The organism is Pseudomonas sp. GNP012, assembly GCF_054343835.1.
Genome location: NZ_JBTGUU010000001.1, coordinates 57,672 through 115,342, shown reverse-complemented (window position 1 = coordinate 115,342; position 57,671 = coordinate 57,672). Strand labels below are relative to the sequence as shown.

46 protein-coding genes and 1 other RNA gene (2 of these 47 cut by a window edge) are annotated in these 57,671 nt (G+C 56.9%); 25 read left to right on the top strand and 22 right to left on the bottom strand.

The window, feature by feature from the left end; all coding sequences use genetic code 11:
* Both ftsH and rlmE read right to left on the bottom strand, forming a co-directional pair.
* Positions 1 to 1,306, bottom strand: the 5' portion of a protein-coding gene (gene ftsH, locus ACXX83_RS00460; RefSeq protein WP_015093436.1) for an ATP-dependent zinc metalloprotease FtsH. The gene continues 605 nt to the left of window position 1, outside the view; the window shows 1,306 of its 1,911 coding nt (coding positions 1–1,306); the start codon lies at positions 1,304 to 1,306; its stop codon lies off the left edge, out of view.
* Between the two features lie 199 nt (positions 1,307 to 1,505).
* Positions 1,506 to 2,138 carry a 23S rRNA (uridine(2552)-2'-O)-methyltransferase RlmE gene (gene rlmE / locus ACXX83_RS00455; protein WP_007988685.1) on the bottom strand — a complete coding sequence of 211 codons (633 nt, stop codon included), beginning with the start codon at positions 2,136 to 2,138 and terminating at the stop codon, positions 1,506 to 1,508.
* Between the two features lie 105 nt (positions 2,139 to 2,243).
* Between rlmE and ACXX83_RS00450 the strand changes: the two genes are divergently transcribed.
* A complete protein-coding gene (locus tag ACXX83_RS00450) occupies positions 2,244 to 2,552 on the top strand; it encodes a YhbY family RNA-binding protein (RefSeq protein ID WP_007942889.1) in 309 nt (102 codons plus the stop codon).
* Between the two features lie 9 nt (positions 2,553 to 2,561).
* On the opposite strand, the gene ACXX83_RS00445 is transcribed toward ACXX83_RS00450, so the two are convergent.
* The 8 genes from ACXX83_RS00445 to grpE all read right to left on the bottom strand — a co-directional run bounded on the left by ACXX83_RS00445 (position 2,562) and on the right by grpE (position 13,029).
* On the bottom strand, positions 2,562 to 2,966 hold the full coding sequence (locus ACXX83_RS00445; RefSeq protein ID WP_015093435.1) for a hypothetical protein: 405 nt from the start codon (positions 2,964 to 2,966) through the stop codon (positions 2,562 to 2,564).
* 28 nt (positions 2,967 to 2,994) lie between these two features.
* On the bottom strand, positions 2,995 to 3,471 hold the full coding sequence (gene greA / locus ACXX83_RS00440; RefSeq protein ID WP_032829443.1) for a transcription elongation factor GreA: 477 nt from the start codon (positions 3,469 to 3,471) through the stop codon (positions 2,995 to 2,997).
* A 2-nt stretch (positions 3,472 to 3,473) separates the two neighbouring features.
* Positions 3,474 to 6,695, bottom strand: a complete 3,222-nt coding sequence (gene carB, locus ACXX83_RS00435; RefSeq protein WP_015093434.1) for a carbamoyl-phosphate synthase large subunit — start codon at positions 6,693 to 6,695, stop codon at positions 3,474 to 3,476.
* 117 nt (positions 6,696 to 6,812) lie between these two features.
* Complete coding sequence (gene carA / locus ACXX83_RS00430) at positions 6,813 to 7,949, bottom strand: glutamine-hydrolyzing carbamoyl-phosphate synthase small subunit (protein WP_095965946.1); 1,137 nt, start codon at positions 7,947 to 7,949, stop codon at positions 6,813 to 6,815.
* 259 nt (positions 7,950 to 8,208) lie between these two features.
* Positions 8,209 to 9,012: a 4-hydroxy-tetrahydrodipicolinate reductase gene (gene dapB / locus ACXX83_RS00425; RefSeq protein ID WP_007973131.1), complete on the bottom strand. Its 804-nt coding sequence runs from the start codon at positions 9,010 to 9,012 to the stop codon at positions 8,209 to 8,211.
* Positions 9,013 to 9,022: 10 nt separating this feature from the next.
* On the bottom strand, positions 9,023 to 10,147 hold the full coding sequence (gene dnaJ, locus ACXX83_RS00420) for a molecular chaperone DnaJ (protein ID WP_007973132.1): 1,125 nt from the start codon (positions 10,145 to 10,147) through the stop codon (positions 9,023 to 9,025).
* A gap of 296 nt (positions 10,148 to 10,443) precedes the next feature.
* Entirely contained in the window at positions 10,444 to 12,360 is a 1,917-nt protein-coding gene (dnaK, locus tag ACXX83_RS00415) for a molecular chaperone DnaK (protein WP_126049196.1), read from the bottom strand.
* 102 nt (positions 12,361 to 12,462) lie between these two features.
* Positions 12,463 to 13,029 carry a nucleotide exchange factor GrpE gene (grpE, locus tag ACXX83_RS00410; RefSeq protein WP_007988694.1) on the bottom strand — a complete coding sequence of 189 codons (567 nt, stop codon included), beginning with the start codon at positions 13,027 to 13,029 and terminating at the stop codon, positions 12,463 to 12,465.
* Positions 13,030 to 13,269: 240 nt separating this feature from the next.
* Between grpE and recN the strand changes: the two genes are divergently transcribed.
* Positions 13,270 to 14,943 carry a DNA repair protein RecN gene (recN, locus tag ACXX83_RS00405; protein ID WP_217837158.1) on the top strand — a complete coding sequence of 558 codons (1,674 nt, stop codon included), beginning with the start codon at positions 13,270 to 13,272 and terminating at the stop codon, positions 14,941 to 14,943.
* A gap of 180 nt (positions 14,944 to 15,123) precedes the next feature.
* Here recN and fur read toward each other — a convergent pair whose 3' ends face one another.
* Positions 15,124 to 15,528 (bottom strand): ferric iron uptake transcriptional regulator, encoded by a 405-nt coding sequence (gene fur, locus ACXX83_RS00400; protein WP_003197684.1) that lies wholly within the window; start codon positions 15,526 to 15,528, stop codon positions 15,124 to 15,126.
* 97 nt (positions 15,529 to 15,625) lie between these two features.
* On the opposite strand from fur, the gene ACXX83_RS00395 reads away from it, so the two are divergent.
* The gene (locus tag ACXX83_RS00395; RefSeq protein WP_126049194.1) at positions 15,626 to 16,153 is read left to right on the top strand and encodes an outer membrane protein assembly factor BamE; all 528 of its coding nucleotides are present in this window, start codon (positions 15,626 to 15,628) and stop codon (positions 16,151 to 16,153) included.
* Positions 16,154 to 16,214: 61 nt separating this feature from the next.
* On the opposite strand, the gene ACXX83_RS00390 is transcribed toward ACXX83_RS00395, so the two are convergent.
* The 3 genes from ACXX83_RS00390 to ACXX83_RS00380 are packed head-to-tail and all read right to left on the bottom strand — an operon-like array spanning position 16,215 to position 18,367.
* Entirely contained in the window at positions 16,215 to 16,529 is a 315-nt protein-coding gene (locus ACXX83_RS00390; RefSeq protein ID WP_458547328.1) for an RnfH family protein, read from the bottom strand.
* Entirely contained in the window at positions 16,522 to 16,956 is a 435-nt protein-coding gene (locus ACXX83_RS00385) for a type II toxin-antitoxin system RatA family toxin (protein ID WP_217837156.1), read from the bottom strand. The genes ACXX83_RS00390 and ACXX83_RS00385 overlap by 8 nt, the downstream gene beginning before the upstream one ends.
* Positions 16,957 to 16,963: 7 nt before the next feature.
* Positions 16,964 to 18,367: a sodium-dependent transporter gene (locus ACXX83_RS00380; protein ID WP_126049189.1), complete on the bottom strand. Its 1,404-nt coding sequence runs from the start codon at positions 18,365 to 18,367 to the stop codon at positions 16,964 to 16,966.
* A 118-nt stretch (positions 18,368 to 18,485) separates the two neighbouring features.
* Here ACXX83_RS00380 and smpB point away from each other — a divergent pair, with 118 nt between their 5' ends.
* On the top strand, positions 18,486 to 18,968 hold the full coding sequence (smpB, locus tag ACXX83_RS00375) for an SsrA-binding protein SmpB (RefSeq protein ID WP_458547327.1): 483 nt from the start codon (positions 18,486 to 18,488) through the stop codon (positions 18,966 to 18,968).
* 116 nt (positions 18,969 to 19,084) lie between these two features.
* Here the strand turns inward: smpB and ACXX83_RS00370 are convergent, their stop codons facing one another.
* The gene (locus ACXX83_RS00370; RefSeq protein ID WP_095965953.1) at positions 19,085 to 19,852 is read right to left on the bottom strand and encodes a GntR family transcriptional regulator; all 768 of its coding nucleotides are present in this window, start codon (positions 19,850 to 19,852) and stop codon (positions 19,085 to 19,087) included.
* 261 nt (positions 19,853 to 20,113) lie between these two features.
* On the opposite strand from ACXX83_RS00370, the gene ACXX83_RS00365 reads away from it, so the two are divergent.
* From ACXX83_RS00365 to ACXX83_RS00325, 9 genes are all read left to right on the top strand, one after another.
* Positions 20,114 to 21,808, top strand: coding sequence for a lactate permease LctP family transporter (locus ACXX83_RS00365; protein ID WP_458373477.1), 1,695 nt, complete (start codon positions 20,114 to 20,116; stop codon positions 21,806 to 21,808).
* A gap of 151 nt (positions 21,809 to 21,959) precedes the next feature.
* Complete coding sequence (locus tag ACXX83_RS00360) at positions 21,960 to 22,784, top strand: (Fe-S)-binding protein (RefSeq protein ID WP_015093424.1); 825 nt, start codon at positions 21,960 to 21,962, stop codon at positions 22,782 to 22,784.
* Complete coding sequence (locus ACXX83_RS00355) at positions 22,781 to 24,235, top strand: LutB/LldF family L-lactate oxidation iron-sulfur protein (protein WP_104450878.1); 1,455 nt, start codon at positions 22,781 to 22,783, stop codon at positions 24,233 to 24,235. The genes ACXX83_RS00360 and ACXX83_RS00355 overlap by 4 nt, the downstream gene beginning before the upstream one ends.
* Positions 24,235 to 24,906 carry a LutC/YkgG family protein gene (locus ACXX83_RS00350; RefSeq protein ID WP_458547326.1) on the top strand — a complete coding sequence of 224 codons (672 nt, stop codon included), beginning with the start codon at positions 24,235 to 24,237 and terminating at the stop codon, positions 24,904 to 24,906. The genes ACXX83_RS00355 and ACXX83_RS00350 overlap by 1 nt, the downstream gene beginning before the upstream one ends.
* Complete coding sequence (locus ACXX83_RS00345) at positions 24,903 to 27,713, top strand: FAD-binding and (Fe-S)-binding domain-containing protein (protein WP_458547325.1); 2,811 nt, start codon at positions 24,903 to 24,905, stop codon at positions 27,711 to 27,713. Before ACXX83_RS00350 ends, ACXX83_RS00345 begins: the two co-directional genes overlap by 4 nt.
* Positions 27,714 to 27,902: 189 nt before the next feature.
* A complete protein-coding gene (locus ACXX83_RS00340) occupies positions 27,903 to 28,178 on the top strand; it encodes a PA2433 domain-containing protein (protein ID WP_041474775.1) in 276 nt (91 codons plus the stop codon).
* A 173-nt stretch (positions 28,179 to 28,351) separates the two neighbouring features.
* Entirely contained in the window at positions 28,352 to 28,630 is a 279-nt protein-coding gene (locus ACXX83_RS00335; protein ID WP_458547324.1) for a PA2433 domain-containing protein, read from the top strand.
* Between the two features lie 94 nt (positions 28,631 to 28,724).
* Positions 28,725 to 29,118, top strand: a transfer-messenger RNA (tmRNA) gene (gene ssrA / locus ACXX83_RS00330).
* 184 nt (positions 29,119 to 29,302) lie between these two features.
* Positions 29,303 to 30,559: an integrase domain-containing protein gene (locus ACXX83_RS00325; protein ID WP_458550150.1), complete on the top strand. Its 1,257-nt coding sequence runs from the start codon at positions 29,303 to 29,305 to the stop codon at positions 30,557 to 30,559.
* Between the two features lie 138 nt (positions 30,560 to 30,697).
* Here the strand turns inward: ACXX83_RS00325 and ACXX83_RS00320 are convergent, their stop codons facing one another.
* Positions 30,698 to 33,340: an AAA family ATPase gene (locus ACXX83_RS00320; protein ID WP_458547323.1), complete on the bottom strand. Its 2,643-nt coding sequence runs from the start codon at positions 33,338 to 33,340 to the stop codon at positions 30,698 to 30,700.
* Between the two features lie 165 nt (positions 33,341 to 33,505).
* Between ACXX83_RS00320 and ACXX83_RS00315 the strand changes: the two genes are divergently transcribed.
* The 10 genes from ACXX83_RS00315 (at position 33,506) to ACXX83_RS00270 (ending at position 43,670) form a co-directional block, all read left to right on the top strand.
* A complete protein-coding gene (locus tag ACXX83_RS00315) occupies positions 33,506 to 33,835 on the top strand; it encodes a hypothetical protein (RefSeq protein ID WP_458547322.1) in 330 nt (109 codons plus the stop codon).
* Positions 33,836 to 33,931: 96 nt separating this feature from the next.
* Positions 33,932 to 34,900 (top strand): DUF932 domain-containing protein, encoded by a 969-nt coding sequence (locus ACXX83_RS00310; protein ID WP_458547321.1) that lies wholly within the window; start codon positions 33,932 to 33,934, stop codon positions 34,898 to 34,900.
* A 79-nt stretch (positions 34,901 to 34,979) separates the two neighbouring features.
* Entirely contained in the window at positions 34,980 to 35,981 is a 1,002-nt protein-coding gene (locus ACXX83_RS00305; RefSeq protein ID WP_458547320.1) for a YqaJ viral recombinase family nuclease, read from the top strand.
* Positions 35,982 to 36,071: 90 nt separating this feature from the next.
* Positions 36,072 to 36,980, top strand: a complete 909-nt coding sequence (locus tag ACXX83_RS00300) for a recombination directionality factor (RefSeq protein WP_458547319.1) — start codon at positions 36,072 to 36,074, stop codon at positions 36,978 to 36,980.
* 20 nt (positions 36,981 to 37,000) lie between these two features.
* Positions 37,001 to 37,126: a hypothetical protein gene (locus tag ACXX83_RS00295; protein WP_458547318.1), complete on the top strand. Its 126-nt coding sequence runs from the start codon at positions 37,001 to 37,003 to the stop codon at positions 37,124 to 37,126.
* On the top strand, positions 37,123 to 37,317 hold the full coding sequence (locus ACXX83_RS00290; protein ID WP_458547317.1) for a hypothetical protein: 195 nt from the start codon (positions 37,123 to 37,125) through the stop codon (positions 37,315 to 37,317). The genes ACXX83_RS00295 and ACXX83_RS00290 overlap by 4 nt, the downstream gene beginning before the upstream one ends.
* A 293-nt stretch (positions 37,318 to 37,610) precedes the next feature.
* On the top strand, positions 37,611 to 38,534 hold the full coding sequence (locus ACXX83_RS00285) for a DUF4007 family protein (RefSeq protein ID WP_143979022.1): 924 nt from the start codon (positions 37,611 to 37,613) through the stop codon (positions 38,532 to 38,534).
* Positions 38,494 to 41,856, top strand: a complete 3,363-nt coding sequence (locus ACXX83_RS00280; protein ID WP_458547316.1) for an ATP-binding protein — start codon at positions 38,494 to 38,496, stop codon at positions 41,854 to 41,856. The genes ACXX83_RS00285 and ACXX83_RS00280 overlap by 41 nt, the downstream gene beginning before the upstream one ends.
* Positions 41,849 to 42,691, top strand: coding sequence for a phosphoadenosine phosphosulfate reductase domain-containing protein (locus tag ACXX83_RS00275; protein ID WP_024657948.1), 843 nt, complete (start codon positions 41,849 to 41,851; stop codon positions 42,689 to 42,691). Before ACXX83_RS00280 ends, ACXX83_RS00275 begins: the two co-directional genes overlap by 8 nt.
* Before the next feature lie 4 nt (positions 42,692 to 42,695).
* Positions 42,696 to 43,670 carry a hypothetical protein gene (locus ACXX83_RS00270; RefSeq protein ID WP_458547315.1) on the top strand — a complete coding sequence of 325 codons (975 nt, stop codon included), beginning with the start codon at positions 42,696 to 42,698 and terminating at the stop codon, positions 43,668 to 43,670.
* A 35-nt stretch (positions 43,671 to 43,705) separates the two neighbouring features.
* Here the strand turns inward: ACXX83_RS00270 and ACXX83_RS00265 are convergent, their stop codons facing one another.
* Genes ACXX83_RS00265 through ACXX83_RS00250 form a run of 4 tightly spaced genes read right to left on the bottom strand, consistent with a single transcriptional unit; the run spans position 43,706 to position 55,106 of the window.
* The gene (locus ACXX83_RS00265) at positions 43,706 to 46,060 is read right to left on the bottom strand and encodes a DUF262 domain-containing protein (RefSeq protein WP_458547314.1); all 2,355 of its coding nucleotides are present in this window, start codon (positions 46,058 to 46,060) and stop codon (positions 43,706 to 43,708) included.
* 15 nt (positions 46,061 to 46,075) lie between these two features.
* Positions 46,076 to 51,487 carry an FtsK/SpoIIIE domain-containing protein gene (locus tag ACXX83_RS00260; RefSeq protein WP_458547313.1) on the bottom strand — a complete coding sequence of 1,804 codons (5,412 nt, stop codon included), beginning with the start codon at positions 51,485 to 51,487 and terminating at the stop codon, positions 46,076 to 46,078.
* Positions 51,481 to 53,034 (bottom strand): hypothetical protein, encoded by a 1,554-nt coding sequence (locus ACXX83_RS00255; protein WP_458547312.1) that lies wholly within the window; start codon positions 53,032 to 53,034, stop codon positions 51,481 to 51,483. The genes ACXX83_RS00260 and ACXX83_RS00255 overlap by 7 nt, the downstream gene beginning before the upstream one ends.
* Positions 53,031 to 55,106 (bottom strand): hypothetical protein, encoded by a 2,076-nt coding sequence (locus tag ACXX83_RS00250; protein ID WP_458547311.1) that lies wholly within the window; start codon positions 55,104 to 55,106, stop codon positions 53,031 to 53,033. Before ACXX83_RS00250 ends, ACXX83_RS00255 begins: the two co-directional genes overlap by 4 nt.
* Positions 55,107 to 55,489: 383 nt before the next feature.
* Between ACXX83_RS00250 and ACXX83_RS00245 the strand changes: the two genes are divergently transcribed.
* Positions 55,490 to 55,696: a hypothetical protein gene (locus ACXX83_RS00245; RefSeq protein WP_458547310.1), complete on the top strand. Its 207-nt coding sequence runs from the start codon at positions 55,490 to 55,492 to the stop codon at positions 55,694 to 55,696.
* Positions 55,697 to 55,756: 60 nt separating this feature from the next.
* Here the strand turns inward: ACXX83_RS00245 and ACXX83_RS00240 are convergent, their stop codons facing one another.
* Positions 55,757 to 56,458 (bottom strand): inovirus Gp2 family protein, encoded by a 702-nt coding sequence (locus tag ACXX83_RS00240; RefSeq protein WP_458547309.1) that lies wholly within the window; start codon positions 56,456 to 56,458, stop codon positions 55,757 to 55,759.
* A 371-nt stretch (positions 56,459 to 56,829) separates the two neighbouring features.
* Positions 56,830 to 57,060: a helix-turn-helix transcriptional regulator gene (locus tag ACXX83_RS00235; protein ID WP_058409978.1), complete on the bottom strand. Its 231-nt coding sequence runs from the start codon at positions 57,058 to 57,060 to the stop codon at positions 56,830 to 56,832.
* A gap of 196 nt (positions 57,061 to 57,256) precedes the next feature.
* On the opposite strand from ACXX83_RS00235, the gene ACXX83_RS00230 reads away from it, so the two are divergent.
* Positions 57,257 to 57,671, top strand: partial view of a YfjI family protein gene (locus ACXX83_RS00230; protein WP_458547308.1) — the start only. Its footprint extends 1,271 nt past the window's final position; only the first 415 of its 1,686 coding nucleotides appear in the window; it begins with the start codon at positions 57,257 to 57,259; its stop codon lies off the right edge, out of view.

Sequence of the window (57,671 nt, the reverse complement as noted above, 5' to 3'; positions counted from 1 at the left end):
CCTTGTACACCGGATCATGCTCAGGCACGACGCGCCCCACAATGGCGTGGCCCGCTTCGTGATAAGCCGTGTTCTGCTTTTCTTTCTCGGACATGACCATGGATTTGCGCTCGGCGCCCATCATGATCTTGTCTTTCGCCAGTTCGAACTCTTTCATCTCAACGATGCGTTTGCCGGCACGGGCAGCGAACAGCGATGCCTCGTTCACCAGGTTGGCCAGGTCAGCACCGGAGAAGCCCGGGGTACCACGAGCGATCACGGCCGGAGCAACGTCGTCACCCATTGGCACTTTGCGCATGTGAACCTTGAGAATCTGTTCGCGGCCACGAATGTCCGGCAGACCGACCACAACCTGACGGTCGAAACGGCCTGGACGCAGCAACGCAGGGTCCAGCACGTCAGGACGGTTGGTCGCGGCAATCACGATGATGCCGTCATTCATTTCGAAGCCATCCATCTCGACCAGCAACTGGTTGAGTGTCTGCTCGCGCTCGTCGTGACCACCACCCATGCCAGCGCCACGATGGCGACCGACCGCATCGATTTCGTCGATGAAGATGATGCATGGAGCGTGTTTCTTGGCCTGTTCGAACATGTCGCGAACACGGCTGGCACCCACACCGACGAACATCTCGACGAAGTCGGAGCCGGAAATGGTGAAGAAAGGTACTTTGGCTTCGCCGGCGATAGCCTTGGCGAGCAGGGTTTTACCGGTACCCGGAGGACCGACCATCAGCACACCGCGAGGAATGCGGCCACCCAGGCGCTGGAACTTGCCCGGATCGCGCAGGAACTCGACCAGCTCACCGACTTCTTCCTTGGCTTCGTCGCAACCGGCAACGTCAGCCAGGGTAGTTTTCACCTGATCCTCGGAGAGCAGGCGCGCCTTGCTCTTGCCAAAGCTCATCGGCCCGCCCTTGCCACCGGCACCGCCCTGCATCTGCCGCATGAAGAACATGAACACGGCGATGATCACCAGGATCGGGAAGCTGGCGACGAGGAGTTGGGTCCAGATGCTTTGCTGCTCAGGCTGCTTGCCTTCGACCACGACGTGGTTGTCCACCAGGTCGCCGATCAGGCCGTTGTCCTGGATCGCCGGGCGAATGGTCTTGAAGCTGTCGCCATCGTTGCGTTTGCCGGTAATCACGTAGCCATCAACCGCCACGCGCTCGACCTTGCCATCCTTGACCTGCTGGATGAAGTCGGAATAGTTGAGGGTCTGCGGCTCGTTAGGGCTGGAGAAGTTGTTCATCACCGTCACCAGGACAGCCGCGATGATCAACCACAGGATCAGATTCTTTGCCATATCGTTCAATTAACTACCCTCTGAAGCAAGCTCCGCTACTGGCGCGCGCTTCGCATGATATTCACCGGCCTAACTTACTACATTACCTACAACTTGGCAGGCGCCGTCTGTAACCCTTTGTGAAACACTTCCTACACAATATTCGCTAATTCTGACAAGGCGTAATACAAAAATCCTATCACCCCGATCGAAAATTCACTCATTCCTCACTGCGACCGCGGAAACCGCGGCCCAGCAGGTACTGCTCGCGAGAACGGTCGCGCGACGAAGTCGGCTTGCGCATCTGTACCTTCTCGAACTGCTGGCGAACGCTCTTGTGGAACTCGTCGAAACCTTCGCCCTGGAAGATCTTGATCAAAAAATCACCACCGGGCTTGAGCACCCGCGTCGACAGATCCAGTGCCAATTCGCACAGGAACATCGCACGCGGCATATCAACGGCCGGCAATCCACTCATATTGGGGGCCATGTCGGAAATCACAAGGTCTACTTCTTTATTTCCGACGGCATCGAGGATCTGAGCCAGCACGGCATCCTCGGTAAAGTCGCCTTGAATAAAGGTGACGTCGGGGATGCTGTCCATTTCAAGAATGTCAGAAGCGATCAGTGTGCCCTGCCCGCCAATCAGACGACTGGTCACCTGCGACCAGCCACCCGGAGCCGCACCCAGGTCGATTACGCTCATGCCCGGGCGGATCAAACGGTCCTTCTCCTGGATTTCCAGCAGTTTGTAGCTGGCGCGGGAACGGTACCCGTCTTTCTGTGCCATTTTGACGAATGGGTCGTTGAAATGTTCTTGCAGCCACTTAAGGCTTGTCTTGGAACGGGCCACGGGATACCTCGGAATTAAAACGGGTCGTGATTAACTGGGCGGTCCCGGACTCGCTCGGGTAAACTGGCCGCCGCTTTTTACAAGATCAGACGCAGGGGTCAGATTATGCCGCTCACTCAAGAGCAGAAGAAACAGTACAAATCCATTGGCCACCATCTGAAACCAGTTTTGATTGTGGCAGACAATGGTTTGACTGAAGGTGTGTTAGCCGAACTCGAACGCGCTTTGGCGGATCACGAGCTGATCAAGATCAAGCTCAACATCCTCGATCGCGAATCGCGCCTGGCGTCCATTGCAGAGCTCTGCAAGGTCGGCAAAGCGGATCTGGTTCAGGTCATCGGCAAGATGGCACTGATCTACCGCAAGAACTTCAGCGTCAACAAGCAGCTGTCGAACGTCCATCGCTTCAAGTGATGGCAAGGGTCAAGGGTGTGCCTGGCGCACCCTGCCACTCCACCCCGGAACCGGCTGCAACACCAGCACCAACCCGGAAAAGCCCAGGACAAGATAGCTGAACGCCTGCCAACGCAGCGCATCCGGCCAACCAAAGCGCACCACGAAGAACATCGCGCACGCATACAGTGCCATCAACAGCAGTTGCCCGCGTATATCCCGCCATAGACTGACAAGGCCCTCGGCCTTAATCAGCACCAAAGCCTGAAAAATCAAACACGCCGTAGCGAATCCCACTACCAGCGCATTGAGCGTACCTGCGATTTCGTCGATCAGTAGCGGCGCCAGGCCAATTCGGCCCAGCACCGGCAACAGACCAACTTGCAACAGCCACAAGCCACCGACCCACAACATCTGGGTCAGTTGCCAAAGCATGGCGCCCGCACGAAACGGGCGCCGGCCTTCAGACGTGGCGAACTTCGACAATCTCGTACTCGATAACACCGCCAGGCGTTTTCACAGCGACCACATCACCCTCTTCCTTGGCAATCAAGGCGCGAGCGATCGGCGAACCGACGGAAATCTTGCCCAGCTTGATGTCAGCCTCGTCCTCACCAACGATCTGGTAAGTCACGCTTTCATCGGTTTCGACGTTGGCGATTTCGACGGTGGTGCCGAAAATCACCTTGCCAGTGTGAGGAATGGTCGTCACATCGATGATCACCGCGTTCTGCATGCGGCCTTCGATGTCACGGATCCGCGCCTCGACCATACCCTGCTGCTCGCGGGCAGCGTGGTATTCGGCGTTTTCCTTCAAGTCACCCAACTCGCGGGCCGTACCGATGTCCTGGCTGAGCTTCGGACGAACGACCTTGGTCAGGTGAGTGTGCTCTTCTTCCAGGGCGCGAGCGCCCTGAACGGTCATTGGGTACTTCGTTATGCTCATGCCTTCAATCCTGCGTGTAGATCCTGCAAGCGGCGCACGGTCTTCTCGGGACCGAACTTCAGCGCTTCGCAGATGGCTTCGCCAGCAGCAATGGTGGTGGTGCAGTAAATCTTGTGCTGCAGGGCATTACGACGAATGGAGTACGAATCAGCGATCGACTGACGACCTTCGGTGGTGTTGATGATCAGCGTGACTTCGTCATTCTTGATCATGTCGACCACGTGCGGACGACCCTCGGTCACCTTGTTCACACGGCGCACTTTCAGGCCTGCAGCCTCAATCAGCTTGGCAGTCCCGGCTGTGGCAACCACTTCGAAGCCCAAGTTGATCAGATCACGGGCTACGCCTGCAACCAGTGGCTTGTCGTCGTCACGTACGCTGATGAACGCAGTACCGCCGGTCGGCAATACTTCGCTGGCACCCATCTGGGCCTTGGCGAACGCTTCACCGAAGGTGTCGCCCACGCCCATCACTTCACCGGTCGACTTCATCTCCGGGCCCAGGATCGGGTCAACGCCAGGGAATTTGGCGAACGGGAACACCGCCTCTTTCACGCTGTAGAAGTTCGGGATGATTTCCTTGGTGAAACCCAGCTCTTTCAGGGTTTTACCGGCCATCACGCGCGCTGCGATCATCGCCAGGGAAACACCGATGCACTTGGACACGAACGGTACGGTACGGGAAGCGCGCGGGTTGACTTCGATGACGTAGATGTCTTCGCCTTGCAGCGCCAACTGAACGTTCATCAGGCCGACCACGCCCAGTTCCAGGGCCATTTTCTTGACCTGTTCGCGCATCTCGTCCTGGATGTGCGCCGGCAGCGAGTACGGCGGCAGCGAGCACGCGGAGTCACCGGAGTGAACACCGGCCTGCTCGATGTGCTGCATGATCGCGCCGATTACCACATCTTTGCCGTCGCAGACCGCATCCACGTCCATCTCGATGGCGCAGTTGAGGAAGTGATCCAGCAGCACCGGGCTGTCGTTGGACACTTGAACCGCTTCACGCAGGTAGCGTTTGAGTTCTTCTTCTTCGTAGACGATTTCCATCGCACGACCGCCCAGTACGTAGGACGGGCGCACCACCAGCGGGTAACCGATCTTGGCGGCGGCACGAATGGCTTCGTCTTCGCTGCGCACGGTGGCGTTTGGCGGCTGACGCAGGTTCAGGCGCTGAACCATTTGCTGGAAGCGCTCGCGGTCTTCGGCGCGGTCGATGGCGTCAGGGCTGGTGCCGATGATCGGCACGCCAGCAGCTTCCAGGGCGCGGGCCAGTTTCAGCGGGGTCTGGCCGCCGTACTGGACGATCACGCCCTTTGGTTTCTCGACGCGAACGATTTCCAGCACGTCTTCCAGGGTCACTGGCTCGAAGTACAGGCGATCGGAGGTGTCGTAGTCGGTGGAAACGGTTTCCGGGTTGCAGTTGACCATGATGGTCTCGTAACCGTCATCGCGCAGGGCCAGTGCCGCATGTACGCAGCAGTAGTCGAACTCGATGCCCTGGCCGATACGGTTCGGACCGCCGCCTAGGATCATGATCTTGTCGCGACCCGATGGCGCCGCTTCGCACTCTTCTTCGTACGTCGAGTACAGGTAAGCGGTGTCGGTGGCGAACTCGGCAGCGCAGGTGTCGACGCGCTTGTAGACCGGGAAGATTTCCAGCTTGTGACGATGGGCACGCAGGGCCTTCTCGGTCACACCCAGCAGCTTGGCCAGGCGCATGTCGGAGAAGCCTTTGCGCTTGAGGCGGAACATCAGGTCACGGTCGATGCTGGTCAGCCCCAGGGTCTTGACCTTCTCTTCGTCCTTGATCAGGTCTTCCATCTGCACCAGGAACCAAGGATCGATCATGGTCATGCCGAAGATGTCTTCAACACTCATGCCGGCGCGCATGGCGTCCGCCACGTACCAGATACGCTCGGCGCCCGGCACGGTCAGCTCGCGCTTGAGCACGCTCATGCTTTCCGGGTTGCTCAGATCAACCTTCTCGTCCAGGCCGCAAACACCGACTTCCAGGCCGCGCAGGGCTTTCTGCAGGGATTCCTGGAAGGTACGGCCGATGGCCATGACTTCACCCACCGACTTCATTTGGGTGGTCAGGCGCGCGTCAGCCTTGGAGAACTTCTCGAAGGCGAAACGTGGCAGCTTGGTCACGACGTAGTCGATGGACGGTTCGAAAGACGCCGGGGTCTTGCCGCCAGTGATGTCGTTCGACAGCTCGTCGAGGGTGTAGCCCACAGCCAGCTTGGCCGCGACCTTGGCGATCGGGAAGCCGGTGGCTTTCGAAGCCAGCGCCGAGGAACGGGATACGCGCGGGTTCATTTCGATCACGACCATGCGACCGGTGTTCGGGCAGATACCGAACTGAACGTTGGAACCACCGGTTTCCACGCCGATCTCGCGCAGCACCGCCAGGGAGGCGTTACGCAGGATCTGGTATTCCTTGTCGGTCAGGGTCTGTGCCGGAGCAACGGTGATCGAGTCACCAGTGTGCACACCCATCGGGTCGAAGTTTTCGATGGAGCAGACGATGATGCAGTTGTCCTTCTTATCGCGGACAACCTCCATCTCGTATTCTTTCCAGCCGATCAGCGATTCGTCGATCAGCAGCTCTTTGGTCGGCGACAGGTCCAGACCACGGGCGCAGATTTCTTCGAACTCTTCACGGTTGTAAGCGATACCGCCACCGGTGCCGCCCATGGTGAAGGACGGACGGATGATGCACGGGAAGCCGAGCTTCTCGAGGACCGCGTTGGCCTCTTCCATGCTGTGGGCGATACCGGAACGCGGGCACGCCAGGCCGATGGACTTCATCGCCTTGTCGAAACGCGAACGGTCTTCAGCCTTGTCGATGGTATCGGCGTTGGCACCGATCATCTCTACGCCGAACTTCTCCAGAACGCCTTCGCGCTCCAGGTCCAGGGCGCAGTTCAGGGCGGTCTGGCCACCCATGGTCGGCAGCAGCGCGTCCGGACGCTCTTTCTCGATGATCTTGGCAACGGTCTGCCACTTGATCGGCTCGATGTAGGTGGCGTCGGCCATGGCCGGGTCGGTCATGATGGTGGCCGGGTTGGAGTTCACCAGGATGACGCGGTAACCCTCCTCGCGCAGGGCTTTACAGGCCTGGGCGCCGGAGTAGTCGAATTCGCAGGCCTGGCCGATCACGATCGGGCCAGCGCCGAGAATCAGGATGCTTTTAATGTCTGTACGTTTTGGCATGGGTTTGTCACTCAAATCCGCAGGTCAGTCGGCAAGCCGTCTTGTTCAATCTCTGAAGACTTGAGGGGGCCGCCGGTGCGGGGCCACCCTCAAGCTTTGCTACATCAAGGCGAGCGATCAGCGTCGCTTGGCCATCTCGTTGATGAAGCGATCGAACAATGGCGCCACGTCGTTCGGGCCAGGGCTGGCTTCCGGGTGACCCTGGAAGCTGAAGGCGCTCTTGTCGGTACGCTCGATCCCTTGCAGGGTGCCGTCGAACAGCGATTTGTGGATCGCGCGAACGTTGGCCGGCAGGGTGGCTTCGTCCACGGCAAAACCGTGGTTCTGGCTGGTGATCATCACCACACCGGTGTCCAGGTCCTGGACCGGGTGGTTGGCACCGTGGTGACCGTGACCCATTTTCAGGGTCTTGGCACCGGAGGCCAGGGCCAGCAGTTGGTGACCGAGGCAGATACCGAAGACCGGGATCTCGGTTTCCAGCACGTCCTTGATCGCCTGGATCGCGTAGTCGCATGGCTCCGGATCACCAGGGCCGTTGGACAGGAACACGCCGTCCGGCTTCAGCGCCAGCACATCGGCAGCAGGGGTTTGCGCCGGCACCACGGTCACGCGGCAACCGCGCTCGACCAGCATGCGCAGAATGTTCACCTTGACGCCGTAGTCGTAGGCAACCACGTGGTACGGCAGCTCGGAAGCTTCGATGGTCGCGTGGCTGTCGGTTTTCAGATCCCAGACAGTCGAACGCCATTCGTAGCTGTCCTTGGTGCTGACAACCTTCGCCAGATCCATGCCTTTCAGACCAGGAAAACCCTGGGCGGCGGCGATGGCGGCTTCTTCGGAAATGTTGTCACCGGCCATGATGCAGCCGTTCTGCGCGCCTTTTTCACGCAGGATGCGCGTCAGGCGGCGGGTGTCGATACCGGCGATGGCTACAACGTTGTTGGCCTTCAGGTAATCGGACAGGGACATCGTGTTACGCCAGTTGCTCGCCACCAGAGGCAGGTCACGGATGACCAGGCCAGCGGACCAGACGCGGTTGGACTCGGCGTCTTCCGGCGTGGTGCCGGTGTTGCCGATGTGCGGGTAAGTCAGGGTAACGATCTGTTGGGCGTAGGAAGGATCGGTAAGGATTTCCTGATAGCCGGTCATTGCGGTGTTGAACACCACCTCACCAACGGTTTGACCGTCGGCTCCAATGGCTTCGCCGCGAAAAATGCTGCCATCAGCAAGGGCGAGTATGGCTGGCTTAGTCAAGAAGACCTCCCGTAAATAAAGCCTGAAAGGGCGATCGCAGGTTGTAAAAAAGCGGAGTGACGTATGGACACGTCACCCCGCTTCTTCACTGAATTATTCTGCGCGCTTTTAGTGGACACACTAAAGCTGTAGCTTACAGAAAAAGGCCTTTTCGGTCTACCGCCAATGAGCCTTAAAGGCTGGAGAATGCGACAGGACGTCGCTTGACGGAACAAAACCGGGCTCAAACGCCGTGCGCGAGCCCGATTTCGGGTGCATCTTAACGCAGATCGAGCACGTCTTGCATGTCGTAAAGGCCAGGCTCGCGCCCGTCCAGCCACAATGCAGCACGTACCGCGCCCTTGGCGAAGGTCATGCGACTGGACGCCTTGTGGGTGATCTCGACACGCTCGCCGTCGGCGGCGAACAGCACGGTGTGATCACCGACGATGTCGCCGGCACGCACAGTGGCGAAGCCGATGGTTTCACGATCACGCGCACCGGTCTGGCCTTCACGACCATACACCGCCACTTTCTTCAGATCACGACCCAACGCATCGGCAATCACCTCACCCATGCGCACGGCAGTGCCGGACGGCGCGTCGACTTTATGCCGATGGTGAGCCTCGGTGATTTCGATATCGACATCGTCACCCAATACGCGAGCAGCCGTGTCGAGCAACTTCAGGCACAGGTTGACCCCGACACTGAAGTTGGCCGCGAAGACAATCGGAATGTCCTTGCCCGCTTCCGCCAGCAACTGCTTTTCTTCAACACTGAAGCCCGTGGTACCGATGATCATGGCCTTGCCGTGTTTACGACAGAAAGCCAGGTTCTTCAGGGTCACCGTCGGGTGTGTGAAGTCGATCAGCACGTCGAACTCGTCAACCACCCGATCCAGATCGCCGGACAGCGGCACGCCGATGCGACCGATAGCCGCCAGTTCACCGGCATCCGCACCGACCAGCGTGCTGTCAGGACGATCCACTGCCGCCGTCAACCCGGCGCCTGGTGCCTGCTGCACCGCTTCAATCAGGGTCTTGCCCATGCGCCCGGCGGCGCCCATCACTGCAATACGTCGCATGCCTGTCTCCTTACAAATCGCCGAAGAAGCGTTTCACGCCTTCGAACCAGCCTGTGGTTTTCGGCGAATGGCTGTTGTCGTCCGCCAGCGAACTGCGGAATTCCTCGAGCATTTCACGCTGGCGACGGCTCAGGTTGACCGGCGTCTCGACCGCCACACGGCACATCAAGTCGCCCGCACCACCGCCACGCACAGGAGCGACACCCTTGCCACGCACACGGAACTGCTTGCCGGTCTGGGTCCCCTCGGGGATCTTCAACTTGACCCGGCCATCAAGGGTCGGAATCTCCAGCTCGCCACCCAGCGCCGCATCGACGAAGCTGATCGGCACTTCGCAGAACAGGTGCTTGCCATCACGCTGGAAGATCGAGTGCTCGCGCACGTTGATCACCACGTACAGATCACCGGTCGGGCCACCCTGGGCACCCGCCTCGCCTTCGCCGGACAGACGAATGCGGTCACCGGTATCGACGCCGGCCGGCACTTTCACCGACAGGGTCTTGTACTCTTCTACACGACCTTCGCCGTGGCAGGAATCGCACGGATCGGAAATGATCTTGCCCTGGCCATGGCAGCGCGGGCAGGTCTGCTGCACCGAGAAGAAGCCTTGCTGCATGCGCACCTGGCCGATACCGCCGCACGTCGGACAGGTCACCGGCGAAGAACCTTTCTTGGCACCGGAGCCATCGCACGGCTTGCAATTGACCAGCGTCGGAACGCGGATATTCACGGTCGTGCCGCGTACCGCTTCTTCCAGGTCCAGCTCCAGGGTGTAGCGCAAGTCACTGCCGCGCTGAGCGCCGCCACGGGAACCGCCGCGACCGCCACCGAAGAAGTCACTGAAGACATCGCCAAAGATGTCGGAGAAGTTCTGGCCACCGAAACCGGCACCGCCGCCACCCATGCTCGGGTCGACACCGGCATGGCCGTACTGGTCGTAGGCCGCGCGCTTGCTGGAATCCGACAGCACTTCGTAGGCCTCGTTGGCCTCCTTGAACATCTCTTCCGACGCCTTGTCATCGGGATTACGGTCCGGGTGGTGCTTCATCGCCAGGCGACGGTAAGCCTTTTTCAGGTCCGCTTCGCTTGAGCCACGCTCAACACCCAATACTTCGTAATAGTCACGCTTTGCCATAAGTCTTTGCACTCTTGAGGACGTCCGGCAAAACCCTCCTGAGTTTGCCGAACTCGTTGAGCCCCAATACAGGCCCGGACCCAACTCACGTCAATTCAACGATCCTGGTCTTTGTTTCAAAGTGGCACTTTCGGCTCGGAAAGCAGGAGCATTCCCGGCCATGCCAGCAGTACGCGAGCGCTGTCGCATGCTGTAAAAATTCGCGTATTCCAGATACGCCAACGCGGGAGCAAGCTCCCGCGCGGCGACATCCTACCAGTCACCGCCTAAAGGCAGTCAACCGGCCGACCAACAACTTACTTGTGGTCTTTGACTTCTTCGAACTCGGCATCGACAACGTCGTCAGCCTTCTCCGCCGATTCGCCCTGCGGTGCAGCGCCTTCAGCAGGCTGAGCCTGTTCGGCGTACATCTTCTGCGCCACCGGAGCGGAGACTTTCGACAGCTCTTCAACCTTGGCGTCGATAGCGGCCTTGTCGTCGCCTTTGACAGCGGCTTCCAGGGCAACTACGGCAGCTTCGATTGCAGTCTTCTCTTCGGCAGTCACTTTATCGCCGGCATCGGTCACCATTTTGCGCGTCGAGTGAACCAGTGCGTCGCCCTGGTTACGGGCAGCGGCCAGCTCTTCGAACTTGCGGTCTTCCTCGGCGTTAGCCTCGGCATCACGCACCATGCGCTCGATTTCCTCGTCGGACAGACCGGAGTTGGCCTTGATCACGATCGACTGAGTCTTGCCGGTGGCCTTGTCCTTCGCACCTACGTGCAGGATGCCGTTGGCGTCGATGTCGAAAGTCACTTCGATCTGCGGCACGCCACGTGGAGCTGGTGGAATGTCGGCCAGGTCGAACTTGCCCAGGGACTTGTTCTGAGCAGCTTGCTTACGCTCGCCTTGCAGCACGTGAATAGTCACGGCGCCCTGGTTGTCGTCGGCAGTCGAGAACACTTGCGATTTCTTGGTAGGAATCGTGGTGTTTTTCTCGATCAGCGCAGTCATCACGCCACCCATGGTTTCGATACCCAGGGTCAGCGGGCTGACGTCGAGCAGCAGAACGTCTTTTACGTCACCGGCCAGTACCGCACCCTGGATGGCAGCACCCATGGCAACCGCTTCGTCCGGGTTGACGTCTTTGCGAGCTTCTTTACCGAAGAACTCGGTGACCAGCTTCTGAACCAGTGGCATACGGGTCTGACCGCCCACCAGGATCACGTCGTTGATCGCGCCAACGTCGATACCGGCATCTTTCATTGCGATGCGGCAAGGCTCGATGGTGCGCTGAACCAGGTCTTCCACCAATGCTTCGAGCTTGGCGCGGGAGATCTTCACGTTCAGGTGCTTCGGACCAGTGGCGTCTGCAGTGATGTACGGCAGGTTCACGTCGGTCGACTGGCTCGAGGACAGTTCGATCTTGGCTTTTTCAGCGGCTTCTTTCAGGCGCTGCATGGCCAGCGGGTCACCCTTGAGGTTCATGCCGCTTTCTTTCTTGAATTCGTCGACGAGGTAGTCGATCAAACGAATGTCAAAGTCTTCACCGCCCAGGAACGTGTCACCGTTGGTGGCCAGTACTTCAAACTGGTGCTCGCCATCAACTTCAGCGATCTCGATCACGGAAACGTCGAAAGTACCGCCGCCCAGGTCGTAAACGATCACGGTGTGATCGCCCTTGGCCTTGTCCATACCGTAAGCCAGAGCAGCAGCGGTTGGCTCGTTGATGATACGTTTTACGTCCAGACCGGCGATGCGGCCGGCGTCTTTGGTCGCCTGACGCTGGCTGTCGTTGAAGTAGGCCGGAACGGTGATCACCGCTTCAGTCACGGTCTCGCCGAGGTAATCTTCGGCGGTCTTCTTCATTTTCTTCAGGATTTCAGCCGAGATCTGTGGCGGTGCCATTTTCTGGCCGTTCACTTCAACCCAGGCGTCGTTGTTGTCAGCCTTGACGATCTTGTAAGGGACCATCTGGATGTCTTTCTGCACGACTTCTTCGTCGAAACGACGACCGATCAGACGCTTCACCGCATACAGGGTGTTATGCGGATTGGTCACAGCCTGACGCTTGGCCGACTGGCCAACCAGGATTTCGCCATCGTTGGCGTAAGCGATGATCGACGGCGTGGTACGCGCGCCTTCAGCGTTTTCAATAACTTTGGCCTTGCCGTTTTCCAGCACGGAGACGCAGGAGTTGGTAGTCCCCAGGTCGATACCGATAATTTTGCCCATGTTCACTCTCCCGAAACTTTGGATTTGGTTGCCGCAGCAGTGGTGGCTAACTGCGGTAGCACTTAAACGCTTGACTTATAAATGGGGGCCTTGCGGCGGATTTCAAGCCTGCTCGTCAATCGAAGGCGAAACCGGCGCAGGCGCCTTGCTGACCACAACCATCGCCGGGCGCAGCAGGCGACCATTGAGCTGATAGCCCTTCTGGAACACCTTCAGAACACTGTTCGGCTCGACATCGGCGCTTTCCTGCATGGCCATCGCCTGATGCTGAACGGCATTGAACGGTTCGCCATGCGGATCGATCGCTTCAAGCTGATAACGCTTGAGAGTGTCGTGGAACATTTTCAGGGTCAGCTCGATGCCTTCGCGCATCGGACGAATGCTTTCGTCGTCCGGGCTGGACAGCTCCAGGCCGCGCTCCAGGCTGTCGACGATCGGCAACAGGTCGCCGGCGAATTTTTCCAGCGCAAACTTGTGAGCCTTCTCCACATCCTGCTCGGCGCGACGGCGGACGTTCTGCAGATCGGCGGCTACACGCAAAGCCTGATCCTGAGCGCCTGCCAGTTGCTCTTCGAGCACTTGTACACGAGCCGCCAGGTCTTCACCCGAAGCCTCGGGCGCCTGGTTGGCGTCTGGGTTTTGCGTATCCACTGTCTGTTCGTCAGCCATAGATTTCTCCTTTCAATATCGTCCGCGAGCTCAACTCGCGCTTCTGCCCAGCTATATGGGGCCGCAAAATCCGGCTTCAAGGGGCGTCGATGATTAACCCTACAAAAAACAATCGCATTGTCATGCCGGCTCGCGATAAGGGTTTTGTCGGACCGAGCGAATCGAGCTAACAGAGGGCATTGTCAGCCAGAAACAAAACACTGTATAAATAACCAGACCTAACACCTGGGAGCGGCCCATATGCTGGTGCACCTGTCCGTACACAACTACGCCATCGTTGAACATCTCGATCTCGAACTTGATCGCGGGATGAGCGTGATCACCGGGGAAACCGGCGCGGGCAAGTCGATCATGCTCGACGCGCTGGGCCTGACCCTGGGCGATCGTGCCGACAGCGGCGTGGTCCGCCCGGGCGCCGACAAGGCCGATATCCTGGCCACCTTCGATCTGGCCGACATTCCGGAAGCCAGCGCCTGGCTGGCCGAACGCGACCTCGAAAACGACGGCCCGTGCATCCTGCGCCGGGTGATCACATCAGAAGGTCGCTCGCGCGGCTACATCAACGGCACGCCCTGCCCGCTTGGCGATCTCAAGGCGCTGGGCGAGTTGCTGATCGACATTCACAGCCAGCACGAACACCAATCCCTGCTCAAGACCGACACCCACCGCCGCCTGCTCGATGAATATGCCGGCGCAACGGATCTGGCCCGCCAGGTTCAACTGGCCGCCCAACGCTGGCGCCAGACCCGCCAGGAACTGGAGCGGCTCTCCAACTCCGGCGACGAGCAACGTGCACGTCATCAATTGCTCAGCTATCAACTCGAAGAACTGGAAAACCTTGGCCTAGGCGACAATGAGCTCGAGCAGCTGGAACAGGAACACAAGAACCTGACCAACGCCGAAACGCTGCTGGGGATTTGCCGGCAAGTCGTCGAACAATGCAGCGAAAGTGATTCCGGGAATGTCCTCAACGCCCTCACCGCCAGCCTCAACCGCCTGTCGAGCGTGAACAGCTCGATCGGCGCCCTCGGCGAAGCCAGCAGCTTGCTGACCAGCGCACAGATCCAGGTTGAAGAGGCCGTGGGCGAACTGAACCGTTTCCTCGACAATTTCGATGCCGATCCATCGCGCCTTCAATACCTGGAAGAACGCCTCGATGCGATCTACACCCTGGCGCGCAAACACCGCATCCAGCCGACTGAAGTGGCCGAGATGCAGCAGAAACTGCTGGATGAAATCGAGACCCTGAATGCCAACGACGAATCCATCGAGCGCCTGAGCGATGAGCTGTCGTCCTACGCCCGGCACTACCAGGAAAAGGCCCGGGAGCTGAGCGATCTAAGGCATCAAGCATCGAACAGCCTGGCCAGCGCCGTGGAGCAGGAAATCCAGCGACTGGGCATGCCAGGTGGCCGCTTCACCATTGAACTGCGTCCGAACAGCGGCAACGAACTGCTGCCAAACGGGCTCGAACAGGTAGAACTGCTGGTCAGCGCCAACCCCGGCCAGCCACTGAAGGCCCTGGCGAAAGTGGCGTCCGGCGGCGAACTGTCGCGGATCAGCCTGGCGATTCAGGTGATCACCGCACAGACCTCCCGTGTACCGACCCTGGTATTCGACGAAGTCGACGTCGGCATTGGCGGCCCGACCGCAGAAATCGTCGGCCAGTTGCTGCGCAGACTCGGCGAGCGTGGGCAGGTACTGACCGTAACCCACTTGCCGCAAGTGGCAGCTCAGGGCCATCAGCATCTATTTGTGCATAAAGTGCGCGGAGAAGATGCCACCCGCACGGCGGTTTCCAAACTGAGCAAAAACGAGCGCGTCGAAGAAATCGCGCGGATGCTGGGCGGCATCGATCTGACCAAGGAATCCCTGGCTCACGCCAAGAAAATGGTCGTCACTGCAAAAATCTGAAGCGCCCCCATAGGAGCTGCCGCAGGCTGCGATCTTTTGACTTTGCCCTTTCTAAAAGCACAGATCAAAAGATCGCAGCCTACGGCAGCTCCTACAGAAACCTTGTGCACCGCAGAAAGCACGAAGGCGACCCTGGGGTCGCCTTCGCTCGTTTCGCGAACGGATGTTCGCGCGACATGCTTACTTTTTCTTGCGTACGTACAGCACCAGATTGTGATCAACCATCTCGAAGCCATACTTGTCGACGATTGCTTTCTGAAGCCGCTCGATTTCTTCGTCGAAGAATTCGATCACTTCGCTGGTCTCGACGTTGACCATATGGTCGTGATGCTTTCCGTCGTCCAGTTCGAAGACCGCGTGGCCTCCGTCGAAGTTGTGTCGCACCACAAGGCCAGCTGCCTCGAACTGGGTCAGAACACGGTAAACCGTGGCCAGACCGACGTCCTCACCAGCCTCCATAAGGGCCTTGTAGACATCCTCGGCACTCATGTGGCGTTGCTCGGCGGAGTCGAGCATTTGCAGAATTTTGACCCGTGGCAGGGTCACTTTGAGGCCGGCTTTGCGTAGTTCGCTATTTTCAACCATGGTCAGCTTTCTCGCGATGCTGCTTCGCAGCTTCTCTTAATGCGGGTATGATCGGCGTTTACGTTGTCCCAGCCAAGATAGTGGAAGTCGCCCACCGATGCAAAACACCAAGCTCTTGCTAACCAGTTTCACCTTTGTGGGACTGCTCGCACTCGCCGGTTGTTCATTCCCCGGGGTTTACAAAATCGACATCCAGCAGGGCAATGTCGTCACGCAGGACATGATAGACCAGTTACGCCCGGGAATGACCCGCAAGCAAGTACGGTTTATCATGGGCAACCCTCTGCTGACTGACACGTTCCATGCCGATCGCTGGGATTATCTGTACAGCCTGCAACCGGGTGGCGGTGAACGCCAACAGGAACGCATCAGCGTTATCTTCAACCCAAATGATCAGCTTGTCAGCCTCTCTGGTGATTTCATGCCAGGCGTGAGCCGTGACGAAGCCATTCTCGGCAAGGACAGCGGCACGACAGTGGCTGCCCCGGTAGAAAACGTCGAGAAGCCGAAACCGGAAAAACCGGTCAAGCCAGGTTCGCTGCTGGACCAGATCCAGAAGGACGTCGACGGCGTAGAAACCGTTCCGGTCCCGACGCCGCAACCACTGGACACCTCGCCGCAATAATTTGCGACGCAATAAAAAGCCCGGCATGCCCGGGCTTTTTATTGCCTGGAGTTCAAGACACTCACCGATTCCTGGCTTTGGCTTCAGCAGCTTTTGCCGCGCGCAGACGACGCACCTCTTTCGGATCGGCCAAAAGTGGTCGGTAAATCTCGATACGATCTCCTGCCTGGACAGACCGACGCTCTGGATCGGCTACCACCTTGCCGAAGATCCCTACGGGACAATTGGCCAGATCCAGTTCCGGAAACTCCTCAGCCAGAGCAGACCCAAGCAAGGCTGCCCGCACGCTCGTCCCGACCGGCACCGTCAGCGTCAGCAGCACCTGACGGTCCACGGCCGCGTAGACCACCTCGATTTCAATCATGACCTCAACCATGTATCTGCTTGGCACGCTGGCAGAACGCATCCACCAGGGTGTTGGCGGCCTGATTGAACAGCGGCCCCAAGGTGGCACGAACCAGTGGCCCGGCATAATCGAACGACAGATCGAGGCTGATCTTGCAGGCTTTGTCAGTCAGCGCCTTGAATTCCCAGATGCCATGCAATTGGGTGAAAGGGCCCTCTTCGAGGTTCATTTCGATCGACTGCCCAGGAATCAGGGTGTTGCGCGTGACGAAATGCTGGCTAAGGCCACCCTTGGCCACCCCAACGCTCGCCCGCATATGCTCAGGGGAACTCTCCAGGACTTCGGCCGAAGAGCACCACGGCAGAAACTCCGGGTAGCGCGCCACGTCGTTGACCAGGTCATACAGCGCTTGAGCCGGGTACGGCAGCAAGGCCGAACGTGAAATGTGTGTCGTCATGTCAGCGTTACTTCCACAGCTGGGCGGCAAACACTACGAGGATGCCGATGGGCGCCACATAGCGCATCAAGAACAAGGACAGACCAAACAGCGCAGGGTTGCGGATCGACAACTCGTCACGCACCGCTTCACGCCCCATGATCCAGCCCGCAAACACCACGAAACACAAACCGCCAAGCGGCAGCATGAGTCGCGAAGTGAAGAAATCGATCACGCCAAAGAAGTCGAGACCACCGGTTGCTCCCCATTGGTAGAGGTGGAACACCCCGCCTTCGTTCACGAAGAACTTGGCCTCCTTCCAGATATTGAAGGAAAACACCGTACCCAGACCGACAAACCAGCAGCTGAAAGCCAGCCAGAAAGTGACCCATGCACGACTCACTTTAGTGCGTTCCACCAGGTAGGCCACCATCGGTTCAAGCAGGGAAATCGCCGAACTCCAGGCAGCGACCGCCACCAGCACGAAGAACACCACCCCCATCAATTGCCCGAACGCCACGTTGCCGAAGGCAAACGGCAGGCTGACGAACATCAGCCCCGGCCCTTCGCTCGGGTTCAGGCCCGCCGCGAAAACAATCGGAAACAATGCCAGGCCAGCCACCAGGGAAACGAAGGTGTCGAGCAGCGCCACGCCAACGACAGTCCCCGATATCGACGAGCTCTTCGGCATGTAGGCGCCATAGATCATGATCGAACCGACGCCCACGCTCAGGGAAAAGAACGCATGCCCCATCGCGGGCAACAAGCCATCCATAACCTTTTCCGGGTGGAAGTCGAACATGAAATGCACGCCCTCCATGAAATGACCCGTGGTCATGCTATAGCCCAGCAGCACCAGGACCATTACGAACAACAACGGCATCATGATGCGCAAACTGCGTTCAAGCCCGGCGACCACGCCCTTTGCGATCACCACCGCTGACAGCAGCATGAAAATCGTGTGCCAAAGTGTCAGGCGCCAGGGATCGGCAATGACATTGCCGAAGTAAGCCCCCACCTGATCCGCGGTCACACCCTGAAAGTCGCCACGCCCCATGTCGATGATGTAATCCAGCGACCAGCCGCCCACCACACTGTAGAACGACAGGATCAGCAACGCCGTGATCATTCCGGCAAATGCGCCCCAGGACCATTTGCCCGAGTGCCCCGCCTCGACCGCCAGCGTCTTCAGGGCATTGGCCGGGCTCTGCCGTGCACGCCGGCCGATCAGCGTTTCGGCCAGCATGACCGGCACGCCAATCAGCGCGATGCAGGCCAGGAACATCAGCACGAAGGCACCGCCGCCATAGACGCCGACCATGTACGGGAATTTCCAGATACTACCCAGCCCCACGGCCGAACCGGTCGCGGCGAGTATGAAGACCCAGCGGCTAGCCCAACTGCCGTGGACAGAAACCTTGTCTGTCGACATCGTTATCACGCCCAAGCGTTCAAAAAAGAGGCAGCATTGTCCGGGATTCAATCAACCTGCTCAAGCACGTAGCAACCCCGTAGCCGACTCTGTTGTAACTCCCTATAATGCCGCCCCTATGGCTAAACAGAAGAAACACCCAACAGGGACCATCGCGCAAAATAAAAAGGCGCGACACGATTACTTCATCGAGCACAAGTTCGAGGCTGGTCTGGTCCTGGCCGGCTGGGAAGTAAAAAGTCTGCGGGCAAGCAAGCTGCAACTGGTTGACAGTTATGTACTGCTCAAGGATGGCGAAGCCTGGCTGCTCGGCAGCCACATTACGCCCCTGACGACCGCCAGCACCCACGTCATCGCCGACCCGGTGCGCACCCGTAAGTTGCTGCTCAACCGGCGCGAGCTGGACAAGCTGTCCGCTGCCGTGCAGCAAAAGGGTTACGCCTGCGTGTGCCTGTCCTGGTACTGGAGCAAGCACATGGTCAAGTGCGAGATCGCCCTGGGCAAGGGCAAGAAGGAATACGACAAGCGCGATACCGAGCGCGAACGCGACGCTGGCCGCGAGTTGCAGCGTGCAGTGCGCAACAAGGGCAAGGAAGACTGATTTTTCTGCCTGTGATTCGCAGCGCCATCGAAAAGATCGCAGCCTGCGGCAGCTCCTACATTGGAATGCGTTCTCTGTAGGAGCTGCCGAAGGCTGCGATCTTTTGCTTCAAAAGGTCACATCCCCTTGCGCCGCTCCGCCCGGGCCACGCGCTGCACTTCCTGACGCACTTCTTCCAGTACCTCCTGCACATACAGAATGTGCCGACTGGATACTTCCCGCGCCTGCTCCGCCCGCCCTTCGATAATCGCCTGGTACAACTCCCGATGCTGCGTGATCAGCATGTCGCGGGTTTCGGTGCGCTGCTTGTACATACCACCGATGTTGGTCACCACGTTGCGCTTGAGCAAATCGAACAGCCCGCGAATGGTATGCAGCAGCACGGCGTTGTGGCTGGCCTCGGCGATCGCCAAGTGAAAACTTGCGTCCGCGGCCCCCTCTTCGGCACGACTCACCTCTTCGTGACGCGAATAGCAGTCCTGTAACGCGTTGAATGCCGCGGTCAGCCGCTCGCGATCCACATCGGTGGCGCGCAACGCAGCGTAGTAGGCGCAGGACGCCTCCAGCGTATGGCGAAACTCGAGCAGATCGCGCTGTGCCTCAGGATTGCTTTCCAGCAGATGCAACAAGGGATCACTGAAGGTAGTACCCAGTGATTCCACCACATAGTTGCCACCGCCCTGGCGACTGACCAGCAGCCCCTTGGCGGTCAGCTTCTGAATGGCTTCACGCAACGAAGGGCGGGACACGCCAAATTGTTCGGCCAACGCGCGCTCGGCTGGCAAGCGCTCTCCGGCCTTCAGCGTGCCCTCGAGGATCATGCCCTCAAGCTGCTCGACAATATCGTCAGACAAACGGCGCTGACGAATCTGATCAAACCCCATAACTCGATTTCTCCACGATCCGACTACTCGCCGGGGCTCTATTCTGGCCTATCGGCGCCGCACCAGCACCTGCCACAGCGCATTTGTTCATGCCAGACGGACGACCTGCGCACTTTGCATTCGACAAAAGTTTTAGGGCGGCAAATTGACACACCGCCTACAAGGCTTTTACCCTAGCCAACAGCGATTGTAAATTGGTATTACCAATTATCCAAGAACGCTGATCAGTGCCTGACCAACAACAATTAGGGGCCACCCCATATGCAAACCTGGCAACAGCTCTATACCCCGCTCGGCAGCCTCGGCCTGTCCGCACTCGCAGCCGTCATCCCCATCGTGTTTTTCTTCCTCGCCCTGGCCGTGTTCCGCCTCAAAGGGCACGTGGCCGGCAGCATCACCCTGGCTTTGTCGATCCTGGTGGCGATCTTCGCTTTCCAGATGCCGGTCGATATGGCGCTTGCCGCCGCCGGGTATGGCTTCGCTTATGGCCTGTGGCCGATTGCCTGGATCATCGTGGCAGCGGTGTTCCTCTACAAGCTGACGGTCAAGAGCGGTCAGTTTGAAGTCATCCGCAGCTCGGTCCTGTCGATCACCGATGACCAGCGCCTGCAGGTCCTGCTGATCGGCTTCTGCTTCGGTGCATTCCTGGAAGGTGCCGCCGGTTTCGGCGCGCCGGTGGCGATTACCGCCGCACTCCTTGTAGGACTGGGCTTCAACCCGCTGTACGCCGCTGGCTTGTGCCTGATCGCCAACACCGCGCCGGTAGCCTTCGGCGCCCTCGGCATTCCGATCATCGTGGCCGGGCAAGTGACCGGCATCGACGCGTTCAAGATCGGCGCCATGACCGGCCGCCAACTGCCGCTGCTGTCGCTGTTCGTGCCATTCTGGCTGGTGTTCATGATGGACGGTCTGCGCGGCGTGCGGGAAACCTGGCCAGCAGCCCTGGTGGCCGGCTTGAGCTTTGCCGTGACCCAGTACTTCACCTCGAACTTCATCGGCCCGGAACTGCCGGACATCACCTCGGCCCTGGCCAGCCTGATTTCCCTGACCCTGTTCCTGAAAGTCTGGCAACCAAAACGCGCCGCCGGCCAACACATCGTCGGCGCTGTCTCGGCCTCCGTGGTGAGCGCCAGCGTCGGTGGTTTCGGCCAGAAGCGCACAACCGTGGCTTCGCCTTACAGCCTTGGGGAAATCGTCAAGGCCTGGTCGCCGTTCCTGATCCTGACCGTACTGGTCACCATCTGGACCCTGAAGCCGTTCAAGGCGATGTTCGCCGCCGGCGGCTCGATGTACAGCTTCGTGTTCAACTTCGCGATCCCGCACCTGGATCAGATGGTGATCAAGGTCGCGCCGATCGTGGCCGCGCCAACCGCCCTTCCGGCAGTGTTCAAACTGGACCCGATTTCCGCCACCGGCACGGCAATATTCTTCTCGGCACTGATCTCGATGCTGGTGCTGAAGATCAACGTAAAAATTGGTCTTACCACTTTAAAGGAGACCTTCTACGAGCTGCGCTGGCCGATCCTGTCCATCGGCATGGTGCTGGCGTTCGCCTTCGTCACCAACTACTCGGGCATGTCCTCGACCATGGCCTTGGTGTTGGCAGGCACCGGTGCAGCCTTCCCGTTCTTCTCGCCGTTCCTCGGTTGGCTGGGCGTGTTCCTCACCGGTTCCGATACTTCGTCCAACGCTCTGTTCAGTTCGCTGCAAGCAACCACCGCGCACCAGATCGGTGTCAACGACACCTTGCTGGTGGCGGCGAACACCAGCGGCGGCGTGACCGGCAAGATGATCTCGCCACAATCGATCGCCGTGGCCTGCGCCGCGACCGGCCTGGTGGGCAAGGAATCGGATCTGTTCCGCTTTACCCTCAAGCACAGCCTATTCTTTGCAACGATTGTCGGCTTGATCACCCTGGCCCAGGCCTACTGGTTCACCGGCATGCTGGTGCACTAAGGACTACAAGCAAAACGGCAAAAACCGACGCCGGGCCACGCCCCCGGCGTCCGCAATTCACACCCCGGTCTGTAAGGCTGCTGAAAGCTTCCGGCTCTATATTCAGCGGCTTCAACAGACGAATAACCGGGACCACCCGGAGACACGCCTGATGAGCGAGCTTTTTTACAACGCTGTGCCGAATGCGACCCGTGTCGCCCCGCCACTGCCCGAGCCTCGGCAATACCCCAGCGAGAAACCGTCACGGGTCTACCTGTTCGGGACCTGCGTGGTCGATTTGTTCTACCCCGAAGCCGGGATGGATGCGATCCACCTGCTGGAACGCGAAGGCATTCGTGTCGAGTACCCGCAAGGGCAAAGCTGCTGCGGACAACCGGCCTACACCTCGGGTTACACCGAACAGGCACGGACCGTGGCGCGCTCGCAACTGGCGCTGTTTGCCGGGGATTATCCGGTGGTGGTGCCGTCAGGCTCCTGTGCCGGGATGTTGCGCGAACACTATGCCGACTTGTTCAAGGACGAGCCGCACACGTTGAAACAGGTTCAGGCCCTGGCTGCCAGAACCTTTGAGCTGGCCGAGTTTCTGTTGTTTGTCTGCAAGGTGCAGTTCAAGGACAGCGGCGAGCCGGTAAAAGTGGCGCTGCACACTTCGTGTTCGGCACGCCGCGAAATGAACACCCACCTGCACGGCCGCGAGTTGTTGTCGCAGTTGAGCAATGTGGAGCGGGTCAATCACGATCACGAAAGTGAGTGCTGTGGCTTTGGCGGAACATTCAGCGTCCGTATGCCAGACATTTCCGGCGCGATGGTGGCTGACAAGACCCGGGCGTTGAAGGAGTCCGGTGCGCACAAGGTATTGAGTGCCGATTGCGGCTGTTTGATGAACATCAACGGCTCATTGGAAAAACAGCAGGAAGCGTTGCGCGGTCAGCATCTGGCCAGCTTCCTCTGGCAGCGTACCGGAGGTGCCCGATGAGCACCTCCACGATTATTCCTACGGTTGCCGTAGAAGAAGATTTCCGCACCCGCGCCCACAACGCGCTGGGTGACGCGCAATTGCGAGGCAACTTTCGCAAGGCGATGGATTCACTGATGACCAAACGGGCAGCGGCGTTCAGCGATGCCCATGAAAGAGAACACTTGCGCGCACTGGGCAATGCAATCCGTGCCCGCGCGCTCTCCAAGTTGCCCGACCTGCTCGAGCAACTGGAACAGAACCTGACCCGCAACGGTGTGACAGTGCACTGGGCGGAAACGGTGGACGAGGCCAATGGCATCGTCCTCTCGATCATCCGCGCTCACGAGGGGCGGCAAGTGATCAAGGGCAAATCGATGGTCAGCGAAGAAATGGAGATGAATCATTTCCTGGCTGACCGGGGCATTGAATGCCTGGAATCGGACATGGGCGAGTACATCGTCCAGCTCGACCACGAGAAGCCTTCACACATAATCATGCCGGCAATCCACAAGAATGCCGGCCAGGTCGCGTCCTTGTTCCACGACAAACTTGGGGTGGAATACACCAAGGACGTTGACCAACTCATTCAGATCGGTCGCAAGGTCTTGCGGCAGAAATTCTTCGAAGCGGACATCGGCGTCTCCGGTGTCAACTTCGCCGTGGCCGAAACCGGCACCCTGCTGCTGGTGGAAAACGAAGGCAACGGGCGCATGACCACCACCGTACCGCCCGTGCACATTGCAGTTACCGGTATCGAAAAAGTCGTGGAAAACCTGCGCGATGTGGTGCCGCTGCTGTCGCTGCTGACTCGCTCGGCCCTGGGCATCCCGATCACGACCTACGTCAACATGATCTCCGGCCCGCGCAAGGAGCATGAACTCGACGGCCCGCAGGAAGTGCACCTGGTACTGCTCGACAATGGTCGCAGCCAGGCCTTTGCCGACAGCGAATTGCGCCAGACCCTGAACTGCATTCGCTGCGGTGCCTGTATGAATCATTGCCCGGTCTATACCCGAATCGGCGGCCATGCTTATGGGGAGGTTTACCCCGGCCCCATCGGAAAAATCGTCACCCCGCACATGGTCGGCCTGGCGAAAGTCCCGGATCACCCGAGCGCTTCTTCGCTGTGCGGTGCCTGCGGCGAAGTGTGCCCGGTAAAAATCCCGATCCCTGCGTTGCTGCGGCGCCTGCGCGAAGAAAACGTCAAAGCCCCGGACAGCCCCCATCAAGTGATGCGTGGCCAGGGCAGCAAGTATTCGCGCAAGGAGCGCTTCCTCTGGAACGCCTGGGCGAAGCTCAACAGTTCGCCGACGCTGTATCGCCTGTTCGGTTTCTTCGCCACCCGCCTGCGCGCCCTCACGCCGAGCAATGTCGGCCCGTGGACGCAAAACCACAGCGCACCGAAACCCGCCGCCCGCTCACTGCATGACATGGCCCGCGAGCACTTGGCCAAACAGGGAGACCGCTGATGAGTGCCAAGCAAAATATCCTCGCCAAACTGCGTAAAAGTCTGACAGGCACCACACCGGTGGCCGACAACTTTGATGTCGATCTGGTGACCCAGCCTTACACCTACTCGCCTGAACAACGCATTCCACAACTACGCAAACTGATGGAAGCGGTACACACGGAAATCCACCTGACGTCCGGCGAAGAGTGGCCGGTGCTGTTGGCGCAATTGCTGCGGGACCGCCAGTTGCCAAGCCTGCTGATCGCACCGACAACGCCCCACGGTCAACGCATCACACAGCATTGGGCGAGTAATCCCGATCTGCCGATGCTCAAGTCCTACGACCGCCCGGTTGAGGAATGGAAAGCCGAGTTGTTCAACGACACCCCGGCGAGCCTGACCACCACCCTCGGCGCCATCGCGGCAACCGGTAGCCTGATTATCTGGCCGACCCGGGAAGAACCGCGCTTGATGAGCCTGGCGCCACCGGTGCATTTCGCCCTGCTCAAGGCCAGTGAAATCCGCGACAACTTCTATCAGGTGCAACAGGAATTCGAATGGGCCCAGGGCATGCCGACCAACGCGCTGCTGGTGTCCGGCCCGTCGAAAACCGCCGACATCGAGCAAGTGCTCGCGTACGGCGCCCACGGCCCGAAAGACCTGGTGGTGCTGATCCTGGAGGACCAATGAGTCTACCGGCCGCTTTCCTGCGAGATGCACAGCAACTGATTCCACAAGAGCGACGTTTCGACGACCCGCTGTCGACCCTGGCCTTCGGTACCGATGCCAGTTTCTATCGTTTGATTCCGCAACTGGTTATCCGCGTCGAGTCCGAAGACGAAGTGGTGGCGCTGCTGCAACTGGCGCAACGCGATCAGGTGCCGGTGACCTTCCGCGCCGCCGGTACCAGCCTCTCTGGCCAGGCGATCAGCGACTCGGTGCTGATCGTGCTGGGGGACAACTGGAACGCGCGCGAGATTCGCGGGCAAGGCACACAGATTCGCCTGCAACCGGGTGTGATCGGCGCCCAGGCCAACGCCTGGCTGGCACCGTTCGGACGCAAGATCGGCCCGGACCCGGCCTCGATCAATGCCTGCAAGATCGGCGGCATCGTCGCCAACAACGCCAGTGGCATGTGCTGCGGCACGGCGCAAAACACCTACCACACCCTGGCCGGCATTCGTCTGGTGCTGGCCGACGGCAGTCGTCTCGACACTGAAGATGCCGCCAGCGTCGCGGCGTTTCGCCAAAGCCATGCCGCGTTGCTGGAGCGCTTGGCGACTCTGGCTCGCGAGACCCGCGCCAACGCTGATCTGGCTGCGAGAATCCGCCACAAATACCGTCTGAAAAACACCACCGGCCTGTCGCTAAATGCCCTGGTGGATTTCGACGAGCCTGTGGATATCTTGAGCCACTTGCTGGTGGGTTCCGAGGGCACGCTCGGGTTCATCAGTGCGGTGACCTACGACACGGTGATCGACCACCCGAACAAGGCCTCGGCCCTGATTGTCTTCCCGGATGTAGAGACCTGCTGCAACGCGGTCACCGTACTGAAAAGCCAACCGGTGTCGGCCGTGGAACTGCTGGACCGGCGCAGTTTGCGCTCAGTGCAGGACAAACCCGGCATGCCGTCTTTCGTACAGCATCTGTCGAACAATGCCTGCGCCTTGCTGATCGAATCCCGCGCAGCGTCGTCCGCCCTGCTGCACGAACAACTGGCACAGATCATGGCGTCGCTGCAGGCGTTCCCGGTGGAAAAACAGGTCGACTTCACGGAGGACCCACAGGAAAACGCCCGTCTCTGGGCCATCCGCAAAGACACCTTCCCCGCCGTCGGTGCGGTGCGCAAGACCGGCACCACGGTGATCATCGAAGACGTCACCTTCCCGGTCGAACAACTGGCCATCGGCGTCAATCGCCTGATCGAACTGTTCGACAAACATCATTACGATGAAGCGATCCTTTTCGGACACGCACTGGAAGGCAATCTGCACTTCGTCTTCACCCAAGGCTTCAACAACGCGCAAGAAGTCGCACGCTATCAGGCGTTCATGGATGACGTGGCGCAATTGGTGGCAGTGGAGTTCGGCGGTTCGCTGAAAGCCGAACATGGCACCGGGCGCAACATGGCGCCATTCGTCGAGCTGGAATGGGGCAGCGATGCCTACCAGCTGATGTGGCAACTCAAGCGTCTGCTCGACCCCAACGGGATTCTCAACCCGGACGTGGTGCTCAGCGAAGATCCGCAGATCCACCTCAAGCACCTCAAGCCCTTGCCGGCCGCCGACGAGATTGTGGACAAGTGCATCGAATGTGGTTTCTGCGAACCGGTCTGCCCGTCGAAGGGCCTGACGCTGAGCCCACGCCAACGCATCGTAATCTGGCGCGACATTCAGGCGCGAAAACGCGCCGGCATCGATACCACCGAACTCGAAGCCGCGTACGAATATCAGGGCATCGATACCTGCGCCGCCACCGGCCTGTGCGCACAACGTTGCCCGGTCGGCATCAACACCGGCGAGCTGGTGAAAAAACTCCGCAGCCGCACGGCAACCCATACGAAAACCGCCAACTGGCTTGAAGGAAATTTCGCCACGGCGCTACAAGGGGCGCGGTTCACCCTGCACGTCGCCAATGGCGCACGGATGTTGTTGGGCGCGCCACGCCTGGCAAAACTCTCGGCGACGCTGACGAAACTGTCCAAAGGTCAGGTCCCGCAATGGACCAACGCCATGCCGCAGCCGGAAAAAGCCATCCGCTTCAGTCCCGCCGTGTTGGACGAACGCCCGCGGGTGGTGTACCTGGCGGCGTGTGTGTCGCGGGTCATGGGGCCAGCGGCGGGGGATAAAGAGCAGGTGTCGTTGTACGACAAAACCCGCGGACTGCTGGAAAAGGCCGGTTACCAGGTGGTCTTCCCGGACAATCTGGACAACCTCTGCTGCGGCCAGCCATTCGCCTCCAAAGGCTACGCCGAACAAGCCGAACACAAGCGCCAGGAACTGATCGGCGCCTTGCTGCACGCCAGTCGCGGCGGGCTCGACCCGATTTATTGCGACACCAGCCCCTGTACGTTACGGCTCACTCAAGACCTTGGCGACGTTCGACTGGACCTCTACGACCCGGTGCGTTTCATCCGCACGCACTTGATGGATCGCCTCGACTTCACACCACAGGAAGCGCCGATTGCAGTGCACGTCACCTGCAGCACTCAGCACCTCGGCGAGAGTCAGGCCTTGATCGATCTGGCGCGCAAATGCAGCAAAAACGTGGTCATTCCCGAAGGCATTCACTGCTGCGGCTTCGCCGGCGACAAGGGCTTCACCACGCCACAGCTGAATGCCCATTCGCTGCGCACACTCAAGGACGCGGTGCAGCAGTGCAGCGAGGGGATTTCCACCAGTCGCACTTGTGAGATCGGGCTGACGCAACATGGCGGCATTGATTACCACGGTCTAGTCTATCTGGTGGACCGCGTTACCCAGGCTAGGGTGCCCTGATAGCAGGAACCAAGGAAGGTGCATAGATGTACTTACTTGCCGGAATCGATAGCTCCACAGTAAAAAACAGAACCCTGAGGTGCCGCCGCAGTCCACTGATCAAGTCCCGTAAATGCGGGACTCTCCCAACACTCGGTAGCCCGATTTGATGGCCAGCAAAGCCTGGCCCTTCAGCTCAAGGAGATACACATGAATCGTTCTGTGCTGTTAGGTTTGTTTATTACTGCTTCCATGATGGCTTCCACTTCGTTTGCTGCAGAAGAAGACCTTTGCGCTGTCAACCTGAAAACCATCGAAAACGCCAAGGCACAGATTCCTCCGGAAATGACTGAGCAGGTAGAAAATTCTGTCAAGCAGGCCAAAGCTGACCATGCAAAAGGCACCAAGGCAGGCATTGATGATTGCGTCGCCGAGACCAACGACATCATCAAGACCCTCACCGACGCGAAAAAAGGCGGGAAGTAATCCGACACGAAGCAAACCAAAACCCGCCAACGGCGGGTTTTGTTGCATTCGGGGTCCAGGAATGTGTAACCGCCCGCATCGCAGGAAAAGCCCGACACGTTGTCTGAAAAAACCGAATTCTTGTGTTGAATCGTAGTCTTTGAGGTAGGCCCTATCCGCTCAAGGTGATACCCATGAAGCGCACCACACTCGCTGGTCTGTTCATTTCCGCTGCAATGCTGGCCTCTCCTGCATTTGCAGCGGACAACAACCTTTGCACGAGCAAGCTGCAAGAGCTCAAAGGCAAAGTGAATGCGCTGCCAGCGACCTCCGGAAACACCGCCATGGAGATCAAGAGACTGATGTCCAGCGCCGAAGCCTCCCAAGCCTCCGGAGACGACACAAAATGCGTCACCAAAGCCACCCAGGCATTGGCACTCACTGACAAACAGCGCAACGAACCCAACCAATGATGTGTAGTGGCCTACCTTCGGGTTGGCCTTCCGGCTCGCGTTGACGTACACTGTACAGGCTTGTTGCTCACTTGATTCACAGAGCATCAGGCTCGGGGCCGTTTAGGATTCGACGCCGGTTGCGAAACTTTAGGTGCATGCCGAGTTGGTAACAGAACTCGTAAATCCACTGTTGCAACTTCCTATAGTTGCCAATGACGAAACCTACGGGGAATACGCTCTCGCTGCGTAAGCAGCCTTAGCCCTTCCCTCCTGGTACCTTCGGGTCCAGCAATCATCAGGGGATGTCTGTAAACCCAAAGTGATTGTCATATAGAACAGAATCGCCGTGCAGTACGTTGTGGACGAAGCGGCTAAAACTTACACAACTCGCCCAAAGCACCCTGCCCGTCGGGTCGCTGAGGGTTAACTTAATAGACACGGCTACGCATGTAGTACCGACAGCGGAGTACTGGCGGACGGGGGTTCAAATCCCCCCGGCTCCACCAAAATAACATCTAAAGACGTCCACGGACGTCTTTTTTTGTGCCTGAAAACCAGTAAATACGGGCCTTTCAGCTCCACCAGCGTCCACGGACATCCATGAGCAGCCACGCTTTCTGGCATTCCAAATGGCATTCCAAGCCCATAAGTGCTAATTTTTGGAATGCCAAATCCCATCCTGGAATGCCAATGTGCGCACAAGCTACTCGCCTCTCTGAGCTCAAAGTTAAATCTGCCAAGCCTTCTGAGAAGGACTACGTCCTGTTTGACGGTGGCGGCCTTCAAATGCGAGTGAGAAGCAATGGCTCTAAGCTATGGAACTTCAATTATCGACACCCCGTGACGAAGAAGCGGATCAACATGGGCTTAGGTACCTTCCCTGAAGTCTCGTTGGCGCAGGCACGAAAGGGTTCCATTGCAGCACGGGAAGTACTTGCCCAAGGCCTCGATCCTAAAGAGCAGCGAGATGTAGAGCTGCAAGCAAAGCAAGCTGAAACTGAGCACACATTTCAGAATGTTGCGACGTCCTGGTATGAACTGAAGAAGGATGCAGTGACACCAGCTTATGCGGAGGACATCTGGCGCTCGTTGACGTTGCACGTTTTCCCGGATTTGGGCACCACACCGATCTCTGCCATCAGCGCACCACAAGTCATCAACCTGCTTCGGCCACTCGAAACCAAAGGCAGTCTTGAAACAGTTAAACGGCTATCACAGCGACTCAACGAAATCATGACCTACGGGGTCAACTCGGGACTGATTCACGCAAACCCGCTTAGTGGGATTCGATCCGTCTTCAAGAAGCCGAAAAAGAAGAATATGGCGGCACTTGCTCCCGATGAGCTGAAAGAACTCATGGTGGCAATTGCCAATGCCAGCATAAAAAGGACCACTCGCTGCCTTATCGAATGGCAGCTCAACACCATGACCCGCCCAGCAGAGGCAGCCACCACTCGCTGGGAGGACATCGACTTAGAGAAGAAGATTTGGACGATTCCTGCTGAGCGCATGAAGAAGCGTCGTATACATATCGTGCCGCTCACAGATCAAGCACTGGCACTGCTGGAGGCAATCAAACCCTACAGCGGACACAGAGAGTATGTTTTTCCTGCAGACCGTGACCCTCGAACCCATTGCAACAGCCAGACCGCTAACATGGCGCTAAAGCGCATGGGCTTCGAAGGTCGGTTGGTAAGCCATGGCATGCGCTCAATGGCTAGCACTATTCTAAACGAACACGGCTGGGATCCCGAGTTGATTGAAGTAGCGCTCGCCCACGTGGACAACAACGAAGTGCGAAGCGCTTACAACCGAGCGGAATACATCGAGCGCAGACGACCGATGATGGCTTGGTGGAGCGAGCACATCCAGGAAGCTTCTACCGGCAACCTGTCAGTGTCAGCAATCACGGAAAATCGAGATAAGAAAGTCGTTTCAATACGATAAACAACTGGCTATATCCCCTGACGGATTTTTGGATACAACCTTGCCAAAGGCGGTTTAGGCTAGTCATCACCTACCCGCACCGTCCCGACGCTCGACTCCGCCGACGCGTCGGGACGGATTTCGCCCGATTCCTTCACCTTAGGCTTTCGGCGTGAGCGCTCCGTCGAGCTTGATCACGGTATCGAGCATATGCTTTACCACCGCCGCATCAAACTCTTCCTCTTGATCCTCTTCGTGTGTCCCCTTGTTCAGGTAGTTCCACTCGATCCTGTTCTTTTCTCCCTGCCCCAAAATCTCGGCAAGATGTGGCAGAACGTCTTGGAAAACCGTCACGTCCTTCCTTTCCAAGAATTTGTTCAATCCAGTCGCCAAACTCATGAGGTCGGGCAAACCAGGCCCCCTCATTCCCACGCTGATCTGGGCGGAAAGATCCTTGCTCGCGATCTTCTTCCAAAGCCGATTGAGCAGCTCCTCGAATGACTTTCGGATGTAGCTCAGCGAATCCCGCGTCCTCCCCTCTTCGAAACTTTTCGAGGCGACCGTGAGGTAATGTCGTGGCGAGTCAAGTTTCACGGTAATTTTTTTCGCTAATAACGGCTGTAGGAAATCTATGCGGGTTACCGTTTCTTTGTACGCATTCATCGGCACGGCGTTCTCGAGACGCTTTACGAAGTCTTCTCCGTGAGTCGTGATTACGAGCTGACGCTTGCCAATCTCTTCCGGATTAAGGATGAGATCGATGATCGCGCCCCTATGTTCGTCGTCGATGGAGTTCACCACGTCATCGAAAATGAGGAACGGCAAATCGTCACGTGTCATTTTCGCCAACAGGATTGCCAATCCCAAACAACGGATGTGGCCCTCGCTCAGGACTTGGAGCGCGTCACACTCTCCGCCAGTTTCAAACTCGATCAAAATTTTCCCGCCAGCTCCCGTGGGCAATGTCAGGGATTTCAGCTTGTCGGAAAGGTGGTCGTTCTTGTTAATCTCGTTGTAGAACCGGAGCGTTTTCTCATTCAGATCTTTCGCAAGGGAAAGTGGAAGTGACGAGTTGTAATCCAGGAGCTTCTTGCGGAACGTAGCGTATGCGATGCAGTAGTCGCGGTTCCTCGTGACACCCGGGACTTCAGCCTCAACTTCTTTGATGAGGGTCTCGTTATCGGTGTTGAATTTGGCTATCGCCTGTTGCGCATCATTCTCACTCTTGGTATTTGCGTTACGGATCGTCGAGATGGAGACGATCTCTTCGAGGTCCTTGGCGATGGACGCGTTTTCATCATCGAGTTTCTTGATGGCAACTTTTGATTCGGTTACTGCTTGGTTGTGGAACGTGATCGCTGCTTCCAATTCCTGCATGAGCTCTTGCGCCGCCACCACATCGATGAGAAATTCTTGGACGGTCGCCAACTCCTTGGCTCTAGAGCCCTCTGCGCATAGCTCCTCAACATGGCTCTTTCGCTCGTAGTTAATGGCGACGGCCGTCACTTGAAGCTTGCCTAATCGCGCTTGCAATCCCTCCCAGCCCTGTTTGAAAGCTTCCAATATTTCAGCAATACGTGCTTCCTTCTTCAGTGCGTCGTCAAATTGGGTAAGCTTTTCCGCCGCATGGCCATAGGGATCCACCGGAACGACGAGCTGCCCATCCACGTAGAGTTCCGAAGCGCAGGCGGGGCAAGCGTTCCCGAATTGCTCCCGGTTTTTGAGAATGGCGGCGTAGAGATCTCGAAGGGAAAGCTGGTCTTTATATTGGCTCAGGTGCGCGGTGGCCTCCGCTCTTTCGTCAAGTAGCCCGAGCAAGCCCTGGACATCGCCGAATAGAACATCAATTCCCGGATTCTCCACAGACTTTAAATTCTGTAGTCGACCGATCTCGGTGTTGTTCGCCTTCAGTTTTCCGCCATTTCCGTCCTGGCCAGACAATTGGACTTTGATGTCCGCGTCGGTTTTGCATTCCGGGAATTTAGCAAGCATCGCCGCGAAGCGCGTTTCGGCGTCCTTTTCCTTTGCTGACAATCCCTTGAGGATTTCCTGATGACCGGCAATTCCCTTCGCTAGCTCGGCAAACTCACTCCCTTTCTTGCCGACACAATCCAAATATCCCTCGATACTTTCGTTGAACTGCGTAGCGAAAGCGTTGAACTCCTCAAGACCGAATAACGCTGCCAGCCTAGCCTGCTGGGCAGCTGGCGTATTCGCCGCCACCCGAGCGAACCCGTCGATCCGGTTCTTCTCGATGAAACAGAATTCGTAACGATTCGAGTCCGCCTCTACACTCACGGCCTTAGCGTTGGCTGTGTCTCCGAAAAGTTGAAGTTTCCCCGGCTTCTTCGATACAGCGTTCTTAACATACTCGGCAACAGGGATTCGCTTGGATTCGGCTTCGTGGATCGATCCGAGCAGGCCATACTCGAGAGCCTCGCACAGGCTTGACTTCCCCGTCCCGTTCGGACCGTACACGAAAGTGTAGGGGTTCTTAAACTCGAAAGTATGCTCGTCAGAAAAGCCCCGGAAATGCTCGACGGTCAATTTGGACAGTCGAACTATTCCATCCTTGCCAGTGTTCGCCGCTTCGGTTTCGATCTTGAGTTCCGGAGACGCAGCCTCCCCGTTCTCAACAATCATTTTCGCCAAAACTTTCCCGCGTCTCCCTCCTGCCGACGAGGAATCCTCGACATCCGAGAAACGATCCAGCATCAAATTGGCAAGCTGCTTTTCTTTAGCGGTCAAGTTAGGACCGGCTTTCGCTAGGAAACGTTTGAACTCGGATAGGGTTTTGGTCATGTCACATCTACGTATGTTGATAATTCGACTCCGCGGACGGGGTCGTGCGGTGACGCTGAAATGGGTCTTTCCTACAACTGAGTATCCAACCAAACAGCCATTCGATTCAAAATTATCTCAGACCTACATCATTGCCATGACATCCCCACCACGGAGCTTCGATTCATGTCATTGCAGTGTCCTCGCTGTCACTCCCCCAAAGTCGCTTCTTTCCATCACTCTATGAAAATCGGCGCGGCCATCGGCACCGTTGGCGGTGCTGCGCGTGGCGTCAGCGCTGCGCTGGCTGGCGGCCAGGCTGGTGCACTTATTGGTGCTATTGCTGGGCCTGTCGGTATCACACTCGGTTCGGTATCGGGTGCCATCCTCGGCGGGTTGGCCGGCGGTGTCGGCGGTTGTGCTCTCGGCGCCCAACTGGGTGAGTCGCTTGATCGCCACGTCCTGGCCCACAACCTCTGCTTGCTCTGCGGTCACCGTTTTAACCTGCCGGCTTGATCTGGCAGGGCCACACCTTTTCTATCCATATCGTCCGGACGGTGCTGCGCTGGGCGCGGCGCTTTATGCCGGCCTGCACCCAAAGGAATCTCAACCATGGCTCATCTCGTCGAAACTATGGCCTACGCTGGCGCAACTCCCTGGCATGGCCTGGGCAATCAGCTCACTCAGAAGCAACCCATCGAAGTTTGGCAACGCGAAGCCGGCATGGATTGGGCGATCCAGGAAAGCCACGTACTCTTCAAGTCAGAGACCGTCGGCCACCTGGGCGCGATCCATTCCTTCCCCGAGCAGAAGGTACTCTTCCGTTCGGACACCAAGGCACCGCTGTCAGTGGTTTCCCAGCGCTATCACACCGTGCAGCCTCGGGAAGTGTTGGAGTTCTACCGCGATCTGACTGAGGTCTCTGGCTACGAGCTGGAAACCGCTGGCGTACTCAAGGGCGGCCGTAAGTTCTGGGCACTGGCGCGTACCGGTCAGGGCGCAGCGATAAAGGGTAATGACCAGGTCAACGGCTACCTGCTGCTGGCCACGTCCTGCGACGGCACCTTGGCCACCACGGCAACCCCGACCACAGTGCGCGTGGTATGCAACAACACCCTGACCATCGCCTTGGACGGCACCAGCCGCGCGATCAAGGTGCCGCACAACACCCGCTTCGATCCGAAAGCAGTGAAGAAGCAGCTCGGCATCGCCGTCTCACAGTGGGATGAGTTTATGTACCGCATGCGGGCCTTGTCTGAGCGCAAGGTGCAGTGGCATGAGGCGCTGGGGTTCTTCATGACCGTGCTGTGTGAGACCAGTCCAACCAGCGCACTGCCGGAGGTACTGCCCAACGAACGCGCTCTGCGCAAGGTTCAGGAGCTGTTCGAAGGTCGTGGTCGGGGCAGTCAGCTCGACTCGGCACGCGGCACCGCCTGGGGCCTGCTCAACTCCGTGACCGAGTATGTCGACCACGAACGCCGGGCGCGTAGCAACGAGTACCGCATGGACTCGGCCTGGTTCGGCCAAGGTGCACAGATCAAGCAACGCGCCCTGGACACCGCTCTGCAACTGGTGGCCTAACCGCTTACCTCCTCCACTCCATAACGCCCGATCAGCCTGGTTGCTGATCGGGCGTTTCTATTTCCACAAGGTGAACGCTATGAAAGCTACTTCGTTGAGCCGCGCCAGCAAGCCGCGCCCGGCGCTGCGTTTAATCAGTACCAAGGAACTGCCTCGTGAAGATTGGCTGATGGTGCGTAAACAGGGCCTCGGCAGCTCGGATGCTGGCGCTGCAGTAGGCCTAAATCCCTACAAGTCGCAGCTAGAGCTGTGGCTGGAGAAAACAGGTCGCGACACCACCTTGCCTAAGGCCGATCCGCACGATGAGGAAAGCCCGATGTACTGGGGCAATGTGCTGGAGCCGATCGTGGCTTGGCATTACAGCAAGCGCACCAGCAAACGCGTACGGCGCATCAACGCCGTACTGCAGCATCCAAACCCTGAGTTGTCCTGGATGCTGGCCAACATCGACCGAGAGGTAATCGGTGCTGACGATGTGCAGATCCTCGAATGCAAGACAGCCGGCATAAACGGCGCACGCCTCTGGAAAGAAGGCGTGCCCGAGTATGTGCAACTGCAGGTAATGCACCAGCTTGCAGTCACCGGCAAGCAAGCTGCGGATGTCGCTGTATTGCTGGGCGGCCAGACCCTAGAGATCCACCGCATCGATCGGGACGAGCAGATGATTGCCCGCCTGATCGAGCTGGAGCGTAAGTTCTGGCACTACGTCGAGACGGACACACCACCGCCTGCTGATGGCTCAGCCTCGGCTGAAATGGCACTGCGTGCGCTCTATCCGGAGGACAACGGCCAGACCGCTGATTTCAGTGGCCGCGCTGGTTTGGCAGCGGCCTACCTAGAGCTCAAAGCTGTGCGCCAATCCATCAGCGAAAAGGAAACGCGCGAAGCCCAGCTAAAGCAGTTGCTGCAACAGGCCATGGGAGATGCCACCCGCGCGGAGTTCAGCCACGGCTTTATCAGCTGGAAGAAATCCAAAGACAGCAACGTGCTCGATGTTGAACGCATGCTGAAGGACAAACCCTACCTGCGGGTTCGCTACACCAAGCTCAAGGAAGGCAGCAGGCGCTTTCTGGTCGGCTAATCCAATCACGCCTAACCATTTCCTCCCTTTCGCCAGCCCATACAGTTAACGCTGCGTGGCTGGCCTTTTCTCGTTTGTAGGAGAACCACCATGCTCAAAGGTCTGGCTATCACCCCGCCGGTACTCGGGCGAATTTCCATAGGCAAAGTCATCGAGAAGAACGGCAAACGCCTGCCGGAGAAAGATGACCAGTTCACCATCACTTCACAGGTGCAAGGCAAGGACGGCTGGCTGCTGCACCCGTTCAACGATGAGCTGCGCAAAAGCCAGGAGTACAAGCTACGCAGCATCCCGGTACGTCTGCTGTTCAACGAACCTGAACTGAATTTTCGCGCCGACTACACGCTGTTCGACCGGCAATCCGGGCGGCCGCTGTGCGTGGGCAATGGCGAGACCTGCAAGCGTGTCACCCGAGACGGCATGCAATCGTTGCCCTGCCCATCGCCTGATGCCTGCCCGCTGGCCAAAGGCGGTGCCTGCAAACCCTACGGCCGGCTGAATGTACTGATCGGCGATGACGATCCGCTCGGAAGCTTTGTGTTCCGCACCACCGGCTTTAACAGCATCCGCACCTTGGCCGCACGCCTGCATTACTTCCAGGCTATGTCGGGTAACCGACTAGCCTGCCTGCCGCTGGAGCTGCGTCTGCGCGGCAAGTCAACTCGGCAGAGCCATGGCACGCCAATCTTCTACGTCGATCTCACCGTACGCACCGGCATGGATATGGCCGAGGCGCTGCTGACTGCCAACGAACTGGACGCACAACGGCAGACTGCTGGCTTCGATCAGATTGCGCTGGATGAGGCAGCACGACGCTGCTTTGGTAACGGTGCGTTCGAGGACAACGAGGAAGACAGTAGCGCCGTGATTGAAGAGTTCTTTTCAGTTGAAGCCAATGCCGATCAACACCCGTCCAAACCTCCACCGCAGCATTCAAGCAAACCAGACCTAGCTGAAAAGCTTGCAACCCAATGCCAGGCGCAATCCGTTACTACCTAAACCGGCCCAAGGAGCAATAGATGAAACTGCATAAGCTAAAAGCCGGAGAAGCCACCGGCACCTACCTGGTAGATGTCAGGACACGCGACCACATCGTGATCGGGAACGAGGATTGCGTGTCGATGGCCGTGCGGGGGCACTTATGAAACCTTTGCTGTTAGCGGTACTCAAGCTTCTCGCAGCTGTGTTCGCCTTTGTCGGAGTCCTGGCTGGTTGCCTAGCGGTGATGCTTATGCTGCTGATGCTGCTACGCGTGCCTGTTGTGCTAGTGGCGATATTGCTTGCGTCCTTTATTTTCATCACCTTGCAGCACCTCAAACAGAAACGAAGTCGTTGAGCTATCAGTCAATGAGCGGGCAGCCTCAAGGCTGCTCACTCATTAAACGCGTTCTTTTTTGGTCATCCAAGCACACAATCTCAAAACTCCAGGCCTGACTTCAGATCATGAGACGACATACCCTTGCCTTAGCAACCCCTCCAAAGGGGGGCGACGCGTTCAGCCGATCCGGCACCTCACCGAGAGCTCAGGATCGGTTGCGGATGAACGCCAAATAACTGTATACACATACAGCTAAAACTCGTAGAGTCTCGAACTGGAGTAATCCACCAGTTCGCGGTAAGCTTGAAATCATGAAGAATACAAACACCAAACCTAACCGAATAGCATCCGTGCACCTCTCCGGACATGAAACGTTTCCTCTTCGCCAAATGTGGCTTAAGAAAGCGTTCGATCAAGCGAGCAATGACGGACTGATTACCAAATCAACCTTCACCGATGAGTCTGCAATCGCAGCCTTCGGTGTTGGTAAAAACATGGTTTCATCGATTCGGCATTGGGCATTGTCATGCGGGATCATGGCCGAAGAAGGCGATGCGTTCCGCGTAAAAAGCCTGGCAATGGAGATACTGCGAAATGGAGGTCTCGACCCCTATGCGGAGAACCCGTCTACAGCATGGCTCGTACATTGGCGCCTCGCCGGGCGGCACCACCGCTCGACCACATGGTATTGGCTCTTCAATCACGTGACAGCTCCAACCTTTACACGCCAAGAACTCGAAGAGCCTTTGGCCCTGTATGCCCGAAGCCTAGATCCCAAGCACCGCCTTTCTACAGCAACTATTTCGCGTGACTTGGAGACCTGTCTACGTAGCTACGCGCCACGGGCAGCAACCGGTTCTCCAGAGGATTTTGCCGAGCCTTTACTCGGGGAATTGGGGCTGCTGCAAGAAGTACACAAGGGGCAATATGCATTCCGACGCGGCCCCAAGGCTGCACTTCATGATGGTGTCTTCACTTATGCCCTCATGGATTTTTGGCGCAGAACTGCAGACAGCCAAAGTTCGCTAGCTTTCGAGACCATCGCATATGCAGAAGGCTCTCCAGGTCGAGTCTTTAAGCTCGACGAAGAGTCGATAGCCCAGCGCTTGATCTCTTTGGCCGATCTGACCGGAGGCAAGTTAGCGTGGTCCGACTCCGCTGGCCTTCGCCAAGTCCACAAAAAAAACCTCTCTGATGACGATCGACAAGACATGGTTAGGCGCGCATATGACTGAGGTAAGAGAGGCAGTGCTCGCCGACATCGTCCAGATTTCTCACCAGTACCAAAGATCAATCCGTATTGATGCGGACATTGGCCGATCCGACGCACTCGACGGGTATATCTTCCATTCGACCGCAGCGACTGTGGTAGAGGGCATGAGTAGGCAGCTTGCCGCAACCAATCAGCGCAGCTTCACTTGGACAGGCCCCTTCGGCGGCGGAAAATCATCTCTGGCCGTAGCTTTGGCGAGCGCCCTCCATACTGATAAGAGCCTTCGCGCAAAAGCCCGATCTACACTAAATTTGGACTCGAAGCCAAACTTTGACAGTGCTTTTCCAGTTCAAGACGGGTGGCTCGTAATCCCAGTGGTTGGCCGGCGCGGTAGTGTCGTCAAGGAACTGGACTTAGCCCTTCGCAAGGCTCAGGACAAGGGTTTTGAAGGTCGCAACAAACCCAATGCACAGGACGTCATCAATGAACTGATCGCCGAAGCCAAAGACCGCCCGAACGATGGTGTCTTGGTGTTCATTGATGAGATGGGCAAGTTCCTTGAAGCTTCGGCCTTAGGCGTGGGCGACGATGTCTACTTCTTCCAAGAGCTCGCAGAAGCATCTGCCCGCGCTGAAGGCAGACTGGTTGTGATTGGAGTGCTGCATCAATCTTTCGCACAGTACGCCAACCGTCTTGGTATCGACACTCGTGACGACTGGGGCAAGGTTCAAGGCCGTTACCTTGACCTCCCTTTCGTGGCGGCAAGCGACGAGGTTGTCGAGCTTATCGGCCGTGCAATTGATGCAAAGCGGCGACCCGAGTGGATACGGGGGGCCTCTGATTCTATTGCCGATGCCGTCAGGTCACGTCGCCCAGCCGTCGGCAATGATTTCGCTGTTGCTTTAGAACGCTGCTGGCCGCTGCATCCAACCATGGCTGCATTGTTGGGTCCAATATCGAAGCGGCAGTTCGGTCAAAATGAGCGGAGCACCTTTGGCTTCCTATCTTCAGTCGAGCCTTATGGGTTTCGCGCCTACCTACAATCGACTCCGCTGAACCAATCGAACTGGTATCGCCCTAGCGACTATTGGGAATATCTGCGTGCGAACCTAGAGCCTGCCATCCTAGCTTCTGCAGATGGGCACCGCTGGTCCCAAGCTGTCGAAGCTGTGGAGCGCGCTGAGGCCAAATCTGGTGACTTGCTGCAGGTGTCTCTGATTAAAAACATCGCCGTCATCGACCTCTTCCGCACTGGTTCAGGGCTTGCCGCCGACTTACCAGTCTTGTCGACCCTTTTCCACAGCGTGCCACAGGATGAGATCGAGGCCGCACTGAAGAAACTGGCCTCGCTCAAAGTGGCTCTGTTCAAGAGCTATACCGGAGCTTGGTCAGTTTTCGAAGGTAGCGACTTCGATATCGATGCAGCTATTGCCCAAGCTGTAGCGTCATCTCCTGGCATTGACTACGCCAAATTATCCCAGCTTATGGGAATGCACCCAGTGGTCGCCAAGCGGCACTACCACGAAACGGGCTCAATGCGCTGGATGGAAATTTCTCTGCGAAGCATCGAGCAAGCGGAAAAGATTGCAAGTACTTACAAACCCCAGCGGGGAGAGTTCGGCCAGTTCATCCTTGCGCTTCCCGGCCGAGACATGCCTCTTCGTGAGGCTCGAAAGCGAGCTCAGGCCTGTGCTTACGAAGAACCTTGGCCGGTGCTAGTAGGCATCCCGGATAATCATGCCCGCATCGCGGAACTGTCGACCGAATTGGTTGCATTAGAGCAGGTAAAGGAACGCCACGAGCTCGGAGGAGACCCTGTCGCCCGCCGCGAAGTATTCGCCCGCTTGGCCGCTACTCGCTCCGACCTTGAGGACCAACTTCAAGCTGCTGCCTCACTGTGCAAATGGCATGATGGTAACGACCAGGTTATTGAGCCTGGTGCAAAGCTATCACCTATTGCTTCAGACCTCGCCGACGACCTCTATGAGCATTGTCCTCGAGTGTGGAGCGAGCTAGTTAATCGCGATAGTGTGTCGAGCAATAGCGTTAAAGCCCGCCGTGATCTGTTACACGCAATGATCAACGCCGAAGGCCAAGAGCGGTTAGGTATTGAAGGCTTCCCTGCCGAGCGCGGCCTTTTCGAAACACTGCTCGTGGCATCACATCTATACCGTAAAGAGGGAGAGGCTTGGCGCGTCTGCGAGCCATGCGAGGCCTCACCCAAAGGCTTTTCCGAGTTCTGGGCGTTCACTCAGCAACTCTTTGCCGATACCAGCGCCCGCGTAAGCGTGAGCACCATCTATGACCATTGGAGCATGCCGCCGTACGGCATGAAGCGGGGCATACTGCCAGTTTTTCTGACAGCATTCTTGTTGGTGCACAAAGCCAACATCGCCGTATACAAGGAAGGCATGTTCATCTCTCGACTCAGCGATGCTGACATCGACGAGTGCCTCCAAGATCCGACCCGCTTTACGCTCCGCTGGATCGCGATTGATGAGGATAAGAGCCAAATTTTAGATGGCATCTCTCATCTCCTCGAGGAAGTTGGGGAAATAGGAGGAGCTGCTGATCCTCTAGAGGCGGCGCGTGGCCTTGTGGCGTTGATTTTTAATTTGCCAGAGTGGTCTCGGCGCACACAGCGGCTGGGTGAAACTGCCAAAGCAATTCGTGACATGCTGCTAAAGGCCAGCGACCCGCACAAAGTTCTGTTCGTCGACTTACCAACGCTGCTGGAGGTAGCCGATGGCAAAGCCTACGTGAATGCTCTGCGCGCGCCCCTGAAAGAAATCGCAACAGCTTATGCAATGATGCTATCCGAAGTAGAAGCCAAGATGCTTAAAGCGCTCGATGCGCCTCTCGACAACTTGGAATCACTCCGTGAAAGAGCACGGGCCGTAGCAGGCGTTTCAGGCAACTTCAGGCTCGATGCATTCTCGACAAGACTGGCGTCTTACGATGGCAGCCGCTCCGTCTTGGAAGGTATTCTGAGCCTAGCCGCCGATAAACCACCACGCGACTGGGTTGACCGCCATATCGACGCTGCGGTGCTCGAACTCGTCCAATTCGCAAGACGTTTCCGCGAGGCTGAGGCCTTCGTCGCTGTCAAAGATCGTCCAGCACAAAGTGAAGCAATCGCAGTTGTCATTGGCGTAGGAGCGGAAACAACGACGATTTCTAGATCCTTTTCTATTTCAGAACGTCACCGTAAAACAGTAGAAGAAAAGGCCAGTGAAATAGCCAAAATGCTGGAGGATCAAGGTCTTGATACTGACATCTTACTTGCCATCTTGGCCAAAGTCGGAATGAATCTGGTTATCGAAAAGGAACAGATGGATGACTGAGCGACACGTACTGGGTTTATCCGGAGGAAAAGATAGTGCAGCTTTGGCAGTGTGGATGCGTGATCACCATCCCGAGCTGGATATCGACTACTTCTTTACGGATACCGGCGAGGAGCTTCCCGAGGTCTACGAGTTCCTGGGACGACTCGAAGGCTATTTAGGCAAGCCCATAGAGCGACTTAATCCCCGTCGGGACTTCCGCTTTTGGCTGCGTGAATACAACCATTTCCTCCCCAGCGCACAGACTCGCTGGTGTACGCGTCAGCTCAAACTGGCACCGTTCGAACAGTGGGTCAAACCATGGCTGGCAGCAGGAGATAAAGTTTTCTCCTATGTAGCGATCCGGGCTGATGAGGAGTACCGCGAGGGGTACTCAGCAAAAGCCGAAAACATGCTTGTGAAATTTCCCTTCCGTGAGGCGGGCGTCGACAAAGCTAGTGTCGTCGATATTCTCGAGTCCTCGGGATTGGGTTATCCAAAGTACTACGAATGGCGCTCTCGCAGTGGCTGCACATTCTGTTTCTTCCAACAGAAGATCGAATGGGTTCGCCTCAAAGAGCGTCACCCCGAGGACTACGAAAAAGCCAAGGAACTTGAGAAAGATGCATTGGAGCATGGCTCTCCTTTCACTTGGTCTAAGGGAGAGTCGCTTTGGGATCTAGAAAAGCCCGCTCGGATTATTGAGATAAAAGCCGAATATGAAGTCCGCCGTGCGCGCCTTCGTAAAAATATCCCTATAAACCCACTCCGCCCAGTAAAAAGTTTCCCGGAGGACATCGATGACGTTTACGGAGACGACGAAGGCAATAGCTCCTGCCTCATCTGTCACAAGTAAATCCATGGCAAACGGCCAGATGAACTCAGACGATCCGAAACCCAACATCCAACAACCCTGTCCAATTTGCGCAGAGACTAGGGGGCTTGCTGAACACTTGATCGAAGTGGGCTTGGCTGCTGACTACCTTGGAAATACGTCGTCTTACGTGAGCGAGCATGGAACAGCAACGATCAAAACGGAGACGATCGGAGACTGGCTCAGGCTAGCCGCTCAGCTCGAGAAAGTCGAAGTCGACACTTGGAAGTTCGAATCACCGGACGCCGGCCTTTACTGCGAAACCGTGGGCGACAACATCGCTGCCCACGCGAAGCATTACACGACTCATGCCACCGGGCTCACGCGCTTCATGTTCGTCTGCAATGGCTTGGAAGAGGCCTATCGCTTCATTGATCACTTGTATGGCCCCTTGTCAGTCCGCAAGGGCGTAGCCAAAAGACAGCTCAAAAGGGCGAGCAGCCTGCGGACAGTCGCACTTCTGGATGATCTCTTTGATAGCAAAGGGGTATCAGCTGCGCCAAAGGACTTCAAACATCACTGCGGCAATTTCATCGAGCTCTTCGCTCGATACAAAGCCGAGCACAATGCTGCCGTTCACGGGCTCGACTTGGGAGCCGAAAGCCGATTGACCTATGCGCTGCAGCTAGTGCGCAACCTTCGAAATCATGTCGCGCATGGCACTTTCCCCTTGGGACCTCCTGCGGACTATGGTGGCTACGAGGACAGCGAAGAGCTGGTGTTGATGCTAAAACATGCATGCAGAGTTTCAGCCCTCTACATACAGATCATCCTCAGATGGTTCGCCCAAGGATTTGAATCCTATGACTACAACTCCATCCGAGATGCCTATGCCAAAGAGTTCGATCGCTTTATAGCTAACTGCACGCTCGAATACGTCCAAGATCTTCATGTGAAGAGCGAGTTCGCTCTTCACAAAGACCTTTACGACTACGAGCGCGATGAAGACGATGATGACTAGCGGTCGAGCCGAGTGCTGCGCAACCCCGGGATGGTTTACCGCAACCAGGCGTCAAGCTTGTCGAACACACGCTGACACAAGTGCTCGGAGCGCGTCGCAATGAAAGCGTCATCCCAATGGAGGCCATGCTGTCCTCTCAACGCAAGAGGAGCCAAGTGTGAGAGGTAGTTCGAAGCACCGACCAAAGACGAAAGGGCGGGAGGTACGCTGCCAATTCCGAGTGAGGCAGCGAGAGAGACTCCTGTGGTGCCTGCTGCCGTCGATCCTGGTGTTGTGAGATTCCAGTAATAGAATGCCTTGTCGGGCCACTCGGAATAGATTGACGAATTTACCGGCCCAGAGAGGAGGGTCAGGTTGCCGATTTTATCGACGATAGAATAGTTGCCAGGATAAATCGTGGCAAAGAAGTGTGCAGGGAACTTGATCAACGATGGCCGCTCGCGAGTAGCAACGTGCTCGATAACCTCATACTCGCTAGAATGCCAAACTCGGCAATTAAGCAAATCGGCGGAGTTCGGCATCCCATTGGTGAAGAGCCCCTCGTTAGCGGCCGTAAGGTCTGGTGCAGCGTCATGAGCTGAAACAAACAGCGCAAACCGGCAAACCGCCTTTCGAGAATACCAGGCGTTCTCTTTAGCCAGGTCCACCCAGATTTTACGAGCTGCGACTGGGTCCGCTGCGTCATAGACCTTCTGATTTCCCAATGCCTGCCTGAACCCTGCTTTAACGAAAGCGGCCGTCTGATTCGATGCGCCATTTGCGAACGAGATGTTCCCTGCGGTCGACTGGAACAAGGCTCGATAATCTGAGTCAGGGAAGCGTCCCTGCTGCGCCCCCATGTAGAGCGTGAAGAAAGCAGCCGTTGCCTCGCACACCGTTACGAACTCAGTCGCAGCAGCTACCTTAGCGGCCGCACTGGCCTGCGCGCGCAGCAGCTTGGAATAAAAGACGCTCAGCACAGCGTGCGCGAACTGATGACCGGCGTCTTTGAGATAGAACACACAAAGTGCAGCACGGTCAGCCTGCTGTGGCGATAGCCCCATGGTCAACAAGTGGTTACACAAGCCGAATGTGGCAGAGTTTTTTGGAGACCTCCGCGGCTTAACGAAGGTTAGGAAGTACTCTGCCTGATCCGCGATAGATGTTATGAAATCGACCGACTTCTGCGTCGGCACGCCTGCGGCAAGAGACCCTTCAAGTGTGTCGGTCAGCCAGTCACGCTCTTCACTAAAGCGCCGGCTTCGCTCCATCCCATTAAATACCAAGGCTGAGGACACGATAACCTTGTCGGTCAGCTCCTCTTTGTCTGACGAATTGCTCTCGGTCTCAAACACCCTCTCGATGCGATCTACCTGCGGCTTGATAACTGTGGCGTAACCTGCGTCCCAGGCTTTAACAATCTGCGGTTTGAACACTTCGAATGCGGTCAGCGGAGTGCCTGTAGCATTCAGCGACTGGAACATGTCGAAAGCCAAGCCAAGATCCAAACACTCGATCACAACCAGATGGCATGAATTCTTCAGGAACGAACAGACTGCCAATAACAACATCCCACCGTAGTAGAGAGATTGCTCATCTGGCGGAAGGGTGTGGATATTCGCCCAGATAGGGGGATAAGCCATAAAGTTGGACAGACTTCCATCGGTGACGCAATTCGCCGAAAACAACCCGGTTGCAAGCGATGCGTCCGCCGCCTTGATCTCTTCGCTGATTTTCTGTCGAAAAACCTCCGATACCGATCGTACCCGCTCGTCTGTCGAGATCGAATCGATAGCTATACCTGCGATGAAACTCGAGAGGAAACTCGATGTATTGGACCGATAGTAATGGTTGATGTCTCCGCAGAGAGTCCATTGATCCGAAACCGGATTCGAGGAGATGTCACCTGCTCTAATAATCTTCGGCTTCAACTTCGGCTGCGCACCGGTCTTCGTGATTTCAACTGCGTAAAACGGGCGAATGTTCGGAAGCTCATCAGTCAACTCGGTGGCCAGCGTAGTGAACTCCGGCGCGGAACCTGCAAGCGCCTTGAGCTTAGGCACCATCTGATTGATCTGTTCTTCGATAGCGCAAGCGAGAATAGAGATCGAGGTGATGCGTTGCTGACCATCGACAACGTTAGCCACCTTAGTCAACAAATTTGGAGTGTCGGAGTGGATGCCTGTCTGCACATTCTTCTCTTCATGAAGAATGACCGTCCCCAGAAAGATGCTATTTTCGGGCTTTGTCAATGTGCGTTTGATGCTCGAGAAAATGTCTTCAATGAGCTTCGTAGCGTTCTCCTCGTCCCATGAGTAGTTGCGCTGATAGTAAGGAACGTAAAAGCCGCGCCCTCCCTGGGAGAAGAAGTCGTAAAGGCTAGCTGCATCGTGTTTGAAAGGTTGCGCCACAAATAAATTCCTAAGTTACTGGCTTGAGTTATCAGCTCGGATTGCGGCCACAGCCGCCTCGATATCTTGATCTGACAAAAAAGGAGCCTGCGCGAAAACAAGGCCCTGCTCGCCGTTGAGCTTGGCGGCCAGATGCCCTCGGCCCAGCAGCAATTCAGCTCCTGGCCGGTCGAGCGCAATCTTGGATGTGGCCTCGCTGGAGACCTTCAAGATCAGCCGATTGCCCAAATTTTCTCGCAGTTGCATCGGCATCACATCCTTGTCTGGACGCTGTGCCGCGAAGATCAAATGAATACCTGCCGCACGTGCCTTTACGCCCAGCCTCTGAACTGCCGTACCGACTGCGGATTTATAAGCATCGTCGAGCATCCAGTCTGCAAATTCATCGTGGATCAGGAAGACCATTGGCAGTCGCTCTTCGGTCGATACTTTCGAGTTATAGGTCGGTAAATCGCGAGCTCTGGCTTTCGCAAAAGCGCGGTAGCGGTCCTCCATCTCCTCAACCAGAGCGTCAAGAACCTCGGATGCTTTCTCCTTGGTGGTTACGATTTCATCCCGCATGTGCGGCAAGTCGGCCAATGGCGCGTAGTCAACCCCCATCTTAGGATCAATCAAGATGATTTGGGCTAGCTCCTTAGGATTGGTCGCAGCGATATCTAATATAAGGGCCTGGATGAGCACCGATTTGCCGCTGCCCGTACCTCCAGCCACCAATGAGTGCGGTTCATGCGATGAAAGCCCACCAAACTCAGCGCCCAGATTCAGATACAGCAACGCGCCATTAATCTCCTGGAGCCCCAGTAGAAATGAGGTGTTGATACCCGCAACATTTCTATTGAGGTCTCGACGCGACCAGAGCTCCCAAAGGGACACAGCCTGCCTCTTTGCGCCAGCGACCGTAACCACGATCTCGCCTGGCTTAGGTTGGACAGTTACTAGGTTGATGGCGTGAGTAGTAAGGAGTTGTGTTCGTTTATTCTCGATATCTTCGACACGCAAGCGATCAGAACCTGCCAAACGAACTAGGCAGCCGTTTGGAGTCAAGCGAGTGCCTAGAACAGCCGCCTGGAGACCGTAGCTATTAAGCGCAGATTTAAGCCTCTTTGTGACCTCTTGAGCCCATTCCTCCCGTTCGACATCGGCTTGCGCACCACCGGAGAACTTTGACGCGACCAGATCAGAGAACCCGCCCCCGAAGCTGGAGCTCGTAACAGAAAGCTGATCTGAAGTTGAATCTGCAATAGCTACGGATGCAAGAACCGGCTCCTCTGTCAGTACTGGAGGCGCAACCACTGGACAACTCGGCGCAGCCATCTCGGCGTCGTTACCTAACGAAGCGGCTTCTTCAGCAAACGTATCAATCTGCCCACTTGATAGCTGACCTATTGCGGCCAACCATGGCACTCGCGGGGCGGGCAATATAAAACAGTGCCCTTCCCAAGGCTGCTGGGCCCCAATACCTGATCGAACCTCGTGACCTCCAGAGCCTTTAGCATAAGCTTCGGCGAGTTTTCGCAAGTCCGGCCGATCGAAAACCTCCTGCCAAGCCATAACGCCCCCTGTCTCATCAAGAAGCTCCTGCTCAGACGCCGAGGCGGAACCTGCGTCCGAGGTGTGAACGTAAACGTGCGAGTACCCACGCAGGGAAATCTCTACATCGCCATCTCGCAACTTGGCGCGAGCACGCTCCATCAAACCCGTCATACCGGGCGGGATGTCCGCATCTATAAGCATATCGGCCAAGCGGGCCAACCAAATATCCCGATCAAGGCGACCAGGATCACCGAAGAGCGCCTCACGGAACATGCCTAATGTTGCTAATAGCTGATCCTTGGAGCCTCGTCGCGCCTGAGCCACCCCATCGGCTCCAACATATTTTGCCTCAACAATTGAAATGACGACGCGAACAGTCTCCTCGTACTCCTCAACGTTGAGCGCCAAAATATCCGCGATACGGCTTTCAGGTTGAGATAGCCAGCTTGCGTAATCGTCGAGTAGGAAATAGGCGGTCAATACCTGCCTACCATTCGCTGAGGCTTGGAACTCCTCTGCAAGCAAGTAACGACTTAGCACAAGGCCTAGCATCTCTCCGGCAGATACACCTCGCTTGGCTGCACGCAGTACGATATCTCCGGAGACTGAAAGTGCGTCGCGCTTCGCCTTGTCGACAGCGATTTGAATCTCGTCGGATCCGAGCTGGAGATTCAACTCATCCAAGCGTCTACGAACCAACACGCTCAACAACCGAAGCTCCGAGGTCGAGCTAACAATCATATTGCGGCCATTAGTCGAGCCTCTACGGTAGCGCACCACCGTGATGTTGTTGTGCTGAAGCTGGCGCTTGTCGAGAAGCTCGTCGTAGGTGGCTACCCATTCGGCCAACTCGTGAGCGTCCTTGATTATTTCAGCCAGAGCTGGGCTTTGAAGGGAAATGCGGCGTGCAGGCAGGAATCGCTCCCCTGGCATAGCGTCCGTCTGCCGGCAAACTGCGGCGACAGCCGACACGTACGCCCAACCTGATGCCGTTTGCCATGGGCAAACTAGGAATGTGGTCGACTTCAGCTCGTTCTCACCTGACACGCTCCGGTAAGACCAGCGGGAAGGCGCATGATCCAAGTTCGGCCGATCGTTGGTCCACTGCACTGGGAGCCATTCTGTTTGGGCCTCGCGCGCGACCACGTCATGCAGGAAAGCCACATCGAAAGCCTTAAAACCCAGCGCACTCTCTCTTGGAGTCGCCGAGAGGGGCATTACAGAAATACGCAGCTTCGAGATGAAGTTTTCGCTGGTTTCGCTGACTACTGGCAGATCGGGATCATCACCAGCCTTGTTGACCAGCTCGCCATAGACTCGCCGCAGCTTTCCTTGATCTGAGTGGCGTACCGAAACGCTGCATTGGAGCTTGCCATCCTCTTGTATAGAGGAGAGCTCGCGCACTGTGGCCAGCGGCAACTCAGCTGCATCTGCGTTATAAAGCACAACGCTAAGGTTGCTTGCCTCGTGGGGCTGCAGCCCAACATAACGCTCCAAGAGCTCGCGCGCCTGTTTGGCTGCAGCCGTTGGATCGACATCGGTCATGGCTTCCTCAGCGCCACGCGTCGGTGACTCCAAAAGACTATAACCGTTAACCGTGCTGCTCTCCGAGACAAGCGTCAAAGCGCCGCCCCGATTGAGAACCGCAATCTCTGGATAGAACGGATGAGCGATCTCGTCGGTAAGTTCCCGCATAAAAATCTCGCGGTCACCATAGAGAATGCTAGCGCTGGAGAGCAAGTGTGTAGCGAAACCGGCAACGCGTCGCGTCTTTACCGCAAGAGCCTTCATTCGTTCTGGATGCCAAGGCGGGATGATAACTGCTGGGTTTTCGCCGGCAACACGCACCGTCCCGACCGATAGTATTTCAGCGACCAGCCGCGAGCGACACACATCACCACGAGCATTTACCATCAAGGTGTTCAACAGTTCGGCGTAAGACTCCGCTTGACGCATAACGGCATCGCCATGTAGCCCAGTCGTGACGAAGTCCTCCATCGCCTTGATGTAATCCTCCTCGAACTTATCCCACGATACCTTTACCTCGCTCTGCTGATGAGCCGTCAGCCTACCCTGCTCGGCGAGCTCTTTGATCCGGGTCTTAATCACATGGCGCAGGCTTTGGAGCTTGCTGGCCGAAGAAACCAGCGACCCCGCATCAGTCGAGTAAGTCGCCTCCAGCGTCCCGGTGTCGAGCAACGAGACGTTTTGTACCCCACCCTTCTTGCTTACTAACTTGCGGGGGACTTCGGTACAACCTACCGCGCCCTTCTCCAAGAGGCGGCCCATGTCTGCGACCATCGACAAGCCAATTGACGTGGGCTTGTAGCTCCAAAGGAGCTGCGTTTTAGCTAACACTGTCTCTTTGTCCTTAGCGATCTGGATCAAGGCAACGTCAAACTTGATCTGCAGGGCTAGGCGCGATAGCGACGGGTTCGGACGAACCTTGCTCTTCTTATCATTGCGAAGCTCCTTCTCCTTAGCGAAGAAGGCCTCATAGTCGAAGAGGGGATCGGGTAAGTTTGCATTGCCCAACCGCTCGACCTTCCATTCTACCTTGGAGCCCATGAGCTCCTTTAAGCCGCGGTACATAGCCGAGAAGTAGCTGCCGGCGTCGTAGTTGAATCGCTCGCGCCACTCCTTACGGCCTTTGGTCACAGTGAAACGTAGGATCCGCTCTCCTTCCGAATCACGCAGGCCGGCATGCAAGCTATTAACCACTCGAGCGAAGCCTTCGAAGAAGTCATTGCAGTCAATGGGCTTGCCATAGAGAGCTTTTTCCCAGCGCGAGCAAAGTTTGCTGTCTTGCTCCAAGAGCCTTCGCTGCTTAACGAAAAATTCTTCGTCCTCCTCCGTGAAGTCAGAGCGACGCTCACGCCCCTTCAAGTCCTCCAATAACTTGCGACCCTCGGCATCGAGTGAGTTCTCCTGATCACACTCATGATCGAAGAAACGGATCGTGGACTCTGCTAAGCCAAGTTGCTTTTCTTTCGGTTTGTCAAAGGCAAGATAAACGCCATCGCTTTCCCACTCGAATTGGGCGAGGGCATCGGATGCCTCTTGATCTCCAGCAGGAGCTGCGACGAATGCATCAAGGGCTTGGCGGGCCCCCTCCGAAATTTCTGCAGTATTAGCCTCGACTCGCTCAGTAATCTCCTCCGAGTCAAGAGGCTGGCCATTCTGGCGGAGTTTTTTAAGCAGCGGCGCACGCTGAGCAAAGAGTTTGGTGAAAGCCTTGTGCCATGGTTTACGCGATGCTGAGAAAGTTTTGGCATTCGAGAAGAAGGCGCTGTCTCTGGGGAGTCCCGCGCATGGTAAGGCGTAACCAACCGCATCACGGATGGGCAGCCCGTGCGTGGCGATAGCCTCGACAATTGCAGAACAAAACTCGCCAAGCTGCACTAACGAAAGTTCCGAGGATGCTAACAATCCGGCTAGGGCTGAGTGGAACACCGATCGGTCGTCGAGGACTGGTGCAATACCGCCCGAATGAAGCGTGGCCTCGACCCACGGATCAGGGTCAGCCCGCATCTCCTTGGCGCCAATGGCCATGACATGACCCAATGTGTCCGCGAGGTTGTGCTCGTTGCCATTGGCAGTCAGGATCGCCGCTTTGGCGGTCAAAGCGTTATTGCGCACATAGCCTGCGTTATGTGGAATCAGAATGTCAGACGGTAGGCCTTGGCCTTCTACCAAGGCCTCCGGGATCATGAGTTCTACCCGGGCAAGCAGGTCCGGATTGGCAAGGATGGCTCGTGCGACTGCCCCGATCTGACTGGATGAAAGCTTGTCTAGCCTGAAGAGCGCAGCCAAATCACCAGACTGGCCAGGATTAGATATGCGTTGGGCGAGAATATTCGCGCCGACACGCCCAATAATGCGATCAGTCAGCATGCCGCTTCTCCCTGAAACGCAAACGGGTTTTCTACAAATGAGCAGGAGTCAGAAAGCCTGCGAACCAAGCCCAAGCTGACGAGACGGGCCTCAAGATTGTTTCGGTTCTCGCTGAGTTCTTCTTGGTCTACTAACTTGGCGCTGACTAAGCGCGCACCCTCTGCGTCACCAATTACCAGGCCATATCGGCACTTGGCTTCGGCGAGAAACTCATCGAACTGCATCCTGTCTTCCACGATGGAAACCACAATCGACTTGAGTAACCTATCGTTCGGCGCATAGCGGGTGCGTCTCGATAGTCTGCGTGAGCTGAGCCCGATAGCACGCGACCATGACGCATGAATTTTGCCGACATGCTGCTGATGGCGTGCCAAAGCATTATCAGCCAGTTTGGTAACCAACTCATCTGGACTCTTATCGGTGGAGTCCTCGTCGTCGCCACCATCAGTCGGCGGCCACTGGAAGCAGTCACGCATGAGTTTTACACGCTCAGCATCCGGAAACTCTGCAGATTCAGCTGCAGCCCATTCAACATTCAACCGGATCGACTCAACATGAGCCCGCACCGCCTTTGCTGGCAGCCCTTGATTGAATTGATAGCTATCGCCAGAAAGCGCTCGCACCTTCGTTCGCTCCTTGGAGACGATTTCGCAGATAATCTCGACCGGATCGTCATCACCTGCAACCCGCTTAGCTCGTTCCAAGAAATAGAGCAGCATGTTCAGGCCAGTGATCGCGATCAAATGCTCCAATGCATCATAGATCGGCATATCCCTGTCCAAGATCGACAACCAGTCGTCGCAGATTTGATCGAAACGATTATTGGCAATTTCGGGTAGATAACCCGAAAGCCGGGGCTCTTCGACACCCTGCGGCGTACCTTGCAGAGCCCTAACCAAACGATTCATCGTTGCTTCGTTATCGAATAGGCGCTTGGCAAGGCTGTCACCGAGCTCCGCTCCACGCTTAGCCCGTGTGAGCATGAGATAGAGCAGCTCGCCTGTACGAGCAAAGAAGCGACGATCGTTGCTCATATTTCCTTTTGCATTGATCGCCAAGTCCTCATAAAGAGCGTCTGGGCCGAAAGGAAAGACGAACTTGGAACTCCAGCGCTTGTTACTGCGAGACTCGAATGACGAGGAACGCAGCAGTTCGATAGCCTTTGCGAAGTCATCAAAGCTAGTGAATGAGCGGCGCAGATAGGTCATGTCTTCATCACCATTACCTGTGGCTCCCTGTCTAAAGCGCTCAAACCACTGCTTCCACTTCTCCTCATCAGACGCGGCGTTCTCCGCAATCGATTCGACGTATGGGTTGTTGAACAGTAACCCACGCAAACGGACTTGCCGCTGCGGCTTGAACATAACTGAGCCGCCCTGATCCTGGTGAGGCCTGAGCGGCTGATCCAAGTTCGAGCCGAGTACGCCCAAGAACTCTAGAACAGTCAGGTGAGGAAGCTGCTCGTCATAAAGGCGATGACCCCAAATGTTCTCGTCGACGCAAAAATCGACGCTTTTAATCTCAGGCCTCTTGATTATTCCACTCATTCCGAGATCCTCACCGTCACAGGGCGTGAAAAGCCGCGACCACCTGGCTCAATATCGATGAAGTTGAGTGTCAGCATGGCGGTCTCACTACCTACTTCATCATCATCTCCTGCTAGGCTGGCTTTCTTGACGATCTCTGCCTTCCGCAAGAGCTTCGCCTTGAAAGCCAGCAGATCTTCGAGGCACTCATTGGAGAAGCTCGCTGGCAAAGCCCCCTCAGCCACACGCGAGAGAAACTCATGACGGATAGGGGTCAAGTCGAAAGCAACCGAATTGCCCGGGCCCGCAGCGAGCGAAACGTCGAGTCGAGGGCGGCCCGTATCCTCGACAAGCTTGATCGCCATACCTACGCCGCCCTGCCTGCGGGAGAACGTCTCGTGGTCACAAAGCACGCTGACTCGGCTTTGAGTGAAACCGCCCGAACTAGCGATGAAGATGCGATCTTCGTTTTCGAGAAGGAGACCTGTTAATACGCGGTTAAGGCCCTTAGCAAGGCGCCCGCGGACTATCTCGCTAACGGGCTTCTGCGCCTTGAGCGCTTCGATGATTTCCAAGTAGTCCCCAGCAAAGCAGAATGCTGTCATCGACCAATGCGGATAACCTCTTTCCCCATCCGGAAGTGTGAAGAAGAGCCTGCGTCGCTGGTCTTGAAGCATCGTAAGGAACTCGGCCGCCTCTCCTTCCAAGCGTGCCCCCTCATACCCTTCCAAATAGGAATTTTGGGCAGCGCGGAAGGCAGTCGTGGCCCCATAGATAGGATCGATCGCGACCAAACGCTCGAAGTCGGCTTGCAGCCGCAAATCGTCCTTCCCATAAACCAGCAACCCATCAGCAGCATTGGTGGACTCATCGCCCACGCCAAAGCTGGACATCGCCTTGAAGATGGGGCGGTCAGAGGTCCTTCGCTTAAGGAGATTGGCTCCGAAGGCGTTGGCATAGACACTAGCCGCCCCAAGAGTGCCTCCTTCCTGAATCTTCGCGACATCGGCACAGGTCAGCAGGTTGTCCTTGGCCTGCTTGGCATCGGAGCAACCGAGGATCATATTTGAACAAAGCGCAAGTAAGTCGCGTATAGGTAGATGCAGCCCATTGTGCCTGGCGATTTCAACCAAATCGCCCAAGCGACGAGAGAGCTGTCCACCATCCGCCTCACCCAAAAGCCTGCGGCGATTCTCGTCGATGGGACAAACTTTACCGTCGGCCTGAAGTGCACAGCGTTTGCAGTTGTCCCACTCGGGATGCCCCGCCACAGCCATAGCCACCTCATCTAACGTTTTGCGGCTAGTCGAGCGACTAAGATCGAACACAGCCAGGCGCTCAGGAGCTGGCCCGGCCTGTAAGAAGCGCTCTTGCAGCGGCTTGCGAAGTGGGTGATCACGCTCCTGGCGACGGCCTAGATCACGTAGACGATCAAGAATTTGGCCATGGTTTGCGGCAAGAATCACTACCTCAGAATCATCGCCTTCTAGCACCGATCTTTCCAGTCGCCGCAATGGCAGATCGCTCTCCTCGCCATTGAGCTCGGAAAGATCCTTGATAAAGACAGCCAAGCGACCATCCGCCAGATGTAACTCTTTCACGTTGCCCTTGGCGGCCCAAGCCTTGGGGTCCCCCCCAATGCGCTCCCACAGGGCACGGCAATGGTACGTCTTACCATCACCAGCTGTTCCAGCTATCAAAATAGATCCTGGCGCCTTGGATTCAATGTGCCCCACCATGTCCTCTAATAGAGGTGTCGACAGGCTAATCGGCTTTACTCCTGCCTGTGCCAACGCCCTCGAAACGTACTCGTCGAACATCGCCAGATTGCTCGATGACGGCCCATAGCTACGTAGGAATTGAACCCAATCACTTGCCGGTGGAACCTCAATGTCAGTACGCCGTACAGAGCCGCCACGACCTTTACCGGCCTGCAACACCCCCTGTCCTATCAGGGCGTCACGCGTCTGCCAATAAAACTCATCTCTTAGCTGTGGAAACTGAATCCTGAGTTGCTCTAGCAACGACTGGTTTCCAATACTGGAGCCATCGGAGGGAACGGCGGCCAGCAAGGCCTCAACCAACTCATTCATGCACCAAACTCCCTCTGGCACCAGTCTTGACAGGTACCATCAAAATCAATCAACGACTGTCGGGGATCAGAGGGGAGGTGTACTGTAAGGCTGCGACAGCAGCACATATTGAAAACCATCCCTGCTGTACCGCGACCTTCCATTTGCGATGTTCGTTACCTTATCTACTGACCAAGCACGGGTAAAGACATGCTCGGTTTTTTTGGCAACATACTCAGGCCCCCGGCACGCAGCAGCTGAATCTAGGGCCTGCTCTGTCACTAACAAATGTCTCGCCAAATCTCCCCGGACTCCGCTACCTCAACGAATCGATCAACAGTAAACCCTTCTGGGAACAATGAGCGTTGATCATCCTCACCAAGCTGGTCTAACGGCCGGAGCAGATGCTGCTCATCGCGCAGAATTACCTCAAGCACTTCACGGGATACCACCCGGAAGCCATCGACGGACTGCCCATCAAGCTCAATGGATGTGTCGACGATCCAGGCGTGCAGGTCCGCTTGAGGATGCTGGCCGTGATAGCCCAACCTGGAGCGCAGGTTTTGATCAGCCACCAGCGCACTGAGTACCGCAACCTGCTTGCGCCGTAACTGCCAGGCAGCCTTGCATAACGTGTTGGTGTAATGGAGCCAGACCTCATGGGTAGGCAATTAGCCTCTGCTGCTTCCGAACCCATGATGATTACCACCGTAGGACTTCGTAGCCTCCTTGCATAGGTAGCTGGCCCGCCGAAACAACTCCGGTAGCTCATCCATTCTGCCGTCGGGGACGTCCCGGTAGATTCGATACGTGGCATTGTCAGTGATATTCACCAGCCCACCGACTTGATCGACCGATAGCCGCAAAGCACTGGCCCAAGCCTCCTGCAGGCGCGCAACGAGATTTCGCCTCGTAGATTGCAGCCGCCCCGGCCTGTGATAAGCATCATGATTCAGAAGGAATACCAGGTGGTAGTGCGGCCTTCCCATCATTCCAACTTCCCTCGCCCAGGCATAACGGACCCTGCAATTACGAGTGTCCTTCTTTTGCTCACGCAGCTGACTGCGGTGGTATTCGATCTTGGAGCCGAAGGACTCGATGAATCTGCTGATGACCTTATTGGTGTCAGCGTAGTCGGACAGATCGACATCCTTCGGCAGGTTTAGGTCCACCCGGAATGCCATGACCCTCGGATACTGGGTCAGTGCCAGCTCGATAACACGCAGGAGACGAAATAGGTACTCTTCTACAAATGGCCCCTTGTCGACCATCAAGGACAGACCACGGTAGGTCGGTTGGCGGTACAGGTGGAGATTGGTGTTACCTGGATGACGAAGTGGGTAGCGGCTGGTGTTATCGGGATGACGAAGCATGGGTATGACTCCTGGTTGAGTTTCATACCGATCTTCATCATGTGGAATTTTTAACCGTTACCTCCTACTCCTGACTCCCTCGACTGGATATGTAGCGGTCAGTGCTTGCAACCCGCTTCAGCAACCCGGTGAACCCTACGGGTGGGAAGACCTAGTAAAAGCATAATACTCGTGCCGCAAATGATGCTCTCGACTGCACCGTGATCGCGGGGTGTTTTTTCACGGCCACTCCGTGAATTCCTTCAGGGTATCTACTCCGGAAATAAACCATCGCTTTGCTCGGCCTGCTGGGGCGTCCGACGTGGGACTTCAGCCTACCCAGCATAAGCGCCATGACCAGCCATAACTGGTCATGGCGCTTATGCTGGTTTCTAACTGGCCATGCTCAGGTGACCGGTGGACCGCACTGCAGAGCTCTCGGTCAGATCACGCTCCTCAATCCTTGCCAAGATCCAATCGTGCACCTCGCTCTCGACCCAACCGACGCAGCGGTCGCCCAGAGATACCGGTTTCGGGAAGGTGCCCTCCGCGATGTATTTGTAGATGGTCGACCGGGCAAGACCTGTCGAGTCGATGACTTCTTTCAGACGGATGATTCGCATGAGCAGGCTCCTCTGTGGCTCAGAGGATGTGCAGGGGATGTATAAAAAAACCGCGCAGAGACCGCGATTCAATCCGCGCCCCAATAGAGCTGGGGGAAATACATGCCCCACCTCATGCCCGTTAAAATCAAATAAAGAAGTAATTTAAATAGTCTGCTATTTTCGCTACGTGCTAGCAGAAATAGCGGGTAAAAAAATGATCAATACACATAATGACAAATCTGAATCCATTGACAGTGAACCAATTACCTACCAGAACGGCTGGCCCTGTTTCCGCGAGCACAGCTTGGTAGAGGCCGCTGTAACTGAGGCAGCCCGAGAGCTGCAGGTTTCCCGTGAAATGGCAATGATGTGCGCCTTCGGGGCCATGGCCACCGCTTGCCAGAAACGTATCGATATACGAATGCCAACCGGACACCAAGTGCCAACCTCACTGATGCTGCTGACCATCGCGGACTCCGGTGAACGCAAGACCACCACACAGAACAATTTTTTCGAGGCGATCAACGACCTGAATGATGCAGCGCATCGCGCCAACGAGGTCGCCTTAGTGGAGCATCGGGTCGAACAGCAACTATGGAGCACGCGCAAGAGACACCTGGAGCGTATGT

Excerpts from the sequence above, each read along its gene's own strand:
- ACXX83_RS00390 (WP_458547328.1), bottom strand. The coding sequence starts at position 16,529 with ATGGTTGAGGTCATGATTGAAATCGAGGTGGTCTACGCGGCCGTGGAC.
- ACXX83_RS00315 (WP_458547322.1), top strand. The coding sequence starts at position 33,506 with ATGTCATTGCAGTGTCCTCGCTGTCACTCCCCCAAAGTCGCTTCTTTC.
- dapB (WP_007973131.1), bottom strand. The coding sequence starts at position 9,012 with ATGCGACGTATTGCAGTGATGGGCGCCGCCGGGCGCATGGGCAAGACC.
- ACXX83_RS00235 (WP_058409978.1), bottom strand. The coding sequence starts at position 57,060 with ATGCGAATCATCCGTCTGAAAGAAGTCATCGACTCGACAGGTCTTGCC.
- ACXX83_RS00300 (WP_458547319.1), top strand. The coding sequence starts at position 36,072 with ATGCTCAAAGGTCTGGCTATCACCCCGCCGGTACTCGGGCGAATTTCC.
- ACXX83_RS00340 (WP_041474775.1), top strand. The coding sequence starts at position 27,903 with ATGAATCGTTCTGTGCTGTTAGGTTTGTTTATTACTGCTTCCATGATG.
- ACXX83_RS00325 (WP_458550150.1), top strand. The coding sequence starts at position 29,303 with ATGTGCGCACAAGCTACTCGCCTCTCTGAGCTCAAAGTTAAATCTGCC.
- ACXX83_RS00250 (WP_458547311.1), bottom strand. The coding sequence starts at position 55,106 with ATGAATGAGTTGGTTGAGGCCTTGCTGGCCGCCGTTCCCTCCGATGGC.
- fur (WP_003197684.1), bottom strand. The coding sequence starts at position 15,528 with ATGGTTGAAAATAGCGAACTACGCAAAGCCGGCCTCAAAGTGACCCTG.
- ACXX83_RS00395 (WP_126049194.1), top strand. The coding sequence starts at position 15,626 with ATGCAAAACACCAAGCTCTTGCTAACCAGTTTCACCTTTGTGGGACTG.
- grpE (WP_007988694.1), bottom strand. The coding sequence starts at position 13,029 with ATGGCTGACGAACAGACAGTGGATACGCAAAACCCAGACGCCAACCAG.
- ACXX83_RS00355 (WP_104450878.1), top strand. The coding sequence starts at position 22,781 with ATGAGCACCTCCACGATTATTCCTACGGTTGCCGTAGAAGAAGATTTC.
- recN (WP_217837158.1), top strand. The coding sequence starts at position 13,270 with ATGCTGGTGCACCTGTCCGTACACAACTACGCCATCGTTGAACATCTC.
- dnaK (WP_126049196.1), bottom strand. The coding sequence starts at position 12,360 with ATGGGCAAAATTATCGGTATCGACCTGGGGACTACCAACTCCTGCGTC.
- ACXX83_RS00275 (WP_024657948.1), top strand. The coding sequence starts at position 41,849 with ATGACTGAGCGACACGTACTGGGTTTATCCGGAGGAAAAGATAGTGCA.
- ACXX83_RS00385 (WP_217837156.1), bottom strand. The coding sequence starts at position 16,956 with ATGACGACACACATTTCACGTTCGGCCTTGCTGCCGTACCCGGCTCAA.
- ACXX83_RS00450 (WP_007942889.1), top strand. The coding sequence starts at position 2,244 with ATGCCGCTCACTCAAGAGCAGAAGAAACAGTACAAATCCATTGGCCAC.
- carB (WP_015093434.1), bottom strand. The coding sequence starts at position 6,695 with ATGCCAAAACGTACAGACATTAAAAGCATCCTGATTCTCGGCGCTGGC.
- ACXX83_RS00295 (WP_458547318.1), top strand. The coding sequence starts at position 37,001 with ATGAAACTGCATAAGCTAAAAGCCGGAGAAGCCACCGGCACCTACCTG.
- ACXX83_RS00350 (WP_458547326.1), top strand. The coding sequence starts at position 24,235 with ATGAGTGCCAAGCAAAATATCCTCGCCAAACTGCGTAAAAGTCTGACA.
- ACXX83_RS00445 (WP_015093435.1), bottom strand. The coding sequence starts at position 2,966 with ATGCTTTGGCAACTGACCCAGATGTTGTGGGTCGGTGGCTTGTGGCTG.
- ACXX83_RS00245 (WP_458547310.1), top strand. The coding sequence starts at position 55,490 with ATGCTGCTCATCGCGCAGAATTACCTCAAGCACTTCACGGGATACCAC.
- ACXX83_RS00335 (WP_458547324.1), top strand. The coding sequence starts at position 28,352 with ATGAAGCGCACCACACTCGCTGGTCTGTTCATTTCCGCTGCAATGCTG.
- smpB (WP_458547327.1), top strand. The coding sequence starts at position 18,486 with ATGGCTAAACAGAAGAAACACCCAACAGGGACCATCGCGCAAAATAAA.
- ACXX83_RS00280 (WP_458547316.1), top strand. The coding sequence starts at position 38,494 with ATGACGATCGACAAGACATGGTTAGGCGCGCATATGACTGAGGTAAGA.
- ACXX83_RS00290 (WP_458547317.1), top strand. The coding sequence starts at position 37,123 with ATGAAACCTTTGCTGTTAGCGGTACTCAAGCTTCTCGCAGCTGTGTTC.
- ACXX83_RS00345 (WP_458547325.1), top strand. The coding sequence starts at position 24,903 with ATGAGTCTACCGGCCGCTTTCCTGCGAGATGCACAGCAACTGATTCCA.
- ACXX83_RS00240 (WP_458547309.1), bottom strand. The coding sequence starts at position 56,458 with ATGCTTCGTCATCCCGATAACACCAGCCGCTACCCACTTCGTCATCCA.
- ACXX83_RS00270 (WP_458547315.1), top strand. The coding sequence starts at position 42,696 with ATGGCAAACGGCCAGATGAACTCAGACGATCCGAAACCCAACATCCAA.
- ACXX83_RS00320 (WP_458547323.1), bottom strand. The coding sequence starts at position 33,340 with ATGACCAAAACCCTATCCGAGTTCAAACGTTTCCTAGCGAAAGCCGGT.
- ACXX83_RS00370 (WP_095965953.1), bottom strand. The coding sequence starts at position 19,852 with ATGGGGTTTGATCAGATTCGTCAGCGCCGTTTGTCTGACGATATTGTC.
- ACXX83_RS00260 (WP_458547313.1), bottom strand. The coding sequence starts at position 51,487 with ATGCTGACTGATCGCATTATTGGGCGTGTCGGCGCGAATATTCTCGCC.
- ACXX83_RS00285 (WP_143979022.1), top strand. The coding sequence starts at position 37,611 with ATGAAGAATACAAACACCAAACCTAACCGAATAGCATCCGTGCACCTC.
- ACXX83_RS00305 (WP_458547320.1), top strand. The coding sequence starts at position 34,980 with ATGAAAGCTACTTCGTTGAGCCGCGCCAGCAAGCCGCGCCCGGCGCTG.
- ACXX83_RS00365 (WP_458373477.1), top strand. The coding sequence starts at position 20,114 with ATGCAAACCTGGCAACAGCTCTATACCCCGCTCGGCAGCCTCGGCCTG.
- ACXX83_RS00360 (WP_015093424.1), top strand. The coding sequence starts at position 21,960 with ATGAGCGAGCTTTTTTACAACGCTGTGCCGAATGCGACCCGTGTCGCC.
- ACXX83_RS00255 (WP_458547312.1), bottom strand. The coding sequence starts at position 53,034 with ATGAGTGGAATAATCAAGAGGCCTGAGATTAAAAGCGTCGATTTTTGC.
- ACXX83_RS00380 (WP_126049189.1), bottom strand. The coding sequence starts at position 18,367 with ATGTCGACAGACAAGGTTTCTGTCCACGGCAGTTGGGCTAGCCGCTGG.
- ACXX83_RS00310 (WP_458547321.1), top strand. The coding sequence starts at position 33,932 with ATGGCTCATCTCGTCGAAACTATGGCCTACGCTGGCGCAACTCCCTGG.
- dnaJ (WP_007973132.1), bottom strand. The coding sequence starts at position 10,147 with ATGGCAAAGCGTGACTATTACGAAGTATTGGGTGTTGAGCGTGGCTCA.